Consider the following 57,671-nt stretch of genomic DNA (forward strand, 5'->3'; position numbering starts at 1 on the left):
TGATGATCCGGAACTGTACGCGGTCGGCTATGATGGATCTGTGCGTGCCTACAGCACAGATCTTGAGAAAGAATGGAAAAAAGAAGATGTCCATGATCACAGCGACAGCGGTGATGGAGATGGCCGAGGAGTAGTTTCCGTAGAACTGTCCGATGATGGCGGTACGGTATTTAGCGCTGGTCACAACGGTCGCACGATTGTTGCTCAGGACGCCGAGAATGGCGAAGAAAATTGGACGGTCTCGCTGGACGACGTTGACGATGATACACCCGGCGATATTGTGGACATGGCGCTGGCGGGTGACGTGCTATCGGTGATCAGCTCTAAAGGCAAGTACTATGAGTTTGATACTAATGATGAACCAGAAGAGCCGATTTACGAGTACCAGTATCACACCGATTTTGAAATTCGCTCCGTTGATGCTATACCAGCTCCATGGTCGCCCGAAGATTGGGGTGATGAGTACGAAGAAATCTCATCATCTTTGCATTTTGTGGGTGCTGGTCCAGTCTTATTGGAGGGGGGTGAGGGATCTCTCGAGCTGTACATGGGGCACATTGGAGATGATCATCCTCATCCTTACGAAGATGAGTACATGTACCCTATTATGCTTAACACATATTACTGGGATCCGGACGACTTCGATCCGGACGACTTCGATCCGGAAGATATAGATGATTCCCCTGACCTGCAGCAGGATCCCGCCGAATTCAAGATAACTCAAGGACCTGAGCTGGATCCGGAGACAGTGGAGTGGGGTGATTCTTTCGATATCACCAGTAAGGTTAAAAACTCTGGTGAGATGGTGGGTGATCAGGAAGTTTCAGTCAGCGTATCCGGCAAAGAAGTTTACGCAAAAGAACTTGAGCTTGATGGCGGGGAAAGCTCTGAGATCAGCACTACGGTCGAAACTGACGAATGGGACTGGCTGATTGAGCCGGGCGATTATGAGGTTGCGATAAACACAGAGGATGACTCGGCTACTAGTGATTTGACGTTAGAAGCCCCATCCGATTTCTATCGCGTCAGCGATGAAGATGATCTTCGTCAGGCATTGGCAGATGAAGACGGTCTCGCCGAAGATACTCTTGAGATATGGATTGATGGCGAGATATCGGTTTCCGAATCTCTTACTTATGATTTGGATGTTGACCTAAAAATTGAAGCAGTGGGATCCGAAGCGGCTCTGTCAGGCGATGGCGATGGGCGACTTCTGGATGTCACTGGGGCTCCTGAGAAGGTCGAGATCGATGGTGTCGATCTTCGCGATGGCAACGCCGAACATGGGGGAGGGGGCGCAATACGCGCTGGTAGCACGGAAGAACTCCACCTCAGTGATATGGAACTTAATGGCAACGAGGCAATGGCCGGGTACGGCGGCGCCGTGCAGGCCCGCTCGGTGATAGCTGAGCAAGTCTACTTCAATGATAACGAGGCGGTGGCCGGTGGCGCTATCCACCAGAATGGCTGGAGCAATCAGAGCCTAGAGCTTCATGAGGTGGTATTTGAAGGAAATGAAGCTATTACCCGAGGCGGTGCCATCAAGACCCGGAGGGCCGATCTGGACCTTGACCGCGCCGCCGTCAACTCTGGCAATGAGGCTGGAATAGCAGGGGACGCCTTATACACGCGCCTCGGTGACCATACCGGGGATATCGAAGGAGATTCGATTGGGGATAGTGCCGGGAAAGAATGGGGAACGGCGGATGTAGAGATTGATTTTGAACTGGCAGATGAATACTCGGTAGATTTTGGTGAAACGAAAGAGGTAACTGTTGCCACGCTTGAGAACGATGATGGGGAATTCCTCGGCAGCCGTAATATAGAGCTTGAAATAAACGGTGAAAAAAAGCTATTTGAACGTGGCTGGGTTGATGTTGAAGATTCCGAGACTATAAGTTTTGATGTTGATACTGAAGAGCTAGCACTACAGCCAAGTGTTTACGATATAACATTGCGCACCCCGGATGGTACGAAAGACGATCAAGCGGAGCTGATAGTCGTGCCAGGAGATGATTTTAGTCTGGATGGAGAAACATTCTACCTTTTCGGTGAGGAGGACATCAGCATCGGTGAGGTTTTTGGTGCGCTTATATTTGATGAAGGCAGTAAGCTGGATGCCAGTGACCTAAGCGGCGATCTCGATTTATGGATTGACCGAGAGAATAGCGATGATGGTGAATACGAGATACAGCTTGGACAAGGGCAAAACGAAGTTTATTTAGAAAATAATGAAGATGGTGGTGCCAAGTTTGATTTCTGGTTCGCTGATGCCCAAAGCACCGATAACGTGATTCATGGCTTCACATCAGAAGATGTCTTGCACTTTGCCAGCATCGATGGCATAGATCCGCGCCAATTTGAAGAATATGAAAATGACGATTGGGATTGGGTCATACAAGACGATGAAGGCAATAATCAGATTGGTATAAAAGAAGAAGATGCAGATATTGTGTTTGAAGTGGCAGGTGATGGTGAAGGCACATACGATTCTGACGATGTGATCGTGACCTTAAAAGACGCATCCGAGGAATGGGATGGTGGTATATTTAGTGATAATATAATAGCTCTAATGGGAGATAATGGTGAGGCCATTACTGCGTACGATGCGCAAGAAGTTAACGGAAAGGGTTGGGACTCATTAACCGGCTTTGGTGAGATCGAAATGGACGATGACGATAACAACAACACGCTGAAGATCAACGAGCTTAACCCCGATTTCACCGCTACTATCCACTCGCCGGATGAAACACTAGTTGGGTTAATTGCTGGGAGTGTTGAAACCGACGCCACGAACTTGGATCTCTCCGGCAAAGATTCGGATATTGACGGCCCGATCACCTTCGACTTTAGTAAACACACTGAAAATTTCCAACTTTCTTTCATGTTTGATGAAGAAAACGATAATCACTACGAAGATATTAGAGTAAAAGGTTTTGACCACGGAAATGATGACTCTGTTTTTGAGTTCCATATTGATGTTGATACAGATTTACCTATTATGGCTGAAGATGCTAGAGTCGAAAACGAAAACGAAGATTGGTTGGTCGTCTCGACGAATAATTTTGCCAGTGAGGAAGATCTGGCAATTAGGTTGGAGTCGGTTGGCGATAAAGGTGGTAACGCCGTCCTCGATTTGGAGTCCATGTTCACCTTCGATAAAGATTGGGGGGATGTCATCGGAGATGGAGGTGATGTTGAAGAAGATAAGGTCGACGAGGTTAGTGCTAAATCGGGTGAAATAGAGCTTGTTGATGTTGATGCCACCGATATAACCAGTGATGACTTTTTCTCCCCAATAGTTGATTATGACGGCATTCTTACGGCGAGCCAAGTTAACGAATTTGGCTGGGGTAACATTACCGATGCTGACGGAATCATGATGGACGATGGCGATAACGACACGCTGGAGATCGACGAGTTCAACTACGCTTGGGGCGGCGCCGAGATCTCGGATAGCATGGATCATAATAACACAGTGGCCCTTATTTCTACCTCTTTGGAAGGTGACAGAACGGACCTGCATTTTACAGGTAATGACTCCGAGATTGGGGATTCAGATTCGATCACCTTCGACTTTAGAGATTACACGGAAGAAGGTTTCTTCTGTCTTGATTTCGTTGGTTATGGGAATAACGATTACTTTGAGGATATGATCATCCATGGTTTTGAGGAAGATAACTACAACAGCATCCTTGATTTCACCGCCTTGGAAGAGAACCAATACAGCCCCCCCGATCAGGAGGATATAGATTTTGATGAAATCGACTCTGTTGGCACCGTGAACGACGACGAGGGACAAGACTGGCTTGTCCAGTATGATGCTTCTGATGGAGGTCAATGGTTGGCGATTGCAATTGATGGCGATGAGCTTGACCTGACAAACGCTACCGTCGGATCTGATGACGGCAACCTTACGGATAATCTTAGCGATCTGGAGGAGGTCGATATGTCTAAAGGTGAAGAAGGTGGTGTAGGGGACCCAGTCGGAGCCCCTAACTCTGGAAGTATCAAGCTGGTTGAGGTCGGTTACGAAAATCTGACTGAGGATGACTTCATCCTCTACACTTGATAGAAAGTTTGCTCCGGGCGCGATCTAGTCTGCTAGATCTCTCAGGAAGGCTGGAAGGCCTCTTCCCTCACAAGGGGAAGGGGGCTTTCTTATATCTGGGCAATCGAGAGGTGATGATATGAAGCACACAGAGAGCCTTTGAGAAGAATAGCAAGCGGACATGCAGGGGTACATAAAGTGCTTACAAAAGCTTCTGTGAAGCTCTGTGAAGGCGAGAGAGGGTGATGTTGTTGGCTGCCAAAATCCGTACATATTTGGCGGAGGATTCAAGAATAAGCATATCTACTGGGTAGTTAAAAGCTAAGACTAACTACCACGCTCTGTGTCGATTTCTGCTTTCGTTTGTCCCTTCTTTTCCTTATAAACCAGTAACTGGCTCTGTGGGCCCTGTGGGCGAGAGCCCTGAGAGTGTGGGCAGGCGGTGGGCAACCCGCAGGGTTGTCCACGGGCTGTCCACACGGCCCGTAGGGCTCAGGGCGGCGCGAAGCGCTCGTCCACAAGTCCACAGAGCTATTGCTTAAGCAGCTAAAAGTACTGGAGATTTGCTTATAAGAGGGTGAGAATCGGTAGGCAAGTAGTAAGGGCGACGCGACATCAGGTAACCAGAGGCTGACAACCCTCCTGATGCCGCGCCCACCGCGTCCTGCGACACGGCACTTATCAGTATCCTCGGGTTTAGCGCCGTTGTCCAGTGTTTGCAATTTACCTGGATAAGCGCCCCGATGAGCCAGCCTAAAGCATTGACCCGCCGACTTTTCTTTTGCGATTGCTGCAATCGACAGGTCATGATCTGCAGTCAATGTGATCGCGGCAATCGCTACTGTAGCCAGCAATGCGCAACTGCTGCCCGCCGCCAGTCCCTGCGCGAGGCGGGTAGGCGTTATCAAGACTCTAGGCGAGGCAAAGCCAAGCATGCAGAGCGCCAGAGTCGTTATCGAGCCAGGGCCCGGACTCGACCCCTATCCCTATCCCTAAGCCGAGACAAAAAAGTGACGCATCAGGGTTCCACACCTGTTGATAGTGATGCTTCACTTAAGCTCTCGCAGCCAGATAACCAAGCTCGAGCACGGCCTGTTCAGCGGCCCGATTATCAGCAAGCGCGCCGACTCACAGAGAGCGCCCCGCGCTGTGACTTCTGCGCTCGCCCGTGCTCGGTATTTGTCCGCACAAATACCCTGCGCCGCTATTCTCGCCGCGAGCCGTTGCGCCCCTCGGGTCCCTGAGATCCGGCGAGAATTGCCTTGCGCTAAGCCCGAGGCGCATGTTTCTGCGCTCATCTCGCCGAGCATATGGAGTGTAAGGATATGGCTATATCCAAAGAGCTTGAGGCGCAGATCATGCGCTATCACTACGCCGAGCACTGGCGCGTCGGCACCATTTCCCGACAACTCAATGTCCACACCGATGTCGTCCATAGGGTGCTGGCAAAGGCCGGTATCCCTAGTGCACAACGCACTAGGCGAGAATCGATCATTGATCCCTATGTACCCTGGATCGAGCAGACCCTGGCAGATTACCCCAAAATACCAGCTAGCCGGCTCTATGAAATGGCCCGCGAGCGTGGTTATTCGGGCGGCCCTGATCACTTTCGCCACCTGATAAGCCAGTACCGGCCGAAACCGGTCGCTGAGGCGTATATGCGCCTGCGTACCCTGCCCGGGGAGCAGGCACAGGTCGATTGGGGCCATTTCGGCAAACTGCCCATAGGTCGGGCTAAGCGCCCACTGATGGCATTTGTCATGGTCCTGAGCTATTCGCGCTGGATCTTTCTGCGCTTCTACCTCGGCTCATCGACGGCCAACTTTTTGCGTGGCCACGTCGCCGCCTTCGAGGCCTGGCAGGGGGTGTGCAGGTGCCTGCTCTACGATAACCTCAAAAGCGCGGTGCTGGAGCGCTACGCCGAACAGATCCGCTTTAATCCGCAGCTACTCGATCTTAGCGCCCACTACGGCTTTGAGCCACGGCCAGTAGCCGTAGCCCGAGGCAACGAAAAGGGCCGTGTCGAGCGGGCAATCCGCTACGTGCGTTCCAGCTTCTGGCCCGGTAGGCAGTTTAACTGCCTTGATGATCTGAACGAGCAGGCGCAGCACTGGTGCGTAAGCATTGCCGCCGAGCGGCGCTGCGATCAGGAGCAAAAGAGCAGTGTTCGCCAGGCATTTGCCGAGGAGCAGCCTTACCTACGTGCCTTACCCAGCGAGCCATTTCCTTGCTATGAGAACGTGCCTGTAAAGGTAGGCAAAACCCCTTATGTGCGCTTTGACCTTAACGACTACTCGGTGCCGCACGAATATGTCCGCAAAACGCTCAGCGTCAGCGCAACTCTGGAGAGGATCCAGGTGCTTGATGGCGAGAATGTTATAGCCTCGCATCCACGCAGCTATGATCGCCACGCTCAAATCGAGGACCCGCGCCATATCGATAAGCTAGCCCAAGAGAAGCAAGCTGCTCGACTACATCGTGGCACCGATCGGCTTAGTAGCTCTGTACCGCGCGCCAAGGAGTTTCTCTCGCAAGCGGCAACGCGCACCAACAGCCTCGGCAGCGTCACAGCTGCGCTACTTCGTCTGCTCGATCACTACGGCGCCAGCGAGCTCGATGCCGCCATTGAGCACGCTCTCGAGCGTGGTGTACCCCACCCACATGCCCTCAGCCAGATCCTCGAACAACGCCGCGATCAAACCCCTGGCCCGCCATCGCTGCCTCTGCGCTTACCCGAGCAGCTACGTCAACGTGAGCCAAGCATCCGGTTGCGCGGGCTCGATGGCTACGACGCCCTAACTCCTAACTATGAGAAAGACGACAATGGCCCCGAAAACACCTGAGCAGCAAATGATTGAGCGGGCCAAGGCCCTGCGCTTGCATGGCATCCTCGCCCACTGGGAAGAGATTGAGGATAAGGAGTGGATCGAGCAGATGCTGTGCTGGGAAGAGCAAGAGCGCACCCGCCGCTCTCTCGAGCGCCGCCTGAGCGAAGCACATATAGGGCGTTTCAAGCCGATGAGCGAATTCGATTGGTCGTGGCCTACTAGCTGTGACCGCGGCGCTATCAATGCCCTGATGAGCCTGGAATTCATCCCCGAGGCCGGTAATGTCGTCCTGCTCGGCAGTAATGGCGTCGGCAAAACCATGATAGCCCGCAATATCGCCTACCAGGCGGTGATCGCCGGCTATACCGCGCTCTTTGTCAACGCCAGCACCATTCTCGCCGAGCTGGCCTCACAAGACAGTGAGAGGCTACTCCAGCAGCGCTTTAACCGATTCACTAGGCCACGCTTACTGGTCATCGACGAGCTAGGGTATCTCTCCTACTCGACGCGTTATGCCGATCTGCTCTTCGAATTGGTCAGCCGCCGGTACGAGAAGAACTCTATTATCATCACCACCAATCGCCCCTTTAGCGAGTGGGGCGAGGTCTTCCCGAGTGCTGCATGTGTCGTATCCCTGATCGATAGACTGCTGCATAACGCTGAAGTGCTCGCCATAGACGGCGAGTCATATCGCTACAAGGAAGCTCAAGAACGCAGAAACACCCGAGAAGCTAAGCGCAAGTCCCCGAGCAAAAAAGCCAAAGCAGAGAGTTAATTTACCACCTGTAAGGAAAAGGACATGGCGGTGGATCTCAGAAACGTATTAGTATGTCTGAATCCTCCGCCAATTTTGTACGGTTTTCCAAAGCCGCTAACACACTCGGCTACGCGCAGGTTTACCAACTGCTGACGGGCATTCTCAGAGAGATCCCCCAGCTTGTACTCGACCCCATCAATCATGACCGTACGAGTCTGCTGCTCTTGCTCTTCTGCCATCTCTATCTCCTCTTAACCTCTACTCACTAGCGGTCTTCTCCTTGCTGGAGTTCTCCTCGCCCTGATGGGCCTGGAACTGCTCGACTAACTCCCGGGCCTCCTCGAGGGCCTCGTCCTGGATGAGGCTTTGCAGGCGGACAAGCTCCTTGCGGCTCGGCTCCTGGTTTTTCCCTCCTTGCGTTGAGCGTTTCGCCTTCGCCATTCTCAGGCTCCTTTCGCTTACCGCACCCCCGGCATCCCTGAGATGCACCAATAACACGCGTGAAGGAGAAAGGCCACCATACCCGCGGATTCGAGAGTACCGAATAGCGTCTCACAACACCACTTGCGTATTCCGAAGGCATGTTAAGAGGCCAAGGTCTCTCGCCTCAAGCGCTCATAACAGGAAATACAACCGTGAACCACAGTGATAGGCTGGGTATCTGACTAGGAGTCAACGATGGCTGAAGAAGAGACGCAGCAGCGTACTGTCACCATAGATGGTACCGAGTACAAGATTGATGAAATGAGTGAAAACGCCCGTCAGCAGCTAATCAACCTGCGTGTTGCAGATCAGGAGATCGCACGACTTAACCGCCAGCTGGCGATTACCCGCACCGCACGCCAGGCCTACGCCCGTGCGCTGCAAGGTGAATTGGGCAAATCACAATAGGCTTGCGGCAGGTTAGTTACTCCGAAGCCTCGGTGGTCAGCTATTGGCTACGAGACTTGGGAGGTCCCGGTTGTTAAGATTGAATTCGTCGCCTAAACGACGATCAAAAAACAAAACCTTCGCTGCAAGCATGACTCAAATATCATCCTTAAAGCCGTTATCAGCAAACAGGCACCGCAATACTTATTGGCAACGGGCCCGAGGTTATTTCCACGCCGCAGAGCATCACCTCGTCCCCGTTACCAGTCGGGAACTGCCCCGTGCGGTAGGCTCTTTCCCCCTAGTTATCACTCATCAAAAATCGGGTCCGATTTTACAGGCTTTGTTAGGGGTGGAATCTGGTCGTTCAGCCTTTGTCGATTCGCATGGGTGTTGGCGGGGAGGTTATGTTCCTGCCTACCTGAGAGCCTATCCGTTCTACTTGGTAGAAACTGCGCAAGATAAGCACGTCGTCGCTGTAGATGAGTCGTCCGCGGCATTACAGGCGGACGCCTATATCGGTCAGGCGCTGTTTACGGCAGATGATAAGCCTACACCGCAGTTGCAGAAGGTTATCGATTTCCTTGGTCAGGTAGCGCGCAACAGAGCTCTAACTGATAGGGCTTGTCGTAGTTTGGATGAGGCTGGAGTTTTGGAGCCATGGCCTTTGGAACTTGACATCGGTAATCAGCCATGGCGGTTTAGCGGATTGTATAGAGTCAGTGAGAAGCAATTGAACGCCCTCGAAGGCGCGGCTTTGCATGCATTGCGTGACACTGGGGCGTTGGGAGTAGCGTATGCCCAGCTTTTGAGCACTGGTCAGAAAAGCCGCCTTGAGGCTTTTGCTCGGGCGCGAGAGAATGAGCAGCGATTACCCGAGAGTGAGTCGGTTTTTACTGAGCCGGATCTTGAGGAGCGTATTGACTGGGATTCACTGGACTTCGATGAAGGCTACGAGGGCTAATCACATTTCAATTATTCCTGCAAATAGAGAGGCTCATGGCCAATCCTCAGAATATTCAAGGAGCCGGCGCTAAGGCCAAAGGCGAGCTGCGCGAGTGCCTCGGCCAATTCAAGCAGTCCATAATCGCGGTGGCCGTATTCAGCTTCTTTATCAATCTACTGATGCTGGTCCCGCCGCTGTTCATGCTGCAGATGTTCGATCGGGTGCTCTCGAGCGGGAGCGTCGAGACCCTGGTCATGCTGCTGATAGTCGCGGTTGGCTTGCTGATCGTCCTGGGGTTGTTGGAGTTTTCGCGGAATCGGGTTTTGGTACGCGCTGGAGGCCGGCTCGATCAGATGCTCAGCTCACGGCTTTTCGACGCTACTTTCCTGCGGGCCTTGCGCCGCCCGGATAGTGCTACATCGCAGCCGCTGCAGGATTTGACCACCCTGCGTCAGTTCATGACTGGTCAGGGCGTTTTCGCCTTTTTCGATGCGCCGTGGACGCCGCTTTTTTTGCTGGTTATCTTTTTGTTCCATCCGTGGCTGGGTATATTCGCAACAGCAGCGGCACTAATTTTGTTTACCCTTGCCTATATCAATGAGTTGATCACCCGCGAGCCGCTCGGCGCCGCCAACTCTCAACATAACAAAGAGACCGATTTCACCAACAAAAACCTGCGCAATGCCGAAGTGCTCGAGGCCATGGGCATGACCGGCAGGTTGCGTCAGCGCTGGCAAACCATGCACTCCAATGTCCTCTCTTTGCAGGCCCTGGCTAGTGATCGCTCGGCAAATCTGACCTCGGCATCCAAATCACTGCGCCTGATTGCCCAGGTTGGTATTCTGGCTATGGGTGCTTATCTGGCAGTAGAGCAGATAATAACCCCGGGGGTGATGATCGCCGCCTCAATCATAATGGCCCGGGCTCTGGCGCCGGTGGATCAAGCCATGCACGCTTGGCGCGGCTTTGTCGGGGCGCGCAACGCCTGGCAGCGGCTCGATGAGGTGCTGCGCAGCACCCCGCAGCGGGCTGAGCACATGGAGTTACCACCCCCGCAGGGCCAGGTGACCGTAGAGAACCTAGTGGTTGTTCCTCCGGGTGGGCAGACTCCGGCCTTGCGCGGCATTAACCTAGAGTTAAACCCGGGAGACACGCTCGGTGTGATCGGGCCGAGCGCTGCCGGTAAATCGACCTTGGCTCGGGCCCTGGTTGGGGTGTGGCCTGCCTATGCCGGGGCGGTTCGTATCGATGGTGCCGAGATGGCGCACTGGAATCGAGAACAAATCGGCGCCTATATTGGCTATCTGCCGCAGGATGTCGAACTGTTCGATGGTACGGTTGCTGAGAATATCGCTAGATTCGGCGAGGTCGACTCGCAACAAGTAGTTGAGGCGGCGCGCAAGACCGGCCTGCATGAGATGATCCTGCGCTTACCCCAAGGCTATGATACCTATATCGGGATAAACAGCGGTGCACTGTCCGCCGGACAGCGTCAGCGAGTGGCCCTAGCACGCGCCGTCTACGGTAACCCGAGCTTGGTAGTCCTGGATGAGCCGAACTCGAACTTGGATCAAGCCGGAGATGAGGCGCTGGTTAGTACCGTGCGGCAGTTGCGTGAGGATGGCTGCACGGTGGTGATGATCGCCCATCGACCGGCAATTTTAAGCGGCGTGGAGCAGGTCTTGGTGTTGCGCGACGGTAAGAGCGCAGCCCTCGGATCCCGTCAGGATATCCTTAACCGCTTGACCAAGGCGAGTTAATTTGGGCTTAGCTAGGCTCAACACAGCTAACAGTGGAGTCATCTGCCCGATATGAGCAGGCACGACGATAATCATCAAGATAACCAAGATCATGATCATGAGCGTGACGACCGCCTGCCACCTCAGCAAAACACTGCCTCACGCGGTTCCGAGCAGGCTCACAATGGCGAGTATCTGCCGGCAAGTGCAGAGGGTGGTTCAGCGTCGTCACAGCCGCCAACTAATGATCGCTGGCCGCGGCTGTTCGGCTTTATCGTAATACTCATCGCCTTCGGCGGAGTAGGCGGTTGGGCGAGCTTTGCCAAGATCGATGGGGCGGTAGTAGCCCAGGGCACGGTGACGGTCGACTCTTATCGGCAGACAGTTCAGCATCTCGAAGGAGGGATAGTAGAGCGGCTGCATGTGCGCGATGGCGATGTAGTCGAGCGGGGCGATCTGCTCATTCAGCTTGATGAAACGCAAGCTCGTGCCGAATATCTGATGAACTGGAGCCGGTATATCTCCGCACTCGCCCGTCAATCCCGCCTTGAGGCAGAGATCGAGGGGCTTGAGGAGATTGAGTTTGCCGAGCAGGTGCTAAGCAGTGCCGAGCAGAGTGAGCGTACGCAGCAGGTTAAGCGGGCGCAGCGACGCGAATTTGAAACCCGGCGCGATGCCATGGAAGGCGAGGTCGATGTGCTCAATCAGCGCATTGAGCAGCTCGGTGAGAACATTGCAGGCATGCAGGCGCAGCGTGAGGCCAAACTGCGTGGCATCGAATCGCTTGAGGAGGAGATCGAGACCAAGGAGCGACTAGTAGAGCGTGAGGCAATACCTAGCTCCGAGCTGCGTCCACTCGAGCGCGAATTGGCCGCCATGGAGGGTGAGGTCGGCGAGTTGCAGGCCTCGATCGCCTCGGCACGGGTCGAGATCGGTGAGACGCGCCTACAGATAATTCAAACCGAGCGCGACTTTCATCGCGAAGTAGCTGCAGAGCTGCGCGAGACCTCTGATCAAGTTGATGAACTCGAAGAGGAACTGCAGGCCCTTGAAGATAGACTAGCCCGCAAACAGATAGTAGCCCCCGTAGATGGCGAGGTAGTGAATATGCAGGTCCACGCCCGTCGCGCGGTTATTCAAGGCGGCGAGCCGGTTCTCGACCTGGTCCCCGAAGATGAGCCGCTGATATTGGAAGGGCAGGTCGAGCCGCAGGATGTGGATAATGTCTATCCGGGGATGAGCGCAGATGTGCGTTTTACCGCCTTTAGTTTCCGGCGTACACCGGTGATTAGCGGCGAGATCACCTTCGTCTCCGCCGATCGGATCGAGCCGGAGAATGAAGAGCCGTACTACAAGGTGCGGGCGATGGTAACCGATGAGGAGTTAGCCAAGCTCGGGGATGTGAGCCTGCGCCCGGGTATGCCGGCGGATATCATGATCAAAACCGGCGAGCGTACCCCGGTGCAGTATTTGGCTAAGCCGATTACCGATGCCCTGGCGCGCTCTTTCAGGGAGGATTGAGATGACAGGCAGGGGGCTGCGGCAGTGGCGTGCGGCGCTGTCTGCTTTATTCTTAGCGATCACTCTTATCCTACCGCTAAGTCTCCCAGCGCAGGGGCCAGAAGGTGGCTCGGTGGTCGCCGCTAACGAACTGCCGGCTTACGGTGCCGATGGACGGCAGGGCGCAGAGACCGAAGACCTGCTCGACATCTACCGTTTAGCCGAGCGGGCCGATCCGCAGTTGCGCGGCCAGCACTTAGAGCGTGAGGCGCTGCTCGAAGAACAGCGCGCGGCGCTAGGTGCGCTGCTACCTAGTGCCACGATCAGCGGCGAGATCCGCTATACCGATCGCGAAGAAGAACGCGCCGGTGCCGTGGCAGGAGAGACAGAGCGCACTTTTACCCAGCAGCAGTACATGGCCAACATCTCCCAGCCCCTTTTTAATTTACCAGCTTGGCACGAGTGGCAGGCGAGTCAGCACTCCTCCAGGGTGGGTGAGGCAGAATTGGAGATGCGCCGCCAGGAGTTGGTTCATCAGGTGGCTGAGGTCTATCTAGGCGTACTCAGCGCCCAGTCGAATCTCGCCCTGCAAGAGCGCGAGCTTGAGGCCGTCAGCGCGAGCCTGAGACAGGCGCAAGCGCTTCATGAGGAGCGCGAGATCGCCCCGAGTGAGTATGAGCAGGCCCGGGCGCGGCACGATAACGTCAAGGCCGAGGTGATCCGCGCTGAGGGCGAGCTGGAGATCGCCCTCGAAGAGCTCTCCGAGCTGACCGATAGCGAGCACCGCTATTTGGCCGAGCTGCGTTCTGAGGCTGAGCTGCCGCGCCTCGACCCGTTAGAACTAGATGAGTGGCTGGAGCATGCCTATGCCGGCAACCCTGAGTTGCTTGCCGCCCGCGCCGAACTTGACGCTCAGGGCCGGCAAGTGCAAGCGGCTGCCGGTCAGCGCTACCCGAGCGTCGATCTGGTCGCCGGCTATACCCGCTTTGATGACGCCGACGATGTCGATATGGACGATCCTGATTATGACGCTGGAGAGCAGACCGCACGGACACTGGACGATTACTACATCGGTGTGCAGATGCAGATGCCGCTCTACCAGGGCGGTTCTGTGGGCGCACAACGGCGCAGCGCCGAGCATCGCCGCGATCGGCAGCGCACCGAGGTTGAGCGTGTCCGCCGAGCCGTGCGAGCTCAGGCACGCAGCGCCTATCAGGGCATTATAAGCGGCAGCAGCGAGATCGAGGCCTACAGAGTTGCCGTACGCTCCGGCGAGCGTACCGTGGATGCCATGGCTGCCGAGGTCGAGCTGGGTACACGTGATGTTACAGACCTGCTGGAGGCGCAGCGCGAGCTTTTCGAGTCGCAGCGCAACCTCTCCCAGGCGCGCTACGAATACCTGCTCAACACCCTTGAACTGCGGCGCGCTGCCGGTCACCTGAGTGCTCAGGACATAGTCGCGCTTAATGAGCTATTCGAATGATATCCAACCAGGAGATGAAAACAGATGCGATTGACAATCAGCGATGACTCAGGCTGTTTTTCCAAGAATTTGCTCCTGCGTATGACCTATCCCGCACAGGCGCTGTTGCTGAGTATTTGCGCAGCGCTTGCAGTGGTTAGTGGCTGCGCTTCGCCGAGCGCGACACCGGTAAGCCTGGATGATGGTCAGAGAGGGCATCTGATTGTCTGCGATGGTATGCGCTTGTCAGCAATCGATTGCATCAAGCAGGCCAACGAGCAGTGTGATAATGACTACGAGGTGATCGCTACTACTGGTGAGTGGCCGGAGGGGCAGGGAGTTGCCGGGGTGCTCAAGCACTTCGACCGGGCTATGGTTATAAGTTGTCTTGACGGTGGATAGATTATAGTGCCCAAAAAACCTTAAGAGCTCAGAGTTAGCATCATAGAAGGCATGTTAAGAGGCCAGTGTCTCTCGACTCAAGCGCTCATATGGGATTTATAGCGGGGTTAAGCGGCTCCAGAATACAGTAATAAGGCCACATGAGCCGTCAAATGGGTAATACAGGACATGCGCAGACTTTACAAGAGAGGCTGCATAAGGCCGGGGCAGAACTTTGGCAGACAGCGCTTAATGAGGCCGAACAAAGGCTTGCGCAGCGGCTTAAAGAAATCGATGAAGAGAAAGTTGCAGATAAACCGCCAATTAGCCGATGTCCAGGACGTTATACAAAGCCTGGAGCGAAATCAAGGGTCCGGGTTTGTTCTGGTGTACCTGCCGCCACTGTTGCTGCCGCTAACCAACCATGTAAGGATTAAGCGGTATTGAGTGCAATATGGGAGATGATAAACAGACGGTAGAGCAGGGATTGACGGTATTGGCCCCGTCAGTCAGGATTTAACATCATTGAATTTGACGATGTAACCGTTAGCGCTAAAGACGAGCAATTCGATATCTCTGGTGTTATTGAAAACTCAGCTGAGGTTGCGGCCGGAACCTCTTGGTCAAGCAGCCGCGCTCGGAGAGCTACCGGGCCGGGATTGCGCTTCGGTACCGGGTTGACTGAGCAAGGAGTTCTTGGTGCGTAAGATTCAACCTGATCAACCGGACCGTGTTCTACAGATCCTCGATCGGCTCGCCTTTTTCCATGAGTTCTCTCCGCTGGAGAGACACCAACTCGCCGAGACAAAGGACATTACGGTACTTGCCGAAGCGGGCGAGAACATCATCCAACGCGGCCAGCAAGGTAAGTGCTTCTACATTCTCTTGCACGGTCGCGCAGAGGTGCTCGGTGACGGCGATACTCCGCCGTGCTTTCGGGAACTGGGATCCGGCGATGTCTTTGGGGAGATTGGCTTCCTTGCCGACATTGCGCGCACGGCTCACGTTCGCTGTACCGAGCGATCCATCCTTTTCCGCTTCTCGCGGCCGGCACTGGATGTCCAGCCCATCGGAATCAGGGAGAAGATCAAGGACCAACTCCTCGCCAATCTCGCGCGGCGCCTGGAAGAGCTCAACAGCCGCCTTGAGGGAAATCCCCTGGAACAGAACGCCCCCTGACTTCTCCGGTTGCGCACGCAGCGCAACCTGGAAGCCGCTAACACTGCACGTTATTCACCGGACAATGACATCGGTTTCTACATCTTGCCAACAGTGCTACTTATACTCCTCATCCAGGTTATGCTTGCACCTGCCGGCATCATTTCCATCCTTCTTTGCCCAAGAAAGCAGATCAGTAAGCGAATCTAAGCGTACTGGCTTCGTTATATAGGTATCGGCACCGCTTTGCAAACACTGCTCGCGAACCTCTGCGCTGGCGTGCGCAGAGAGCATGGCTACTGGCGTATAGACTCGGCTTTGTTCTACTTCAGCTTCACGAAGTGATTTTACCGTCTGTGCTCCATCGAGTATCGGCATTTGCATATCGAGCAGGATCAAATCGAACTCCTGTTCAGCCTGCTGCCATATATCAAGCGCCTCCTGGCCATTTTCGGCCACTGTGGCCTCCGCCCCGCAGCGCTCAAGCAACGCCTGGATCAGCAGGATATTAGTCGGCTCATCCTCGGCAACGAGTACCTGCATGCCGGCTATATGCTCTTTATTGGTTGGTGTTTGACGGGCAGAGTCAGGTGCGCTTAGAGCAGGATCAGCTGCGGGCTCAGATTCATCCTCAAGAAGCTCGGCGGTAAAGTAAAAGGTCGATCCTTGGCCGGGGGTGCTGTGAAGCCATATTTCGCCACCCATTAAGTTGACTAGCTGTCGACTAATAGCCAGACCTAGACCGCTGCCTTGCAGATGCTTGATTGCATCGGTGCCTCGATCAAATGGCTCAAAGATCCGCTCCTGCAGCTCATCCGGGATGCCGGGACCATTATCCTGGACTGAGACTTGTAATCTATTTGTATCGTATCGGGAGAAATGCACCCGGACGTAGCCGCTGTCGGTAAACTTGATGGCGTTGCTGACAAGATTGAATAGCACCTGGGAGAGGCGGGTTGTATCTCCCTGAAGCCTATCCGGCAGGCCATTATCGACTGAGCATTGCAGATTCAGACCCTTATCCTCGGCCTGCTGAGACAACATCGGCATCCTCTCTGCGAGAAATTTACGCAGCAGAAAAGCCTCTTTTTGCAGCGTCATGCGCCCGGCCTGCAGGCGCGATAGATCGAGCAATGTATCTATCAGCCCCAAAAGAGTGCGTCCTGCGGCCTGGCACAGCTTAACTTGCTCCCTTTGGTGAGCGTCGAGTTCTGAGTCAGCGAGCAGATCAGTAAAGCCGATGATGGCGTTAAGCGGGGTGCGCAGGTCGTGGCTGACGGCGTTCAGGAACACACTTTTAGTCCGGTTGGCCTCGCGAAGCTGGGTTAATACCTGTTCACGCTCGGTCACATCGCGGGCAATGCCGGCGCGCATGCCCTCACTTTCACGGCCTGGCACCGGCAGGCTGTGCATTTGAATCCAGCGAACTTCACTATTGGAGCGGATTATCCGGAATAAGGCGTTGAACTCTTCGCGCTCACTTATCGCCTGATCCAGCGCCTTCTCAACCCCATAACGATCTTCCGGGTGGCCACTCTCCAAAAAGGCTTTGGGATTGGCGTAGAAGCTCTCTACCGGCTGTCCCCAGATATTCGCATAGGCGGGATTGACGTATAGGGTTTGGGCATCGGTGCGCAGCCAAAAGGCGTCGCGGATATTCTCGGCAATCAGCCGAAAACGCCTCTCGCTCTCGGCCACTTCCTGCTGAGCCTTTTTCTGATCAGAGATATCTCGCAGTATTGTGGAGATATAGGTTAACTCACCGTAGCTATTGCGATGGCCGATCAGCACTTGTGAGGTCGGGGCCTGTGTCCCATCTGCCTTGAGGATCGCCGTCTCGCCTTGCCACAGCCCTTCACGCCGGACAGTAGGCAGACCTTCGTTAAGGAGCAGATCGGCCGCCCACGGTGGATGGAACCGACTAATCGCTTCTTCAAGACTCAGGGGCGGCATTGAGCCATCATCCGCAATACCCAACATCCCGTCGACAGCCTGTACATCTATGCCGGCGTTTGCCCTGCCAGCGGCGTTCAGGTAAAGCAGCGTCCCATCTTCGCCGTGTAATGCGACGATGTCCGATGTATTATCGAGTATCGCCACCAGCTGCTGCTGGAAACGCTCGCGAGCGCGCTGTTCGGTTATATCCTGCACCGTTCTGCACTCGCGCAGTGTAACCGCCACTTCGCCCGCGGCTGTCTCTGCGCTACGCAGCGCTGCCACCTCAACCTCTACCGGGAGCGCAGCGCCTACACGCGGCTGCAGCCATAGCGTCGTGTCAGCGCATAGCGGTTCGTCGGTTGCCGCAACTAATCGCTCCGTGACTGTATCTGCTGGCAGTGGAGTGCGCTCGGCATCGATTACAGCGCTAAAGTTTACACCGAGCAGCGCACTCTCATCGGGGTAGCCGAGCAGCTGACAAGCGGCGGTGTTGAGGTAGGTGAAGCAGCCTGCTGAATCGAGGCTGCAGACGGCTACAGGCAGTTTGTCGAGCAAGTTTTGGGAAAAATCAGACGTGCGTTGCTCGACTTTATCGCGACCCATACATCCCCCCCCGCCTCAATTCCTGAAAAAAATCGACCGAACGCTACTTCGCAGGCTTAACTACGTCAAGCCCCTTTAGCTGCGCAGATAGGCAGTCTCTAACAATTGCTTATCATCAAAAATAATTCTTTGTTTATAACGGCTTATGCTGTAGCTACGATAGTATCACCACAAAAAAAGAGCTTAAGTGGCGTTAACGCGCACCCGTTTCTGGTCTGGCTGCTATATTGCGCGGAAATGCAGCAGTGGTAGCTAAGGAGGCTAGACTCGCGCTGCAGAAATGCATATTCTGCATATCATGTAGGGTTTTTTGTTGGGGCGTAATTGCATGCTATTTCAATATATAGGCCTGCAAACATCACCCATCACCAGGTCTCCTACTCGCAGGATCTGCTCAGTCACTCCCCGAGTCTTTGCGCTGACAGCGTAAGGTCCAAATACAGGCCCGGAGAGGTCTTAAGCTCATGGAAAATAAAAAAGGCTCCAAGTGCGGCTGCCTAAGCGCTAAGTGCAAATTGGACCTGCTCCAGCAGGTCAGTGGAATCGGCTTTTGGGAATATGACCTGTGCACCGGGCAGGTCAATGCCGATGCGCAGTGCCAGAGTCTATACGGTTATGACAATAGCGAGTCCGAGCGCAGCCTCGCTACAGACTATGCGCTTTGGCGTGAGCATGTGCATCCTGAAGACCTATCATGGGTAGAAGAGGAGGTACAAGCCGCCATAGCCAACGGACAGCCTTGGCGGTTCACATATCGGATATACCGCAGTGATGGCCAATTGTGCTGGCTGCACTCAAGTGGCCACCTCGAGCGCGACGATCAGGGTGAACCCTGTCTGCTCATTGGTTTTGAACAGGATGTTACTGCTCAAAAACTTCAGGAGCAGGCGCTAGAGCAAGCTCACGAAAGGCTGCAAAGGGCTGAAGAGATAGTCTCTTTGGGCCACTGGATCTCCTATCCTGCAACAGGAGAGCTGATCTGGTCGCCTATGACCTATCAGCTTTGCGGTTTCCCTGCCGAGGCCGAACCGCCGGGCTGGGAAGAGTTTATCGCCCGGATACCGGAGCAAGATCGCCATCAGGTAGCCGAATATCAGCTGCAGTCGAAAGCCGACACCGACCAGAGCCAGGGTGAATACCGGATAGTCCACCCGAATGGGCGCGTGGTATGGGTGCGGGAAATAGCCAATCGCTGGCAAGACGAGAACGGCCGGTGGATCATCCAGGGGACCATCCAGGATATCACTGAGCAGCGCGAGGCGTTGGAGCGTAGTGAGGCGCGCCGGCAGCGGCTTGAGGCTATCCTGGAGACGATTCCCGATGTAGCCCTAACTGAGACGGATCTTGAGGGTACGATTCGCGAGGCGAGCCGCAGCGCCGAGCGGATATTTGGCTACTCGCGTGAGGAGTTGCTCGGCAGTGATATCTGCATGCTCCACGATCCGGCTGAGCATGCGCGGGTGCGCGAAGGTATCGCTAGATTGCAGCGCACCGCTCAGGGTTACTCTGTGGAATGTGAACTGATTCGCGGCACCGGCGAGCGCTTTCAGGCGCAGCTGAGTGTCGCACCGCTACTCAATGAGCGCGGCGAGGTGGTAGGTAAAATCGGGGCCTGTATCGATTTATCGGCGCAGTTCGCCGATGAGCAGCGCCTGCGCATGGCCCAGGAGGCGGCCGGCTTCGGGGTCTGGGACTGGGATCTAGCGGCGGATCAGGTCTACTGGGATGAGGCGTGCTGGCGTATGCTCGGCTACGATCCCGAGCAGCAGAGTATTCTGACCTTTGCCGACTGGCAGAAATTCGTCCATCCCGAGGATCTAGAGCGGGTCCAACCCATCGTTGAGAGCCATTTGGCTGCAGGCAGTCCGTTCACCATCGAGCTTCGCTACCGCTGCGCCGATGGTAGCTGGCTTTGGGTGCAGGGCCGGGGGCAGACCCTGCGCCGTGGCGCCGATGGTTCACCGACCTACATGGTCGGTACCCATGTCGATGTCCAGACCCTCAAGGAGACTGAGTTCGCGCTGCGCCGTAGCGAGTTGGAACTCACTGAGGCTAAGCGCATAGCCCGACTCGGTCACTGGCTCTACGACATAAAGTCTGGGGATGTCCACTGGTCGAGCGAGATCTACGAAATTATTGGTCTGGAGCCGGCGGAAACGGCCATGGACTGGGACACCTTTCTCTCCAGAGTGCCGCCTGAAGATCACCCTGAGCTCTATGAGGCCATAGAGCGCACTCTAAACCGGGGGGATCCCTACGAGCTTGAGCACCACCTCATGAGTGTGGATGGCGGTCGGCGGATTGTGCAGGCCCGTGGCTATGCGGAGTTTGATGCAGCCGGGAATCCGCAACTTCTACGCGGTACGGCCCAGGATGTCACCGAGCAGCGGGTTCTGCAGCGCGAACTTGCCGAGCGCGAGGCGCACTACCGGGATCTGGTAGAGAACCAACCGCTGATGATTGAGCGCTTTCTGCCCGACACCACGGTCACCTACGCTAACCCTGCCCTTGGGGATTGCCTCGGTGTGGAGCCGGAGGCGCTGATTGGCCAGCGCTGGCTGGATTATTTACCTGCCGAGGAGCGTGAGAACATCGAGGCGCACTTGGCGGGCTTCACTCCGAGCCATCCGGTTAGCCAGTTCGAGAACAGCATGCCGGGCAAGAACGGTATGCAGCTCTGGACGATGTGGACTAACCGGGCCTTTTTCGATGAAAAAGGGGAGTTGAGCCATTTCCAATCGGTAGGCGTAGATATCACCGCACGCCGGCGCGCCGAGCAGGCCGAGCAGCAGCTACGCGAGCAGCTTGAGACAAGGCAAAAAGAGCTCGAGGCGATCTTCGCGGCGGCCCGCTCGGTCAGTCTCATCAAGACTGATCTCAATTCAGTCATCGAAGAGGCCAGTACTGGTGCAGAAGTACTGTTCGGTTATTCGCGCGGGGAACTTATTGGTCAGCACGTCAGCTTACTGCATACGGCAGAGGACATTGAGCGGCTTCCCGATTACGTCGAGAGATTGTTTAAGGACCATGAGCCGATCCGCATGGAGACGGATCTAGTCTATCGGGATGGTAGTCGTTTTCCCGCGCTGTTTACGGTGCACCCGATCACGGATGGTCGAGGTGCAATGGTGGCCACGCTCGGCGTCAGTCTCGATATGAGTGCCCAAAAGCGCGTTGAGCAGGAACTCGCCGACACTATACGCGCGAAAGACACCTTCCTCAGCGCCGTCAGCCACGACCTGCGCACGCCGCTAAACGCCTTGATGGGCTTTCTTGAGCTGCTCGATGATCCGCAAATTTCACCCGAGCAACGCTCTGAGTACATGGAGCAATGCCGGCAAGGAGCACAGCGGCTTCTCGGCCTGATTGAGACTCTGCTCGATCTCGCCCGTCTTGAAGCCGGTCGTTTGGAACTGCGCCCACGAGCAACCGAGTTGCCTGCACTGATAGACAACCAGGTTGCTATGCTTAGGTCCCGGGCCTGTGAGAAGGGCCTAAGTCTAGACTACAGCATAGCTGAAGCTGTCCCCAGATGGGTCGAGGTGGATGATACGCGACTCGGGCAATTGCTCTCTAATCTTCTCAGTAATGCCGTTAAATACACCCAGCAGGGCGGTGTCGAGCTTGAGGTGCGAACAGTAGACAATACCCGAGTCAGTTTTGCTGTCCACGACACCGGGCCGGGTCTAACTGAGCAGCAGCAAAAAGAGATTTTCACTGCCTTCGATCGCGGTGGCTATAGGGGCACTAGCCAAGGTTACGGGCTGGGGTTGGCGATTGTCAGCGAGTTAATCAATCTGCTTGATGGCGAGCTCTCCCTGAGTAGTACACCAGGGCAAGGCTCAACCTTTGCGTTCACCATTCCCTTGCCCAGAGCCAGTGAGCCGAGCCCTGAGGGCGAGTCTTCGATAGCGGCGGGCGAGTCTGATGCAGAGCCAACTGCGAGTTCAGCACGGCGCCCCCTAAATGTTCTTGTCGCCGATGATGAGCCGGCCAATGTGATGCTCGCTCAGGCCCTTCTGCTCAAGCTCGGTTGCGAGGTTGTTTGCGCGCAGAGTGGCACAGAGGCCCTAGCGGCTTGGCAGGCAGGGGATTTCGACATGTTGCTGCTTGATTTAAAGATGCCGGATCTTGATGGCGATCAGGTAGCCCGAAGCGTCCGCGCCGAGGAACATGAGCAGGGCAGGCAGCCTACCAGGATTGTGCTATGCACAGCCTACGCCTACAGCGAGGTTGAGTCGCTGATAAACGAGTCGGGTTGCGATGCATATCTTGGCAAGCCGCTTGATCGCAGCGCCTTGAGCAGTTTGTTGGACTGGGTGGCTAGCAGCTATGCCAAATAATATTGGGATAATCAAGCTACCAACTCCAGTCCATTCCGCCATCCACACTTAATGTCTGGCCTGTTATGTATGAGGCTTCATCAGACGCAAGATAGGCAACTGCTGAGGCAACGTCTTCGGGCTGACCTTTTCTTCGGATTAAAAGGTCGCCAGTTTTAATGGACTGATCAACAATCCAGTCAGATAGCGTGCCTCGTTCCATCATCATCTTATCTTCTGTAAGGCCAAATATATCTGTTTCTATAACCCCAGGCGCTACACAGTTGACCCTTATGTTATGAGATGACAAGCATTTAGCAAGCGTCTTTGTAAACATGATTATTGAAGCTTTGGATGCGGAATATGCTCCAGTAGTGCCGCTCACCCCTCTTGCAACGACCGATGATAGGGTAATTATTGAGCCCTTAGCGCCATTATCTATCATGTGTTGGGCGCAACCCTTGCAAAAAAAGAAAGAACCTTTTGCGTTTATGTTAAAGACTTGGTCCCAATCTTCTGGGGTTATTTCAACACCCACCGGCTTAGTCTCGCTTATCCCTGCATTGGATACGGCAACATGAATCGGCCCAAAAGTTACATGTGCATTTTCGATAAGCTCGTTTATCGAGTCGATACTAGCCACATCCACAGGGATGTATTTAGCAGATAGCCCAAGATCAGTTATTTCCTTCTCTACAGCTTCACCTTTTTTCCTGTCCCTATTTGCGATAGTTACGTTTGCCCCTTCTCTGGCTAGGCGAAAAGCAACACCTCGTCCTATTCCGCTGCCACCCCCTGTGACCACAACATGATTATTCTCAAATCTTTTGTTGGCATTTATCATGATGACCCCCTCCCGAAGCTCATGCAGGCTCATCTGAGGCGCACATCACCGGCATGGCACCGCGTTGTAAACCCTGGGAAAAATGGGCAACGTTGCAATGCAGTATTAACTAAATTAGCCCTCGCTTCGTGCAGATTGCATTTCTTGCTTTTTATCAAAGCAAATTTCAAGGCACCTAACTTATGCTTTCAGACTTCAGGCGAGAATGTCAACCAAATGCATATGCAACTTAGTTGACATTACGCAATGAGATTGGATGAGTGCAGAGTGGAGGCAGAAGGCTAAAATGCCGATAAAGAATTAGTGGAGAAAGCTTCCCTGGCACAGCTTTTGATCACTGGTTTGATCGAGCCATAGATGCTGAACGAGTAGAGAACGTGTTTGCTGAAGATTAAAGCCTTTTAGTCCAGTATAACGCAGCCAGTGGGTTGAGGATTTACGTAGTGCTGGGCACCACTTGAGTCGCCAAACTCTATGCGCTCAGCGGTTTCGGTGAATACCCGCTTTGTGATCCGATAAACGGTGCTGCTGTAAACCGGCCGCAATAAACCTCTGCATCGTTAAACAGCAGAACTTGACCCACCATCCTCATCAGTCGAGCTTTGCGATTGCTTCTCGGCAAATTGCTCCACAATGGCGGCCAGGCGCTCTTGCTCGCTGTGGGTGTACACTCGCGTTGAGCCTATATCTCGGGGTCTGGCCAGATCCCGGGCGTCCTGGATGCCAACCCCATGCGGCGCTAAAAGATGCGTGACAAAGGTATGGCGCAGGGGTGTGCTCCCCAGGGGGTAGGGTATGGCGATAGGCCAAGCGCCCCGCGATATTCTGCCAGGACTTCAACCAGACCCCCCGGCGCCGGGATATCGTCCGGGTCATCAAGATTGCGGTGATGCTTGCCGCGCAGAGTGACACGTTTCGCCAGGGAATGGGGTCGTTTATACTCCCTGCACAAAAGAGAAAAGCAGATGCTCGATACCGATGGCTGATCATCCGAAGACTCCCCACGACTCGCTGATCCAAAAGCTCCTAGAGTCGCCGCAGCGAGCCAGTGTGGTACTTCGCGAGAATATGCCCAAAGCTGTGCGGGAGCGGCTTGCCGATGATCTTCCAGAGCCACTGCCGGGCAGCTATGTCGAGCCTAATCTTCGAAAGACGTATGCGAGCCGATGAAGCGGACGAGTCTTACTCTCAAGACCCGCAAGTCAGATCAGTATTCCGTGCTATGGCGTGGGCATATCGCGAGAGTCTCAGCCGCGATCAGTTGGAGAAGCTGCTTGAGGATTTGCCCTCAGGTCATCCGCTGGAGAAGCCGTTACTGGTCTATCTTATCCAAGTCCATGGTAATACCATTGAGCAATCGGATCTAAACTATGCGGTGACGCAAAACCGTTCTGGTGAGCGGGTGGAGGAATTAACGATGGCAGTGGCAGAAGAGTGGAGACAAGAGGGACGTCAAGAAGGACGGCAAGAGGGGCGTCAAAAAGGGCGCCAGGAGGCTAAGGCATCAGACCTTCTTCGCCTGATTGAGCGCAAATTCGGATCTCAGGCAAAAAGGCTCTATAAAGAACGAGTGGAGAAAGCATCCCTGGAACAGCTTGATCACTGGTTTGATCGAGCCATAGATGCTGCACGAGTAGAGAACGTTTTTGCTGAAGATTAAAGCCTTTTAGCGCAAGACTGTTCGGCAAAAGGCAAGATGTAACTCAACAACTACAGGGTTTGCTTTACCCGACTAGATGGTCAGAGTCGGCTGGTGTTTTGCATCTGCCACGTGACATGCCTTTCCTAGAAGAGAAGAGTTACCAAATCGCTTCACCGGTAAGGTGCTTGCCTACACCGAGGGCCTCGACTAGGCGGATTTCGTGGCCAGTAGTCTCACTTACGATGCCACCCTGTGCAATCTGGAGCTGATCGGCGAAGCCGCCACCCATATTTCGGATGAGGTTCGGGACGAGCATCCTGAAATCCCCTGGAGGATGATCATCGCCACCCGCAACCGCCTCATCCACGGCTACCTCGGTATCGACGATGACACTCTGTGGAGCATCATCCAGGATGATGTGCCCCGACTTTTGCCCCAGCTCAAGGCGCTGAAAGATGAAGTGCAGTCGTGGAACCCGGCAGATTCATGAGCATCCTCACCTACGTACCTACATCTTCGAGCAATCCATTTCGCAGATCTCTCCTGCTCCATCCGAGAGTTATCTTATAAGGCGTCTGCTGACCGAGTGAGAGCTAGCACTGCTTTGGATGGCGGGAGCCGGCGGATCGGCACGTTGTGAAGCCGCTTGATCGCTGCGCCTTGAGCAACTTGTTGGACTGGGTGGCTAGTGGGCTGCAACGCTAGCGCCCTGAGGTGTTGTTCGTCGGCAGGTTTAGGCGCCCGAAGGACGCTAAATATTCATTTGCTTGTCGTGCTGTTTTAGTTGTAAGCTTAGAGCTAGAACAGTTAAAGCAGACGAGTCACCAGTGCGTCCGCCCCCCATTGGCTGGATAGCTGCTCTGCTCATTGCCAATCACTTCGGAGTGTACTGCGGCGCAGGTGTAATGCCTTTGGCTCAGTATGGTTGGATGACACAACCACGGTCTTCGGTCATACCTTTGAGGAGAGGGCCCAGGCACCACTGACCAAGTCCTGCGAAGCCGCGGTCGCTGAGCCTTGTGAAGCGGTGGCCTCGCGCACCCCATTAGATATCCGGGTTGTCGAATACGGATGTGCTTGCATCCTGGGGTGTGCATGAACGGTGAGTCACGGTGCCGAGACAGACGCCTCAACAAGCTTGCCTCTCCGAATTTTGTACTCGAAAGTACTCGTTGATCTTCGCGGGTAGCGGGGGTTCCGGCTCCAAGGTTGGGGCCAGCTCCGAACTCATTAAATTCGGCATTACCTGAACATGCTCCTCTGGTTGGGTGGGCTTGGTGGGCATTATTTACAAATTCCACCATGACATATACGCTTTTTCATGTGCCCTCCCCCCGGGCCATGCTAACGACCAGTGCCGGAGTAATCCGGTACTGGCGATGGCTAAGCATTAACTTTTGGTAGACGGCTTCACTAACTTGCTCTGGCCTGAATCTGGCCATGTTTGATAAGGGGTTAAGCCGCCAAGAGCGGAGATACAGTTGCTGTCAATGCCCTAGTCTGAGGGCAATGGGGGGAGTGCAATGATGACCAACATGTGGCACCGCATAGCTCTTCGTAGTCGTATTTTTTTTGTTATTTCGATTTTGCTGGTTATCATTTTAACCGCACTTGTGGTGTTGCAGTCTAAACTGACGGCGCGCGACCGCCTCGAACACCTAGAGCACACCCAACTTCCCGCCTCTCTGCAAGGAATAGCGGCACAAATTCAATCAGAAATCAGTCCTTCTATCGCTAGATCCGGCGCCCTAGCCGAGAACACCTTTATCCTCGATTGGATCCGCGATGGCGCACCGCAAGACCGGCTTCCTGTCATCAAGGAAGCCATGCGAGAAGCCTATAAGTCTATCGACTTTAGTGGCGTTTTTATGGCTATCAATGCAGAAAATCAACTGTATTTCATTTTTTACCAAGACGAAGAGCTGCAGATGCGTGAGATGTCTGCCGAAAACCCAGACGATGAGTGGTATTATGCTTTCGTCAAGAGCGGCGCAGACTTCGAACTCAACCTGGATACCAATGAGTTCGCCGGCGATGATTTGCTGATGTTCGTGAATTATCGCAGCGCAGAAGAATCCGAGAACAACCGCCCACTGAACGTCGCCGGCGGGGCCATCAACATGGCTACAATAGCCGGGATGATCAGAGAGCATCGCATTGCTGAAAGGGGGCAGACGATGCTAGTAGATGCCGACGGTATCGTAGATATGCACCCCGATCTGGATTTGGTCGGGCAGCTAGATCTTTCACAGCGGGAGGGGTCTGATACCCTGTTCGGCCATAGAGATCAAGCAGGAAATATACTCGAGGTAGAATGGGAAGAAAGCGAGCGCTTTGTCGGGTCAGTTTGGATCCCTGAGCTGCAGCGATATCTAGTCTCTGAAGTTCCGACCGAAGAGATCCAGGAACAGATCAGCGCTAATCAAAGAGTGACATTTGCTGCTGGGGGCGCTCTACTACTGATCTCTGTGATCCTGCTCCACCCGTTGATTGGTACCTTAGTCGCGCCTCTTGGCAATTTGCGTAAGCAGGTAAACACCATCGCCGATGATCTTGACCTGCGTAAAGATTTGCATACTCGCGATCAGGCGGAGATAGGCGAACTCTCTAGCCAGCTCAACCACTTTTTGGAGAGATTGCGTGAAGTGCTAGTTGATATACAAGCTGCGAGTGATGAGATCGATGGCATCAGCCGACAGCTGAGCGATGGTGCGCGTAGAACTGATGAGTCGCTTGAGAGCCACCACCAAGCGCTTGACCAAGTTAACGCCAGTGTCTCTGATATCGCCGATCGGGTAGCCGAAACAGCGCAGCAAGCACGAGATGCCAGTGGGGCCTCAAATGAGGGAAGTGCCTTACTCGAGAATTTGGAAAGCGGCATGGTGACCAGTTACAAGGAGGTTAAAGAACTTGATGAAGCTATGCGCTCCGCTCAATCCCATATGGACACCCTAAACAAGCAGATCGACCAGGTCGTGGAGGCGATGAAGACAATCGATACCATCACCGAACAGACCGAAATTCTTGCACTTAATGCCTCTATCGAAGCAGCACGGGCCGGGAATACCGGCCGCGGGTTTAGTGTAGTGGCTGATGAGGTTAAGGCCCTAGCGTCACGCACACAATTATCGACGGCCGAGGTAAATCAGGTTATTGCCGATCTGCGCGAAGCTAACGCAGTGATGGTCGAGCAGATGGCTCAAAGTGCGGATAAATCGCATAAGGCCGTAGACTGGCTACAGCAAGCACAAGAGCATCTGCAATCTTTGAACCTGAGGTTCAATGACATACTCAGCCAAAATGACAGCATAGCTGCTGCTGCCGCGTCACAAGAGCAGGAAGTTCAGCAGATTCATCGCGGCCTGCAGGAGATTGCGGAACAAGGTCATTATTCTGGAGAAATAGCAGCACGTGCACGAGAGGCAAGCGAGAGCCTAGGTGAACGCATCGCCAGTTTCCGCGAGCGTGTCCGAGCATTTAAATCTTACTAGTGGGGGGATTATGAGATGGGCCTACTCTTGGTTGGTCGAGTGTCGCGGCAAGGTAAGTAGGCTTTTCCTTTACAGTCAAATCCCTGTGTGCGCGACGTGACATATCTGAGATCTCTTCCGTGACCAGTTTTGTCTCATATGGCCTCTATATCTATAGTTCGCCGACTGAATTGTTGCAGTACCTTTGATCGCCACAAAGCTGAACTGTGTCAGCGCTCAAAAATTATCACCTAGTTGGTTGCTTGCTATTAGCGACGGCCTAAACTTGCACATCATTAGTTGAGTATACTGTTATTACTCCACTGTTTCGGGCCTCTAAATGAGCACTAGCTTTCGATTTATAATGGCTTTTGATAGTCAAAAAGCAGAACTTGACCCACCACCCTCATCACTTGAACTCTGCGATTGCTCCTCGGCAAATTGCTCCACAATGGCGGCAAGGCGCTCTTGTTCGCTGTGGGCGTACACTTGCGTTGATCCGATGTCTCGGTGTCTGGCCAGATCCCGGGCGTCCTGGATACCAACCCCATGCGCTAACAGATGTGTAACGAAGGTATGTCGCAGCCAGTGGGTCGAGGCGGACTCAAGGGCTCGGGCTTGTTCGGGTTGATCCGCCGCCACAGCTGCGGCTGCGTTTTGGAAAATACCCTTGCAGATGCTAAACAGGCGCTGCCTGGTGATAGGCTGCCAGCCATCGCGTTGCGGATAGAGGCTTACAATCATCGGGGTGCGCTCGCCAGCGGTAGGGTAGGGCGATAGGCCAAGAGCCCCGCGATATTCTGCCAGGATTTCAACAAGACTCACCGGCACCGGGATATCATCAGGGTCATCAAGATCGCGGCGATGCTTGCCGCGCACCTGCCAGCTGTAGTGCCTAAAAACCTTTTTTGTCTTTGGTATTCTAAGCTCCCAAGAGGAAGCACTTGCGGTGACAGTACGAGCCAAATTGTTGGCCTAACACATCGTTGAAAAATGGCCTAACTAGAGGTAGGGTTTTTCCCGAGGGGGTGGTACTTCATCTGTAAATCTTGGTTCCCAGCTCCTGTTAACCAGAAAGCACAGTCCTGCGCTAAGAAATTTGAAATCACAGCAGTAACAATACGAGTGAACCTCGGGGGGCAGCCATGGCAAATGAGGACTATTGGAGCACATGGTGGGCGGAGCCACCCCATAGCGATACTGTTAGGGATCTTGCGATTGGTCAGTGGGGATTTCTCTACAGTGCCAGCGACGACGGCACGGTAGCTGCCTTTGACCGTGAGACCGGCGAGCGCATCGGCACCTGGGACGAGGTGGATCTTGGTAGCCTCCGTGCCGTTTCCGTTACCTCGGACTATCACGTCTATATCGGTGGCACAGCTGGGACGCTGCTGCGGACCGGTAAGCCGGACGAGATAGTCGAGGGCGAGGATGATGCCGAGGGCCTGGACAACATTTCCACTGAGTTTGGTGATGGTAGCGGCATAAACGCCCTTGCCATCAACTACGAGAGTCCAGATCGACTCTTCGCAGTTGGCTATGACGGATATGTGCGGGCCTATAGCCCGAATCTGGAAAAGCAGCACTGGGAGAAACAGGTCCACGAGAGCGGCGAAGGCGGCGATGCCGGTCGCGGCGCAGTGGCAGTCGAGCTTGCCGAAGATGGTGAGACTCTCTTCAGCGCTGGCCATAACGGCGGCACTGTGCTAGCGCAGGATCCAGGCGACGGGGAGATCCTCTGGGAGGTCTCACTCGAAGATGAAGGTGCCGGCAAGTTAATGGACCTGGCGCTGGCCGGCGACAGGGTCGTGGCGGTTGGCGCGGAGGGCGGCATCTTCGAACTGGATGTTGATACTGGCGAGGTACTTCATACGCTGCTGGACGAAGATGATGAAATAGCGCCGATAGGGGCTATTGATGCTCACCCGGACCTGTCTAGTGGCGAGGGGTCTTTAGAACATTACACCACCTCCGAATCTGCGGTGCTCATCGAGGATCACGAGGAGAGTGTCTCCAGCTTTTGGGCGATGGGCGATGGGCATATTCAGCACATCGATGCCCCTCCAGAGTTGATTCCTGAGATCCTCGGAGCAGATCATCCAACCAATATTTATCACGTCAGCGACGAGGATGAGCTACGCGCGGCTTTAGCAGATGCGGATGGTCTCGCCGAGGATGCGCTTAAGATCTGGATTGATGGCGAGATAACGGTTTCCGAATCTCTTACTTATGATTTGGATGTTGACTTAAAAATTCAAGCAGTGGGATCCGAAGCGGCTCTGTTAGGCGATGGCAGTGGGCGACTTCTGGATGTCACTGGGGCTCCTGAGAAGGTCGAGATCGATGGTGTCGATCTTCGCGATGGCAGCGCCGATCATGGGGGAGGGGGCGCAATACGCGCTGGTAGCACGGGAGAGCTACACCTATATGGTCTGAATATTGAGAATAACGAGGCAATGTCCGGGTACGGCGGTGCCGTGCAGGCCCGCTCGGTGATAGCTGAGCAAGTCCATTTCAATGATAACGAGGCGGTGGCCGGCGGCGCTATCCACCAGAATGGTTGGAGCAACCAGAGCCTAGAGCTTCATGAGGTGGTATTTGAAGGAAATGAAGCTATTACCCGAGGTGGTGCTATAAAGACCAGGAGGGCCGACCTCAATTTCGAAAATGTCTTAGCCTATGCTGGAAACGATATCGGCAACGATGCTGGCATCGAAGGGGACTTCCTGTATGAGCGTCTCGCTGGTCATACTCATGGCGGCGATATCTCAGGAGATTCCCTAGGTGATGGTGCTAGGCAGGCCGAATATAAAAAAATACTCGATGTGTCTGATGGCAGCGATTTGATAGATGCTGATTACTGGGATCCGGAGAACATCGAGGTTCTCGATTTCCGCGGTGAGGAAAGCACCCTAACGGTGACTGTTGATCACTACAATAAGCTGTATTCGCTAGTCAGTGGTGAAAACGCCACTATTGAGCTGGGTGGTTACGATGGCGACCAGGTCGAAGTGGAAGTTGTCGCCGATGATCATACCTTGGATCTTGATAGCAATAATTTTATGATCCATGCCGATGATGTCAACCAGCTCGGTTGGGGTAACTTCGAAGGAGTTTCCGGGGACTCGGTACTCATGGACTGCAGCGAAAACCGCTCGCTGACGATCGACGGGTACAATGAAGATTGGGATGGCGTTTCAATACAGTCTCCTGATGAGACGATATTTTCATTAATAGTATCAACAGATGCTGTGCCATACGAAGGCGGCAGCAACACCACAGTACTTTTATTCAACGGCGATGATTCAGATATAGGCGCTCCAATAACCTTCGACTTTGGCGATCACTCTGAAGCTTTTGGACTTAGCCTTCTCGGTTATGAAGATGACGATAAATTCGAGGATATGATTGTTGAGGGGTTTGAGGAAAATGACTACAACAGCATCCTAGATTTAGCCAATTTAGTCTATCATAGCGATATCAATAGGGTAGATTCGGTAGGCACCGTAGAAGACGACGCAGGTCAAGACTGGCTTGTTCTGTATGAATCTCCTGACGGAAATGAATGGTTGGCGATTGCCCTTGAGGGCGATAAGCTTGACCTGACGAACGTTACCTATGGAGCCACTGAAGGTGACTTTTCCGGCGATATTGATGCTCTAGGAGAAATCGACATGTCCGCAGATGGCAAAGGGTCCCTAGTCGGAAACGTTAACTCTGGGAGTATTGAGCTGGTCGGAGTAGACTACGACAAGTTGACTGAGGATGACTTTTTCCTAGGTAACTATACTTATACTATCTGAGCCACTTCGTGCTTAATGAACTATTAGAATAAAGCAGTTGCTCCTTGGTGGCGTTCAGGTAGTAGCGTAGTTCCCAAATGTTCCCAGATGTGCTAATCCGAGATAGGAGGAATTCATGCAAATAGTGCGCACGATCTTACTAGTGCTAACTGCTGGCTGCATATTTCAGAGCAAACCTGCCACTGATTACACGCGAAAGCTGCCACCCGAGCAGCGCCGAGGAATCACCTGATTGATGTTTTATGCAGGATAACTACCTGATTCCCTCCACCCACACCCCACCACTACCCCTATCCATCACCAGACTTCACAACCTCTGACTAATCGCCATAGCGCAGAAGTTAGGCCCACACATGGAGCAGAATTCAGCCTCCTTGTGCGAATCCTTCGGCAGCGTCTCATCGTGATAATCCCGCGCCCGCTCTGGATCGAGCGATAGATTGAACTGATCCTCCCAGCGAAACTCATAGCGGGCCCGCGAGAGGGCGTCGTCGCGCATCCGGGCTGTCGGGTGGCCGCGGGCCAGATCGGCTGCATGGGCAGCGGCCTTATAGGTGACAATACCGGTGCGCACATCATCGGCATTGGGCAGGCCGAGGTGCTCCTTGGGGGTTACATAGCAGAGCATGGCAGTGCCGTGCCAGCCTATCTGCGCGGCACCTATGGCCGAGGTGATGTGATCATATCCTGGTGCGATATCGGTGACGATCGGCCCGAGGGTATAGAAGGGGGCCTCGCAGCAGTCGCGCTCCTGGATGCGCATGTTCTGCTCAATCTGATCCATGGGGATATGGCCAGGTCCCTCGATGATAACCTGCACGTTACGCTCCCAGGCCCGCTGAGTCAGTTCACCTAGAGTGCTGAGCTCAGCAAGTTGGGCGGCATCCGAGGCATCAGCCACCGAGCCGGGGCGCAGTCCATCGCCCAAAGATATGGTCACGTCGTATTTGGCGAGTATCTCGCATATCTCATCGAAGTGCTCATAGATAAAGCTCTCGCGATCGTGAAAGCTGCACCAGCGCGCGATTATCGAGCCGCCGCGCGAGACAATGCCGGTCAAACGAGCCCGCGCCAGATCGACATGTTCACGCAGTACCCCGGCGTGGATCGTAAAGTAATCGACCCCTTGCTCGGCCTGCTCGATAAGGGTGTCACGGAAAAGCTCCCAGGTTAGATTCTCGGGGCTGCCTGCCTTCTCCAGGGCCTGATAAATCGGCACTGTGCCGATAGGGACCGGCGAGTTGCGCAGCAAATAGCGCCGGGTTTCACTAATATCCTCGCCAGTGGATAAGTCCATTACCGTATCGGCGCCCCAGCGCACCGCCCGGATCAGCTTTTCCAGCTCATCGGGTATGCCTGAGCTCAGCGGGGAGTTGCCGATGTTGGCGTTGACCTTGACCTTCAGGTGACGGCCGATGGCCATCGGTTCCGTTTCCGGGTGATTGGGGTTGGCCGGCAGTACAGCCCTGCCGGCGGCTATCTCAGCGCGGACGAAGTCGGGTTCCAGGCCCTCGCGCAGGGCCACATACTCCATCTCCGGGGTAATTGTGCCGGCGCGGGCATAGCCCATTTGGGTCATGGCGCTCTGGCCGCGCTGGGCTATCCACGCCGCCCGGGTCGCCTTGATGCCGTTGATAGGATCATGCTCCGCCTGAGCATCGGTATACGGTCCACCGGTGTCATAGAGCTGGATGGGGGGATTGGGGCGCGGGCCATCGGGGGTTGCAGATGGACTGAGCACTACCTCGCGCGCAGCAACCTGCAGATCGGCGCGGCTGCCGGGTATATAGACCTTATGCGAGCCGGGAAAGGGGCCGGAGACTGCTTCAGCGCGTTGACGAAGTGCCTCTGCAAGCGGGCATGCCTGCTCATCCGCGGCGCCTTGACCGCCGCCTTCCTTCAATTCAGCCGGATCGGTAGTACTCTGTTGCATTTGGCTCCATCTCTTGGTGTCTTGGTGGTACTGGAGACGGAGCGGGAGGGACTGAAGGCACAGACTATAGTGTCAAACCGCTATGCCTACAGCTTGTTGAAGTAGCGCCTGGAAGCTCCCTCCGCCGGTACTAGCCGGGTCAGGTTCCAAGGGTCTGTCTCAGCCCTATAGTAATTTAATAGGGCACCCCCGCTTCCGTCTTCAGGTCTATTTGAACATATTAAAGCAATTATTGCACGTGCCTGACCCTAGAGAGCCCCGGGGCTATAAATGAGCACGGTTGAGATTGCTTAGAGGTCCTTTAGGTAGTAGCTCTTTTGCACCGAATGATCGCCATTCAGTTCATAGACCAGCGGCTCACCGGTAGGGATCTCGACTTGCATGATATTGTCGTCTGACATCCCATCGAGGTGCTTCACTAAGGCCCGCAGGCTGTTGCCGTGGGCGGCGATGAGGATGCACTCGTGCTTGCGCAGGGCTGGGGCGATTTCCCGATCCCAATAGGGGAGAACGCGCTCGAGGGTTAGCTTCAGCGACTCGGTTGCCGGCAGCTGATGCTGCTCGAGGTCGGCATAACGCGGATCGAAGCGTGGATGGTAGTCATCATCAGGATCGAGTGCCGGGGGCGGGGTGTCGTAGCTACGCCGCCAGATATGGACCTGTTCATCGCCGTATTTAGCTGCGGTCTCCGCCTTGTCTAGGCCGGTTAAACCACCATAATGGCGCTCGTTGAGCCGCCAACTCTTGATCTCCGGTATCCACATCCTATCGAGCTCTTCGAGCGATAGCCACAAGGTGCGGATAGCCCGCTTGAGCACTGAGGTAAAGGCGAGTTCTGGGGCAAGGCCGTGCTCGCGCATGGCGATACCGGCGTTGCGCGCTTCATGGACACCCTTCTCGGTAAGGTCGACATCGTGCCAACCGGTGAAGCGGTTCTGCAGATTCCACTCACTTTGGCCGTGGCGCAAAAGTATCAGTTTGGGCATGACAAAGCATCTCCGTTGCTGTGAGGATCACTCAGGCAAACCGTTTTTCATGGCGACACATTATGCCATATCATTCGCAAAATGCATTGCTGGCAAACCATTACTGATCGATGCAGCCCTTACCAGCTCCCCGCCGGGAGATTCGCAGGAGAGTTATAAATGGCTCAAGAAATAGAGCGTAAGTTTCTGTTAAAAAACGATGATTGGCGAAATTATGCCGATAGTGGTCAAGCTATGCGTCAAGGTTATCTGATAGGTGCCGAAAAGGCCTCTATAAGGGTGCGTACAGCGGGCGATAGAGCTTGGCTTAACATTAAGAGTGCTACTTTAGGCGTTGAGCGGCTTGAGTATGAGTACGAGATACCGCTGACGGATGCGGAGGAAATGCTCGAGAGTTTGTGCGAGCGGCCGCTGATTGAGAAGGTTCGCTACGAGGTCGCCTGGCACGGCGATGTATGGGAGATAGATGTCTTTGAGGGCGATAACGCCGGGCTGGTGGTTGCGGAGATAGAGCTTGAGGATCCGCAGCAGCAGTTTACGCTTCCTCCCTGGGTGGGCGAGGAGGTCTCCGACGATCCGAGATATTACAACGTCTGCCTGGTCAAGCACCCATTCAGTCAGTGGTGAAGTTTTGGCGCAATGGATAAACATCGAGCTGCGCTCTCAGCAGCTTACCCTGTGGCGTGATAGCGAGGCGGTTTTCACCCGCCCTGTCTCAACCGCAGCAGCGGGGGCTGGGGAACTTAACGGCAGTGGCGGCACGCCCCGTGGTTGGCACTACATACGGGCGAAGATTGGCGCGAACGCCCCGCGCGCAGCCGTCTTTCGCGGTCGTCGCGCTACCGGAGAGATTTGGACACCGCAGCTGGCGCGTCAGTATCCGCAGCGCGATTGGATCCTAAGCCGCATCCTCTGGCTCTGTGGCCTTGAGCCCGGTTTCAATCGGCTGGGGGATGTCGATACGATGCGCAGGTTTATTTACATACACGGTTGCCCGGATGATGAGCCGCTCGGTGTGGCCAATTCTCACGGTTGTGTGCGGATGGATAATGACTCGGTTATGGAGCTTTTTGATCTGGTGGACCCCGGGATCAAGGTCTGGATTGGCGAAGGGCAACCGTTGAATGAGGAGGATTGATTTGACGCTTGGCCCCCTACAGGTTGCCATCGATTCACAGCAGCTTACCGAGACCGAGCGAGAGATGCTTCTCAGCCCCGCGGTCGGGGGCGTGGTGTTGTTTGCGCGCAACTTTAACAATCCCCAGCAACTATCTGAGTTAACACATAAAATAAAATCCCTGCGCGATCCGCCGCTGCTGATAACTGTCGATCAGGAAGGGGGCAGAGTACAGAGGTTCAAGAACGGTTTTACGCTGCTTCCCGAGCCGGCGCGCTTGGGACGGATATACTTCTGGGAGCCGGGGTTGGCTATCCAGCTAGCGACTACGCTCGGTTGGCTGATGGCCGCGGAGTTGCGGGCATGTTCTGTCGATCTAAGCTTCGCCCCAGTGTTGGATCTAGATCGCGGTCTGAGCTCGGTGATTGGTGACCGCGCCTTTCACTCCCAGCCGCAAGCCGTTATCGCTCTTGCCCAGGCCTGGATTAAGGGTATGCGCCAAGCCGGTATGGCCGCTGTCGGCAAACATTTTCCTGGCCACGGCGCGGTCGAGGCCGATAGCCATGTTGCTATGCCGTACGATGGGCGCTCGCTCTCGGCCATTGCCAGCTCCGATTTAATCCCCTTTCAGCGCCTAGCGCTGGAGAGCCTACCGGCGATAATGGCCGCCCATGTCATTTATCCGCAAGTAGATGAGACCCCTGCAGGGTTCTCCTCGACCTGGATAGGCGATGTTCTGCGCCGGCGGATAGGTTTTCGCGGTGCGGTATTTAGCGACGATCTGGGCATGGTCGGGGCATCCGGCGTCGGCGATATCCGTGCTCGGGTAGACAGGGCTTTGCAGGCCGGCTGTGATGCTGCGCTGGTATGTGATCGCCAGCTCGCCGAGCAAGTGCTCAGCACCGATCCGCTACCGAGACACGCGGATGGCAAACTTTCATCCTTGCGTCTAGCGCGCCTATACGCAACCGATACTGGCGCTGACTTGGCGAGCCTAAAGGCCAGCGCGCAGTGGCAGCAAGCGAGCCGCGCACTGGACGCGGTGCCAGAAGTTTTTTACTCGCAGGCCTGTTAAGATACAACTTAGGTCTTGATTTAAAGGGAGAGAGTGATGCCTTGGGAAGATGTCCCGGAGCTCAAAGGAGCCGAGTTGATCTTCGATGCTGATGCGATAGAGCAGGCGTATGATCGTATCGCTGCACAGATAACTAGCCAATACTCGGATAAGCGCCCGCTTATTCTCAGTGTGATGATAGGGGGCATAATCCCTGCCGGACAAATCGTGCCCAGGCTCGACTTTCCTTTGGAGATGGACTATTTGCACGCCACTAGATACCGCAACGAGACCCGCGGCGGTGATCTGGTATGGCACGCCCTGCCTACAAGCAGCTTTGAGGATCGCGATATTATCGTAATCGATGATATTCTAGATGAGGGCTTTACCTTGGTTGGTATTATAGACGCCCTCAAGGCCGGCGGGGCCCGCTCGGTAGCAACTGCTGTGCTGGTCAATAAGATTCATGAGCGCAAACATGAAGGTATTAGCGCCGATTTCTTCGGGGTCGAGGCGCCTGACCGTTATCTGTTTGGCGCCGGCATGGATTGTAAGGGCTTAGGCCGTAATGCCCCAGGGATCTACGCTATAGACGTATAGTTGTGAAAGGAGATAGTGCATGAGCTTGGCGATCATAGGCGGAACCGGACTAACCTCGCTGGAAGGCTTGGAAATAACCCGTCGCGAGGTTGTCCGTACGCCCTATGGCGAACCATCAACACCCTTAATTCACGGCAGCTTTAAGGGCTACGACATAACCTTTTTGGCCCGTCACGGCTACAGCCACAACATCCCCCCACATCAGGTAAATTATCGCGCTAATATCTGGGCCCTGCGTCATGTCGGGGTGCAAAGGGTCCTAGCCGTGGCTGCGGTAGGCGGTATTAACGAGCAGTACGGTCCGGGTCGGATCGCGATCCCTGATCAGATCATCGACTATACCCACTCGCGGACGACCACATTCTTCGATGAGGACCTTTCCCAGGTTACCCATATAGACTTCACTTACCCCTATGATGATGAGCTGCGCTCCTGGTTGTTGAGGGCTGCTCAGGAGGCAGGTGTGGATGCAGTCGATGGGGGCACCTATGGGGCTACCCAGGGGCCGCGCCTCGAGACAGCCGCTGAGATTAAGCGCATGCGCCAGGATGGCTGTGATGTGGTCGGCATGACCGGAATGCCAGAGGCCGCGCTAGCGCGTGAGGCTGAGCTGCCCTATGCCCACTGCGCGGTGGTTGCTAACTGGGGTGCGGGTATGGAGAGTGGGCAGACGCTGTCTATGGATGATATTCGGGCAAACCTGACTCGCGGCATGGAATCCGTCAAAATGATCATCGGCTCGTTGGCCCCCAAAGTCTTGTAACCAGCGTTCAGCCTGGACAGCAGCTTCTCATCAGAGACCAAAACCCCTAGTTCACTTGTCTGTCCTTGGCGTGGGGGTAGTGGCGCCAGGAATGGCGCAATCTAGCCTCCGGGGATGGAATCACGGCGTTTTCCACACCGAGGGCAGGCAAGTGAACTAGGGGGAGAGTGTTGCGATTCCCGCTAAGGGGGACCATCAACCTCACGGACGACTATCAAAACACCTAAAGTAGGGTGATCTAAGTAGTGCAGATCGCCCTCACGCATCCTCCTGCTCTGGTGCATCACATGCAAAGGGGCGCGGAGCCACTCTTGCTCATCCACCTCCGCGCCTGATGCTGAGCGGTGCATGCGCAAATCGACTACGGCGTGAACAAAGCGCTCCTTGAACACGCGAATCAGGCCGTAGACCGGCTCTTGGGGTAGCGGCCGCTCGTTTTCTACAGCGATTAACTGCTGTTCGGGCTGTGGGTGCCAGTGGTAAGGGACGGGTACCGCTATTGAGCGTGCCTCGTTGAGTTTGGGCTGCGCCCAGGCCGCGTAGTAGAGCTGTTGATAATCACCCGAGCGGGCGATATTGGCCCACTCATCACCGAGTTGCCGGCTTTGCTCGGGCAGGCAAACGAATGTCGGCTGTTGCTCTTGCTCGCTATCCTCGTTTTCATCCTGCGCATCGTCTGGGGCAAAGTCGCCGACATCCTGGTCAGGGTCGATTGCAAGCTCACTGCCCAATGGGGTAGGTGAACCGAGGTGCTCACCCTCACAGCCGGCGGGGATTTGCCAGAGGGGGTAGTGGGGGTCTGCGGCCCGGGTTGGCCAGCGCTCAGCGTGACGTCCACCCCGCTCCCATTGGCGAAAGATCAAGACCTCGATTTCATGCCACTGCTCCTGTTCTTGCTCTTGCTCATCGGCGTTAGCATCACTATCAGCCCAGCTGACAGAGCTGAGCATGGCCATTGTTAGCAAACACCAGATTAGGGCATAAGGCAGCTGTGGTATGCCGCGTAATTTCACGCTGTCTCCTCCACGCAGGCTATGGCATCGAGAACCTGCTCAATTGCCGCGAAGCGTTCCTCTTCATCACCGAGAGAGGAGTGGATTAATAGCCGATGCTGACCTTCGAGCCGGTAAGTCTTGGGATTGTTCTGGACCAAGGAGACAAGGCGGGCTGCATCGATCCGCGGGTGGTTGGCAAACTGTACAGCACCACCTTTAGGGCCGGCCTCGATCTTGGCTATGCCGAGCTGCTCGGCGCGCTGCTTAAGGGCGGCAACGCGAAACAGGTTGCGGGCCGGTTGCGGGAGCAGTCCGAAGCGATCGATCATCTCTACCTGCAGCTCATCGAGCTCGGCTGTGCTTTTAGCGCTACTGATCCTTTTGTACTGGACCAGGCGGGTATGCACATCGGGTAGATAGTCCGCCGGCAACAGCGCTGGTAGGCGCAGATCGACCTCAACACCGCTTTCAAGCTCAGCCTCCGGCTCCGGCGTCTCCCCAGCCTTCATGTCCTTAACGGCACGCTCGAGTAGTTGACTATAGAGGGTAAAGCCGATCTCTTGGATTTGGCCGCTCTGCTCATCGCCGAGCAGCTCGCCGGCGCCGCGGATCTCGAGATCGTGGGAGGCGAGGGCGAAGCCGACACCGAGATCTTCATGCAGCGATATGGCCTCCAGGCGCTTGATGGCGTCACGGGTCATAACGTTCGGCGGTGGAGCGAGCAGGTAGGCGTAGGCACGATGGTGGGAGCGACCCACCCGGCCGCGCAGTTGATGCAGCTGTGCTAGGCCGAAGCGATCAGCGCGGTTAATGATGATGGTGTTGGCGGTAGGCACATCGATCCCGGATTCGATAATAGTCGAGCAGACCAGTATGTCATAGCGCTGATGGTAGAAATCCAGCATGACCTGTTCAAGCTCGCGCTCACGCATCTGGCCGTGGGCGACGCCGATACGCGCCTCAGGCATCAGGTTTTCCAGATCATGCGCTGCCCTGTTAATGGTTTTGACCTCATTGTAGAGGAAGTAGACCTGACCGCCGCGCTGCATCTCGCGCTGACAGGCCTCGCGGATTAGGCCGTCACTCCACTCCTGGACGAAGGTCTTAACTGCTAGGCGTCGCTCTGGCGGGGTCGCGATAATTGACAGATCACGGATTCCGGCCAGCGACATATTCAGTGTTCGCGGGATCGGGGTGGCGGTGAGGGTCAGCACATCGACTTCCGCGCGCAGCTGTTTGAGCTTCTCCTTTTGACTGACGCCGAATCGCTGCTCCTCATCGATTATGACCAGCCCCAAATTGTGGAAATTGATATCTTTGCCGAGCAGCTTGTGGGTACCGATGACAATATCAGATTGGCCCTCAGCAATACGCCGGAGGGCTTGTTCATTCCCCTTCTTGCCGGAAAAGCGCGACAGCGATTCGATGCGGATCGGCCAGTCGGCGAACCGATCGGTGAAGCTTTGGTAGTGCTGCTGCGCCAACAGGGTAGTAGGCACCAGCATGGCGACTTGACGACCGGCCTGGACGCCGGCGAAGGCGGCCCGCATGGCGACCTCGGTCTTGCCGAAGCCGACATCGCCGCAGACGACGCGATCCATCGGCTGGTCGCGGTGCATGTCGGCAAGGACTGCCTCGATTGCCGCCTGCTGATCAGGCGTCTCCTCAAAGGGGAAGCCCTCGGCGAAGGCCTCATAGGCCTGCTGATCGATCTGACAGCTGTGTCCGGAGCGCGATTGTCGCCGGGCATAGATCTCGAGCAACTCAGCAGCAACATCGCGCGCGCGCTTGGCCGCGCGCCGGCGCGCCTTATCCCACTGATCGCTGCCGAGTCGATGCTGTGGCGCTTCATCGGCATCTGCCCCTGTATAGCGGGAGATACGATCCAGCGAGGCAACCGGCACATAGAGTTTATCGCCGCCGGCGTATTCTAGGGTTACGAACTCGGTCGGTACGCCACCCATATCCAGGCTCTGCAGTCCGACATAGCGGCCAACGCCGTGGTCTTCGTGGACCACAGGGGCGCCCTCATGAAGATCAGACAAATCACGGATGACCGCAGCCGGATCGCTGGCCGTGGAGCTACGTCGCCGCCGACTCTGCCGGGCCCGCTCGCCGTATAGGGCGCTCTCCGGTACCAGGGCGATTTGGTCATTAATGATTGCCCCACGCTCCAGAGGCGCTACACAGATGGCGTCAGCGGTCTGCTCAGCGTCAGCTGACTGCTCAGCGCTGAACAGGTCAGCCCAGCTCTCTACGCTGGTGAGATCGATACCGAGGCGCTGCAATCGCTCGTATAAGCCCTGACGGCGCCCGGCGCTCTCGGCAGTAAACAGGACCTGGACACCGCTGCGGTGCTGTTCTTCAAGGAATTGCTCGAGTCTTGCCAAAGGCCGCTCGGCCTGAGCTTGAGAGGAGAGATTAGGCAGAGCGCTGACGGCTGCCTCACTGCCCCGACCAGGTTCGCTGTGCAGGACTATTTGGGGGTGGCGATTGAGCCCGCTGCGCAGTTCGTCAGGGTCGGTAAACAGGTGCCGAGGGGACAGGGGCGGACGCTCAATGTCGCCCTGGCGCTGCTCGAAGCGCTCACCAATCTGCCGCCAAAAGCTCTCGGCTGCTTGATCAATCCCTTCAAGGCGGATGGCAAGGCTGTCTGCCGGCAGGTAATCGAACATAGTCGCGGTATGCTCAAAAAACAGCGGCAGGTAGTACTCGATGCCGCCAGGGATGCGCCCCTCGCTGATTGTCCGATATACCAGACTGCGGTTTGGATCGCCTTCGAAAGTGGCGCGGAAGGCCTGGCGGAAAAAGGTAATGCCACTCTCATCCAGCGGCATCTCACGGGCTGGGAGCAGGTCTATTGAATCTACCTTGGCTTCAGTGCGCTGGGTCTCTGGGTCAAAAGAGCGTATGCTCTCTACCTCATCATCAAACAGGTCAATTCGATAAGGCCTCTCGCCGCCCATCGGGAAGAGGTCGAGCAGGGCGCCGCGAACCGCATACTCGCCGTGTTCATTAACCTCGGGTACGCACCTATAGCCGCCGGCGTCGAGGCGCATGCGCATTGCTTCAAGGTCTAATCGGTCCCCGACCTTGAGGAATAGAGTGCGCCCCTCGACCCAGCCGCGCGGCGGTAGCCGGTGCATCATGGTCGGCGCGGGTATGACCAGCACACCGGTGCTCAGCTGCGGCATGCGGTAAAGTGCTGCCAGCCGCTCAGAGATTATGTCCTGATGTGGCGAGAAGACGTCGTAGGGCAGTGTCTCCCAGTCCGGGAAACCGAGCACTGGGGCCCGCCCGGCCAGAAAGAAGCTTATTGCCTCTTGCAAGGCGGCAGCCTGTTGGGGTGTTCCGGCAACCACCAGGGTCGGGCTCTGGCGCTCAACTGCTAGCTCAGCTATGGCCAGGGCCTGGCTATCACCCACCAGCCCAGACCAATCGCGGCGCTCTGCCGAGCGCCGCGGTCGGGGTAAATCAGCGAAAAATCGTTTGCTCAACTGTTCCGTTTCCACCCAAGAAAGAATGAACCAGGTTCGGCAATCTGCTCTTTGCGGCTAAGCTGGCCAAGGCCGTACACGCAGCGCATGATGACCCAGGCCAGCACCAAGGCATGCAACATGTAACCAAAGGTATGGGAGGCGGGATATACCAGCAGGGCTATACCGCCGCCGACGATAGCCACCCAGAAGGTGACTACCTGGTACTGGAAGTGGGTCTTAACCCAGTACTCTGCAGAGCTGTTGAATATGCCATGGTAGGCCAGCCCGACGCCTATTGCGGGCAAGGCCAGCAGGATTATTAACCCCGGATGGAGGATCGTTGATAGGGCAATAAGGTAGAGGATGTACGTGGTTGTGGCCACATATTCACCCTTTCCGGAGGTTTGCTGTGACTGTTTGTTGCTCTGTTCTTTATCCACGGCGCACTCACTTCTTTGCCGGCTTTATGTCCCTATTATGGTAGCCAGCATAGAGCGTCGATACCAGAGGTTAAGAGGTGAGTATTGCAAAAACCTCTTGAGCCATCTTAGGGCGCCGTTTTATAGGGCCACTCTAATCGAGGTAGCGACGCGTCAAGCCGGCATAGGCGTCAATGCGTCTATCGCGCAAAAAGGGCCACATGCGCCGTACATCCTCGCTGCGCCGACGATCAATAGTGGCGATGAGCACCTGCTCGTTTGTGCCGGCCTGGGCTAGAATCTCCCCTTGGGGACCGCAGATAAAGCTATTGCCCCAAAACGCAGTATCTGCCTCTGTACCGATGCGGTTGCAGGCGGCCAGCGGCAGAGCGTTGGCTATCGCATGGCTGCGTTGGATCGTCTGCCAGGCCTCGAGTTGACGGCTTTGTTCGGCGGTACTCTCATCCGCAGCAAAGCCAATAGCGGTCGGGTAGAGGAGGATTTCAGCTCCGCCCAAGGCCATCAGGCGGGCCGCCTCGGGGAACCACTGATCCCAGCAGACCAGTACCCCAAGACAGCCGAGACTGGTTTGTATTGGGACAAAGCCCTCATCCCCGGGGGTGAAATAGAACTTTTCGTAATAACCGGGGTCATCGGGGATATGCATCTTGCGATAGCGCCCGGCGATGCTGCCATCACGCTCCAGGACTACGGCGCTATTGTGGTATAGCCCCACAGCGCGGCGTTCGAACAAAGAGCCGACAATAACCACGTTGAACTCAGCGGCCGCCTTGCTAAGACGGTCAGTGGTTGGCCCTGGGATCGGCTCTGCTCGATCGAAATGGGCTGGGTGTTCCTCGTGGCAAGGATAGATGCCGCCATGCAGTTCCTGGAGCAGCACTAGATCAGCGCCCTGAGCAGCGGCGCTGGCTATGCCTTGGAGAGTCTTATCAATGTTCTCCTGGTAATCGTCACTGCAGCTGTGCTGAACCAGGCCAAGATTTAGTGTCGCTGGCGATGTGTCGCTGGGAAGATCTCTGTTCAGGATAAACTCCCGACTTTCTCTGCGTTTGCTTGGGGTGAGCCGCAGGCCACATAAACCCCGCGGGGCAACTGCATGGTAGCGCAGTGGATGCTACCGCCTTGGCGGATGAGTGGCTTTGCCGGCACGCTTAATACCTGACGGTCTGGGCGGGCGGCGGCGAGCCGCTCGACGGCGATGCTATCCGCTCGATCGGCATAGCCAGGCACAAGCAAGCCGCCGTTGACGAAGGTGAAGTTGGCGTAGGTGGCCGGCAACCTGTGGCCTTGCTCATCGTAGATAGGTGCGGGCATGGGCAGTTCGATGAGACTGTATGGCTCACCGTTCATGGTCAAGGTCTGCTGCAGCGTTTCGCGCATGCGCTGGAGTGGTTCGTAGTGAGGGTCCTGGGGGTCTTCGCAGACGACGTGGGCTATCGTTTCGTTATCGATAAAGCGGGCGAGCATATCGACATGGCCGTCAGTATCATCACCGGCCAACCAGCCATCATCGAGCCATATAACCCGGTGACCACCCAGTCTTTTGGTCAGCTTGGCCTCAACCTGCTCGCGCGAGGCCTCCCCGTTGCGGTTGGGGTTGAGCAGGCAGCTGCTGGTAGTGAGCAGCGTCCCGGCGCCATCGCAGTCGATGCTGCCGCCTTCAAGAACCCATTCAATGCGCCGATAGGTCTGCGCGCCTATGACCCCTTGTTCGGTAAGGGTACGCACAATGCGATCATCGGCGTCGCTGGCGTGACGACCACCCCAGCCGTTGAAATGGAAATCGAGTAGTTGAGCTGTGCCATCGGGGTTAATGGTCGTCAACGGCCCGTGATCACGCGCCCAAACGTCGTTGGATCTGGCCTCGACGAGAACCAACTGCTGTGGATCGACACCCGCACCAAGGAGGCGATCGTTGACCCTAGCCAGGGTGTGCTGATCGTTACAGACCACGATGAGCGGCTCGAACTGCGCTGCACTAACTGCTAGGCGTTCGAAACAGTCCTCAACCTCGGGTAGGTCTTTGCCCCAGTCACTGTTGGCGTGTGGCCAAGTAAGCATCAGGGCCGCGTGCGGTTCCCATTCAGCTGGCAGACGGGGGATTTGAAGCTCAGGGCGAAGTAATGCAGACATACTGTATTCAATTCAGTCCCGACGGCGGGCTTGATTAACTATACTGCATGATCACCATAAGAAAAACCCCGAACCTGGTTACTGGTTCAGGTCGAGGTGTGGTCTCTTGTCACAATTTTCAGGGAATTTTCAGGGGGACAGGCACTTTACTAGCCTCTTAGTTTTTCAAGGGCGCTTCTAAAAGCTGCACAATTGAGCCTAGCTGCCTAGCTGCCTAGCTGCCTAGGGTGGCCTCTAAAAACTTCGCCGGCGCCACCATCCGCCCCGGTGTGGAGGTCTTGGCGCCAGGGATGGCGCCATGAAGCCTCCACGGATGGATTCACGGCGTCCTCCACACATAGGCAGCTAGGCTCAATTGTGCAGCTTTTAGAAGCGAGTGCCCTTAGCCATTCAGAGCCCGGCCAACTGTGTTACACTGCCCCATCTTCGGTAAGATCTAGACTCGCACACTTTATTCAGGAGCGGCTGCGCTTGTTTCGCCCCGTCGAATTATTCATAGGACTACGTTATACGCGTGCGCGCCGGCGCACCCATTTCGTCTCCTTCATAACCTTTACTTCCATGATCGGCATCGCCCTCGGGGTGGCCGCACTAATAACCGTAATCTCGGTGATGAACGGCTTTGAGCGGGAGCTGCGCGAGCGCATTTTGGGCATGATCTCGCATGCCGAGATCCATGGTGAACGCGGCGAGATAGACGACTGGCGTGATGTGGTTGAGCGTGCTCAGGGACATCCGCGGGTACTCGGTGCCGCGCCGTTCATTGATGGCGAGGTAATGGTAACTCGCGGGGGCAATGTCAGCGGTACGATACTGCGCGGGGTAGATCCGCAGCTTGAGCCTGAAGTCTCACAGGTGCTCAATAAGCTAGTGGCCGGCGAGGGCAAGCTTGAACCGGGAGATTACGGCATTGTTCTGGGATCGGCGTTGGCCCGTGAACTGCGTGCCCAGGTGGGAGATCGGATTACGGTTATCACCCCTGAAGCACGGGTCTCTGTAGCGGGGGTGACGCCGCGCATGCGCCGCTTCACGGTTACCGGCATCTTCGAAGTGGGGATGCATGAGTACGATCGCACTCTGTCCCTGGCACATCTTGAGGATGTGGCGCGGATCAAGCAGATGGGCGATAAGGCCGGCGGGATCAGGCTTAAGCTTGACGATATGATGGCCGCCCCATGGCTAGCTCAGGATGTTGCTCACGCCTTACCGGGGTACTATCGGGTTATCGATTGGACGCGCCAGCATGCCAATTTCTTCCGTGCAGTGCAGACCGAAAAGACGGTCATGTTCGTGATACTTGCTTTAATAGTAGCGGTTGCCGCGTTCAACATCGTCTCGACCCTAGTCATGGTAGTCAGGGATAAGCAGGCCGACATCGCCATTCTGCGAACCTTGGGGCTGAGTCCGCGCAGCGTTATGGCGGTCTTTATAGTCCAGGGTGCGATAATTGGCGTAGTTGGAACAGCGTTAGGCGTGGCAGGTGGAGTAGCTTTGGCCCTGAATGTGGAGAATATTGTTCCGGCGGTAGAGAGCTTGCTCAATTTCGAGTTCCTGCCCGCCGATGTCTACTACATTAGCGATTTGCCCTCCGAGCTGCGCGGGGCCGATGTCGGCAGGATTACTGCCCTGGCTGCAGTGCTCTCCTTGCTGGCGACGATATACCCGGCATGGCGTGCTGCACGTACCGAACCGGCGGAGGCGCTGCGCTATGAGTGAGCCGCTTGTTGATCAGCCAGATGGGCCGGATGGGCAAGATGGGCAAGATGCGCTAAATGCTAAACAGTCGGCGCACAATCCGGTGATTGATTGCCAGGGCGTTGCTAAGCGCTTTAGTGAGGGGCCGCAGGAGCTAGAGGTGCTGCGGCGTATCGATTTACGCGTCGAGCGTGCCGAGCAGCTGGCAGTTGTCGGCCCCTCGGGATCTGGCAAGAGCACCCTGTTGCATATCCTCGGCGGGCTCGATGAGCCAAGCTCCGGTACTGTGCAGATCGCCGGAGAGTCGATCTATAAGCTTGGCCAAGCTGCACGGGGGCGGCTGCGCAATCGTGAGCTGGGTTTTGTCTACCAGTTCCACCACTTGCTACCGGAGTTCTCGGCGCTGGAGAATGTCGCTATGCCGCTGCTAATCCGGCGCACCCCGCCATCTCAAAGTCGTCAGGCGGCGGCCGAACTACTCGAGCGAATAGGCTTAGGAGAGCGCCTTGAGCACCGCCCTGCCGAACTATCGGGAGGCGAGCGGCAGCGAGTGGCGATTGCCCGGGCGGCAGTAACCCGGCCGAGCTGTATCCTCGCCGATGAGCCGACGGGTAATCTTGATCGGCAGACGGCGGTGAATGTCTTTGAGCTCCTCCAACAGCTTAACAGTGAGCTCGGTACGGCTTTGATCTTTGTGACCCACGATATCGACCTAGCGCAGCGGACCCAGCGGGTGCTGCGGATAGAGGATGGCGAGCTAAAATAGAACCCTGACCCTAAAATAAGCCACAACAAGTTAATTACTCCTCAACCAAGGATGGTTGCCTATGCGGGCCGGACTGCTCGCTTTTTGCCTGGCGGTAATCGCCACCACCCAGCTGCTCACCGCTACGCTTAGCAGTCTCGTTATTGTTGTACTGCTAGTCCTTTGCCTGGTCAGCTACCCGCTGTTACCGCGCGGCTGGCGATGGCCGTTGGCCGCTGTATTGGGGCTGGTTTGGGCCAGCTATAACGCCCAGTCGCTTATTGAGCAGCAGCTGCCCGTCGAAGCAGGCCAGACAGATGCCTACCTTGAGTTGTTTATTACCGGTGTCCCGGAGCAGGGCAGTAACTACACCCTTTTTCACGCCCGCGTTAACAAAGTAATAGAGGGAGAGGTAGGCCCTGACTTAGGTGGGCTCCTGCGCCTGCGTTGGTATTCCCGTGGTGCTGCTGAGCAAGCCGCTTTTCCTGGAGCGACTCAAAAGCACCAGGCCACCCACCTCGAGGCTGGGCAGACCTGGCGCTTGCGGTTGCGGTTACGGCCGCCGGATGGCTTTCTCAATCCGGCCGGATTCGACTATCAACGCTGGCTGTTTGTGCGCCAAATCACTGCTACTGGCCATGTCCGCACTAGCACCGATAATCGCTTAATAGAAGCCCGGCCTACTATCCACACCTGGCGTACCAGGATTGCTCAGTCGATGGCTGAGAACCTGCCCGCATCGGCGCAACTGGGTCTGGTGCAGGGGCTGGGGGTAGCGGTACGCGAGGGTATCAGTGACGAGCATTGGCAAATACTCTCCCATACCGGAACGGCCCACCTGCTAGCCATATCCGGCATGCACATCGGCATGGTAGCAGCTACCTTTGGTTGGTTGTTTGCAACATGCTGGCGCTGTATCCCGCCTCTGGTCAGGCGAGTGCCGGCGCTTATAGCCGGAACTTTGGCCGGGGTAAGTGCAGCAGCAGGTTACGCTGCTTTGGCCGGATTTACCCTGCCGACCCAGCGCGCCCTGGTGATGGTCTGCGTCTTCGCCTTGGCATTGGTTATGCGCCGCTCCCTGCAGCCTTGGCATAGCTTCATCCTAGCGGCGGCAGCAGTGCTCATTATCGATCCTTGGGCGCCGCTGGGTGCTGGCTTTTGGCTCTCTTTCGGGGCAGTGGCGGTAATCCTCCTTGCAACCCAGGGGCGGCTTCTGGGCAATGGATTATGGCCATGGCTAAGGCTACAAGGTGTAGTAGGGATTGCCCTGCTACCGGCGACAGCTCTGTGGTTTAATCACTTGCCCTGGTTATCGCCGGTAGCGAACTGGATAGCGGTGCCATGGGTTAGTTTTGCCGTCGTACCATTGGTGCTTATCGGCGTTGTGTTACTGCCACTAAGCGATCCCTTAGCCGGTTTGGTTTGGCAAGCAGCTGATATCTCGCTGGCCGGGTTGATGGCGGTGCTGGGCACGCTGGAGGCGCAGTTGGGCAGTTATACGATCTCCGCCGCGCCACGGTATTTTATAGTTCTTGCCAGCGTTGGGGTGCTATATCTACTCGCACCCCGCGGCCTGCCTGGGCGGTGGCTTGCCTTGCCGCTGATGTTCAGCCTCTTGCTGATTCCGGCCAATACCCAGAAACAACAAACTACTGCAGTCATGTTCGATACCGGCGGGGCGATGGCCTTTATTGTCCATGCCGGTGGGGAGGCAGTCGTCTATGGCCTCGGGCCAGGGGGTGGGCTAGATGGGGTGAGTGTTGCACTAGAGCCTTATGTTGAACAGCATGGGTTGCGGATCAGCGCTTGGATAGTACCCCGCGAGGGGGATCTATGGTCAGGTGCATTGGGCCGGGCGCAGCGCACCTGGCAACAGGTTACGTGGATCGACAACCCCTACGATTGCGCCAATTGGCGTACCGAACTGGGCAGTCTAAGCCTCGCTACCCGAGTCACCGAGCAGGGATGTTCGTTACGCCTCACAGGGGAGGCAGGCGTAGTAAACGTAACGCCGCATCTCCCATTGGGAACCTCTAAAAACCTCCCTGGAACCATCATCTGCCCCGGTGCGGAGGATGCCGTGAATCCGTCCTTGGAGGCTTCATTGCGCCATCCCCGGCGCCAAGACCCCCACATCGGGGCAAATGATTGCTCCAGGGAGGTTTTTAGAGGCGCCTCATTAGAGGTGTCAAAGTTAGATAGTGATCAGCTTCTAGATAGTGTCAATGACAAGTCTAGCAAGTCCTTATACCCTCAATATCTAATCGGTTTGCGGGACTGCACCGATGATTATGAAGGTGAAGACGTTAATCCAGTTGCTGGCGGGGGCTGCGATTTGGCCTTAGCCAGGCTGAGCAACTTGGATGGCGAGCTGGAGGAGATAGCATCGACATCTAGAGATGGGGCTATAACATTTTATCCGGAGGAGGGGTATTTACAGCCACAGACCGAGGTTGAGAGGCGCGGTAGGGTATTTCATCGTCAGAGCCGGGAGGGCAGAGAGTGACAGGCAAACCAAACCAGCCGCTTCGGGGAGAGATTTAAGAGGCGCCCTTCGGGAACCCTGTATTTGCTTATCAAGGGAGCTTTTGCAAGCTCCCTTGGATAGTTATGAATCTATTCTTGCTCACTGCCTAACCAGCTGCATCCGTTCCCTGCAATCTGTGGTGTTTAACCGATAAGCCGAACCCTTGCGGCATAGCAGCAAATTGTTATCGTCATTGGATAGCTCGAAGGTGTAGTTGTTTGTCATCGAGAGGAAAAGGTCTGATGTTCCCGTTGCCTGTTTGGCCGCTGCGCTTGCTGCTGCACCTGCAGCCAGGCTAGCTAGGCCGCCTCCGCCGCCCGCTGCGATGTCTCCAGCGGCTTTAGCTGCTTCGAAACGGGTCATCTCCCAGCCGTAAAACCCTTCAAAGTTATTGCCGCTCCCCGAAATCAACAACTCATGGTCTTCATCGCCGTCCACAAGAATTGACTGACCATCGCTGTTTACACGCCAATTGCTGGTGATAACTATTTTGTAATCAGTTACATCAATACCCGGGAACTCTTTGCGCCAGTCGGTAAGTTTCTCTTCGAGCAGTTCATCGCGTATCTGGAATGTCCACTCAACATTTCTGGTTGAGAAATCGTAGGTTACCGAAGCACGGTCAAAGGTCGAACTGAACAGATCCTCATCTTCTGTTTGGTAGGATTCGGCCACCCAGGTTCCGGTAAGTTTTTCTGTAACACTCTGAAACTCCGGTGTATCTTCAATCATATACTGATTTTTGCTGCATCCGCTAGCCAATGCTAGGACAGAGGCACAAACAATAGCTGTAGCAGGCACCGCTAAAGATCTAATTTTCATGGCTTGTTACCTAAGTTAATACAGCAGTACAGAACGAAACGACAGGAGCTTGAGTGAGCTTCAAAAATTTACCGTTTGAACTGCGCATCCTTGTTGTGGATTACGTCCTAAATCCCTAACGGGGTGCCTCCATGGCGCAATCCCGTACAACATGACATCCACAACGCTGCTGCGTGGCTCGCAAAGTGAGCTTAAGAAACTCTCTATGGGCGCCGTCACCATGTATTATATAACAATTCACACCGAAAATAGTTTTTTTTGAGGCGGATTGTGTCGCGCACTAGGTCAGATGACTTTTTGCAGTTCCTCTTTAAGTCGATCGGCCTGCGGCTGCCCTTGCTCGAGAATGTCGTGGAACCTATGGAAGTCCATTACATTGATGCCGCTGATTTCGGGGCTAACCAGAAAATCCGGCTCTTCTCGGCGCATTTTCTCCTGTAAGATCGAGTACTGCATGACCTGGAATGTATTGAAGATATTCTCCAGGTAGGTTGGGTTCTTAGCGTCCTTATCGTCTTCCTGCTTGCGGGTACCCAGCACGTTAACCGCAATAATCAGATCGCAATCCTCGGTTAAAAGGTCATAGGGCACTGGGTTAGTTAGACCACCGTCGATCAACGTCCGACCTTGGTGCTTGACCGGGCTGAACAGGCTCGGCATGGCCATGCTTGCCTGAACAGCAGGCCAGATCTCGCCGCTATCAAAGACGACCATCTCTCGCTTCCAGTAGTCGGTGGCGACAACCTGAAGTGGGATCTCAAGTTCAGAAAACTTATCCACGCCGCTGATCTTGTTTAGATAGTCGACAAAGGCGTCAGACTCAACTAGTCCACCCTGACGTGTAGAAGGTTGAATAAACCCCAGCCATTGCCGCCAATCGCCACTTAATAGGTTCTGGAACAGGTTCTCGTCTTGAGCGGCGATAAGCTTCTCAAGCTCTTGGCGGATCTTTCCAGCCGCCATGCCTGAGGCGTACAGGGAGCCCATTATGGCACCAATACTGCAACCGCTTATACGGTGCGGACGCAGGGATAACTCCTCGAGCACTTCAAATATGAGCAGGTGGGAGAGTCCTCGGGCCCCGCCGCTACCCAATGCCAGGCCTATTCGTGGTTGACCGTTGTCGGCCTGGGCAGCTGGGCTGGTGATCATTATGTTCAATCCTCCTAGCATGGACAGTAAGGTCGAAGCGGCGCCCGCCTTGATGAGCCGGCGCCGTCCCGGCGAATGGCGCCCATGGTTCAAGTGCTCATACGCCTCTGACAACCTGCTAAACCGGTTTGGCTTACTCATCGGGGACGGTGTTCTGTTTTAAGAAACGCTCAATTAATTTATTTAGGTGATTATTGCGCCATTCATCGATCTTTTCAAAGCTGAAGGCTATCTTTACCGTGTTGCGCGATTGGCGCCGCCGTCCATCGGCCTCGATGCGTACGACATGCGAGGGCAGGACCAAGTCCTCACCTGCCTCCCCCGGTAATGGCGACTTTATGCGCAGATCTAAGCTGTCGTGGACCCACAGGCCGCGGCTATTCGAACTATCAAAACGTATCCTAGCCCCACTCGATGATAGGTCAACAAGGTGGCCGGTGCAGCTATTGGCGCCGGTATGATGAGGCTCAGCTATTACGGTTATCTTCTCTTTGGGCTGGAGTCTATGCGCCTTACGGCGCTCCGCTCTTTGAATAACCTTCTGGATAGCCTCAAACACCGTTTTGGTAGTGAAGGGCTTGACAACATAAGCATCAACCCCGGCTTCTACGGCCTCGAGCAACGATTCACGATCAGCTCTGCTGGTGATCATGACAAAGTGGATGCTGGAGAGATTAGGAGAGGAACGGATGGTGCGTAGAAGTTCGTTGCCGGTAGGGGGAGGCATCTCCCAGTCGCAAAATATCCAATCTATATCTTCGCTGTACTGTTCAATTATCTTCAGGGCTGAGGCGCCGTCGTGGGCCTCGAAGAGCTTGCGACACTTTAGATAACGGCGCAGCAGCTCGCTGGTGATTCGCCGCGCTGTAGAGGAGTCGTCTACTACTAAGACCGTATCGTTCTCGAGCACTCGGGGGGGGCTCCACTCAAGAGGAATTCATAGCGTAACGTTTGGTAGTAATCTTACCAGATTGGGGCCTCAATCGTAGTAGGCTACGGTAGGGTCGGATTAGAGCTTCTCTGGTGAGGTAGGCAGATTTGATCTGCTGCAAGCTTATCTGAGCAGTCCAACTCGCTGATGAGGACAGCGCGGCCCCGATTTGAAGTTCTTGCGGCGCTCTCCCGAGTGTCACGCAGCAGCTAATCCCCCCGTTCTAACTGATTGAACCGATGTGAAGGACGCCGTGAATCCATCCCTGGATGTTTCATGGCGCCATCCCTGGCGCCAAGACCTTCACACCGTGGCAATCAATCAGAACGGGGGTTGAGGTTCCCCTTAGTGGAACCAGGTCACGCCGGCGTTGATTGAGGAGAAGTCGTAGTTGCCATCTGCGTCATTCTGATAACGCATATACTCGATGTTCAGGGCGAGGTCATTGTCCAGGTAGATATCCAGCCCGGCGCCGAACGCTAGTTCCAGTTCGGATGATTCTCTTCCACCTGGATCAAGATCAAATTCAGCCTGGGTCAGACCACCAAGGAAATAGAGCGAGAAGCTATTCTGATAGGTCAGGGCGTGGGCGACTATGTAGGTGCCGATCAGGTGATCCAGATCAAGATCTTCGTTATTTGCCTCATCATCACTCAAGCCTGTGCCTAAGCGGGTCTCAAAGGCGATCTGATTGGTCGGGAAGAAGCCGATCCGACCGGTGGCGATCCACGGCTCCCACTCGTCGCCTGGGCCATCCGGATCAATCTCAGCCATGCCGGCCTGCAGACCCATATACCAGCTGCCGGCCATTGTTGGTGCTGAGCTTGCCGTGAAGGGCAGCGCCAGTAAGGCAATCAGCGAGCCAGCGGCTGCTGCGTTGCGCAAAAGTGATGATGGTATAGGCATAGACATGATCTTATCTCCTTGATAACTGGGGCGAGGGCAGCTAGGACTAACACTCAAAAAGTTCTTAATACCGGCAAACTCTTGAATAACCTAGTGGGAAACCTTGGTTTAATAGCCTTGATTCATACACAGCATTTCGGCAGATGTACAGATTGCTTTAGGGTAAAATGCCTATAGAGCAAACAGGTTCCCCGTTGTGGAGAGATTGGCGCTATGGAGAACCTCTAAAAACAACGCCGGCGCCACCATCCGCCCCGGTGTGGAGGTCTTGGCGCCAGGGATGGCGCCATGAAGCCTCCAGGGATGGATTCACGGCGTCCTCCACACCGGGGCGGATGGTGGCGCCAGCGTTGTTTTTAGAGGCACCCTATGGATGCGCCACTCCCTAAAGAGCTACCGGCTCAGGAGCCAAGACCACAGCGGCCATAACCGCAGCGTAGTGACAAGCCGCGGCGGCGACAACCAAACCGTGCCAAGCGACATTATGGTAGGGGAGCCGATACCAGATATAAAACAACACCCCAGTACTATAAAGAATCCCTCCGATGAGCAGTAATATCAGGCCGGCTGTCGAGAGGGCGGCTATCATCGGGTTGATTACCACGACCACCGACCAACCGAGCAGCAGTGACAGCACTACTGAGAAGATATGCCCCGGAGGACGGGGGAGGAACAGCTTAGCGCCGATGCCAATTAGCGCCACCCCCCAGACGAAGGCGAGCAGCAGCCATCCCTCGGGTGGGCCGAGTGCTGATACCGTGAAAGGGGTATAGGTTGCGGCTATCATGAAGAATATGGCCGCATGGTCTAGCCGCCGGTACCATTGAGCGCGGCGTGAGTGATTATCATCGAGGCGATGGTTACACAGCGCGGAGGCTAAAAAGAGGGCGATGAGGGCCAGGGCGTAGAGGCTTACGCTGCCAACCAGTGCCGCGTCACCGCGCGATAGGGCGAGCACAAATAAAAAGATAGCGCCGACTATTGCTGCACCTATGGCAATCCAGTGCAGCAGCCGATCAGCAAACTGTTCGCCGGGGCTGTATGAACGAGATGATATACTCATATACTATGCATGATATCTAAAAAGCTTGTAGCCTGTCCCGATGCATTTTAAAGATAAGCACCAACTCCTAGAGCTCGCAGTTAACCAGTCTAGTGAGCCGGTCGTCATAACCGACGCTCAGCTGGAAGAGCCTGGGCCACATATAATCTATGTTAACAACGCCTTCACCCGGCTTACAGGGTATACGGCTGACGAGGTTATTGGTGCAACCCCGCGTCTTCTCCAGGGCCCGGCAACTGATCGCGAGATGCTCGACCGGCTCAAGGAGGCGCTTAAAGCAGGCCAGTATTTCAAGGCCGAGACCTGGAACTACCGCAAGGATGGCACGCCTTACCGTATCCAGTGGAGTATAGCACCGGTATGCACCCATGACTCGGGCCAGTGTATCGATTATTTTGTCTCGGTTCAGCGCGATGTCACCGAACTCTATAATGCCCGCCAAGAGCTAAAGAGCGAAACCAAGCGCCTTAATGCCATACTCGAGGCAGCTGGGGACGCAATAATTACTGCCGATGACCAAGGCCTGATCAGGCAGTTCAATCCCGCTGCAGAACGCATGTTCGGGTATAGCGCCGAACAGGCGGTTGGTTCACCTTTATCTATCATAATGCCCAGAACTGATGCCGAAAGGCATCAGGACTATGTCGATAAGTATGAGCGTACCGGCTCAGCTAAGGTGATCGGTGTCGGCCGCGAGGTTGAGGCGCAACGTGCCGATGGTAGCCGCTTTCCGATTGATCTGAATGTGAACGATACCGGCCTTACCAACCCTCGCCTGTTTGTCGGCATAATGCACGACCTTACCAGCCGCAAGCAGGCCGAGCAGGAACGGTTGCATTATTACGCCAACTTCGACTCGCTCACTGGCCTGCCCAATCGCCGCTATACTCTGACCCTGATCGATGAGGCCATTGCGCGCGCCGAGAGCTCTAATTTGGGCGTCGCAGTTTTCGCTTTACAACTAGCTCAGCTCGATTTGGTCAATCTAGGCTTCGGTGAGAAGGTCGGTGATTCGTTAATCACCCAGACAACGACAAGCCTGCGTAACCGCACTGGCTCAGAGCCCTGCTTTATTGGTAGTTCTGAGCGCGGCAGATTTATTGTGGTTATGGAGGGGGTCGAAAAATCGGCACAACAGCTAAGTACCATAGCCAATGAGCTCATAGAGGGCATTGAGTTTGATCTGTCGGGCACCGATGCCCCCGAGATCGTGGTCCGCGCCCGCGCTGGCGCCGCTGCATTCCCAGCTGATGGAAGCACGGCGGCAGCCCTGCTAGGGCAGGCCGAATCGGCCTTATCGCTCTCTTTGACCAAGGATGGGCCAGCATTCCACTTGGCCTCACCACAGGCCGATGCACGCCTGCGCGAGAGGCTTGAACTCGAGGCAGCCCTTTATAAGGCATTGGAGAGAAAAGAGTTTTTTATTCTGTATCAGCCGCAGTTCGATATGGTCAGCGGTAAGGTTATAGGAAGCGAGGCCCTGCTGCGCTGGCAGCACCCGGAAAAGGGGGTTGTCTCTCCGGCTGACTTTATCCCAATGCTTGAAGAGACCGGTCTGATCGAGACAGTAGGCGAGTGGCTGCTTAATGAAACTATGGAACAGGGCCTGGCCTGGGTGGATCCGGATAGTGGTGAGCCTCTGCATCTGGCGATCAACTTATCCGCGCGGCAGTTTCACTCCGGAAGGCTGTTGCAACAAGTGCAATCGGCTTTAGTAAATAGCGGTTTTCCAGTGCATAAGCTGAAGCTGGAGATAACCGAGAGTTTGCTGCTAGATAATCTAACTGAGGTGCTTGAGACTCTTAACGAGTTCGAGCAAATGGGTATTGAGCTTGCCCTGGATGATTTCGGCACAGGGTATAGTTCGCTTAGCTACCTGCATTCATTTCCGCTGCATATCCTCAAGATCGATCAGAGTTTCGTCGACGGGATTGGCAAATCTAAACGGCTCGAGGAGCTACTGCGCGGTATCGTCGGCTTGGGTTATGCACTGGGCATGAACATCGTCGCCGAAGG

43 protein-coding genes and 1 riboswitch (2 of these 44 running past the window's edge) are annotated in these 57,671 nt (G+C 55.3%); of the genes, 26 read left to right on the top strand and 17 right to left on the bottom strand.

The annotated features are described in order from the left end of the window. From HH1059_RS06185 to istB, 3 genes are all read left to right on the top strand, one after another. Positions 1-4,072 carry the 3' portion of a PQQ-binding-like beta-propeller repeat protein gene (locus HH1059_RS06185; RefSeq protein ID WP_096409287.1) on the top strand. The gene continues 371 nt to the left of window position 1, outside the view, so 4,072 of the gene's 4,443 nt are visible here — the last part of the coding sequence; its start codon lies beyond the left edge, outside the window; the stop codon is at positions 4,070-4,072. A 1,304-nt stretch (positions 4,073-5,376) separates the two neighbouring features. Next, positions 5,377-6,894 (top strand): IS21 family transposase, encoded by a 1,518-nt coding sequence (gene istA / locus HH1059_RS06190; protein ID WP_096409289.1) that lies wholly within the window; start codon positions 5,377-5,379, stop codon positions 6,892-6,894. Further along, positions 6,875-7,654 (top strand): IS21-like element helper ATPase IstB, encoded by a 780-nt coding sequence (gene istB, locus HH1059_RS06195; RefSeq protein WP_096409290.1) that lies wholly within the window; start codon positions 6,875-6,877, stop codon positions 7,652-7,654. Before istA ends, istB begins: the two co-directional genes overlap by 20 nt. On the opposite strand, the gene HH1059_RS06200 is transcribed toward istB, so the two are convergent. Together HH1059_RS06200 and HH1059_RS06205 are read right to left on the bottom strand one after the other, a co-directional pair. Next, on the bottom strand, positions 7,651-7,875 hold the full coding sequence (locus HH1059_RS06200) for a hypothetical protein (protein WP_096409292.1): 225 nt from the start codon (positions 7,873-7,875) through the stop codon (positions 7,651-7,653). The genes istB and HH1059_RS06200 overlap by 4 nt on opposite strands. Before the next feature lie 19 nt (positions 7,876-7,894). Continuing rightward, positions 7,895-8,077: a hypothetical protein gene (locus HH1059_RS06205; protein WP_096409293.1), complete on the bottom strand. Its 183-nt coding sequence runs from the start codon at positions 8,075-8,077 to the stop codon at positions 7,895-7,897. A gap of 237 nt (positions 8,078-8,314) precedes the next feature. Here HH1059_RS06205 and HH1059_RS06210 point away from each other — a divergent pair, with 237 nt between their 5' ends. The 8 genes from HH1059_RS06210 (at position 8,315) to HH1059_RS06245 (ending at position 15,713) form a co-directional block, all read left to right on the top strand. Beyond that, complete coding sequence (locus tag HH1059_RS06210; RefSeq protein WP_096409295.1) at positions 8,315-8,527, top strand: DUF6447 family protein; 213 nt, start codon at positions 8,315-8,317, stop codon at positions 8,525-8,527. Positions 8,528-8,657: 130 nt separating this feature from the next. After that, positions 8,658-9,470 carry a SapC family protein gene (locus HH1059_RS06215; protein ID WP_096409296.1) on the top strand — a complete coding sequence of 271 codons (813 nt, stop codon included), beginning with the start codon at positions 8,658-8,660 and terminating at the stop codon, positions 9,468-9,470. A 35-nt stretch (positions 9,471-9,505) separates the two neighbouring features. Further along, positions 9,506-11,212 carry a type I secretion system permease/ATPase gene (locus HH1059_RS06220; RefSeq protein WP_096409298.1) on the top strand — a complete coding sequence of 569 codons (1,707 nt, stop codon included), beginning with the start codon at positions 9,506-9,508 and terminating at the stop codon, positions 11,210-11,212. A gap of 51 nt (positions 11,213-11,263) precedes the next feature. Beyond that, the gene (locus tag HH1059_RS06225; protein ID WP_096409299.1) at positions 11,264-12,712 is read left to right on the top strand and encodes an HlyD family type I secretion periplasmic adaptor subunit; all 1,449 of its coding nucleotides are present in this window, start codon (positions 11,264-11,266) and stop codon (positions 12,710-12,712) included. Between the two features lies 1 nt (position 12,713). Continuing rightward, complete coding sequence (locus HH1059_RS06230) at positions 12,714-14,174, top strand: TolC family outer membrane protein (RefSeq protein WP_162549399.1); 1,461 nt, start codon at positions 12,714-12,716, stop codon at positions 14,172-14,174. Positions 14,175-14,198: 24 nt separating this feature from the next. Then, complete coding sequence (locus HH1059_RS06235; RefSeq protein WP_096409302.1) at positions 14,199-14,555, top strand: hypothetical protein; 357 nt, start codon at positions 14,199-14,201, stop codon at positions 14,553-14,555. 152 nt (positions 14,556-14,707) lie between these two features. After that, positions 14,708-14,971 carry a hypothetical protein gene (locus HH1059_RS06240; protein WP_162549400.1) on the top strand — a complete coding sequence of 88 codons (264 nt, stop codon included), beginning with the start codon at positions 14,708-14,710 and terminating at the stop codon, positions 14,969-14,971. A 262-nt stretch (positions 14,972-15,233) separates the two neighbouring features. Next, a complete protein-coding gene (locus HH1059_RS06245) occupies positions 15,234-15,713 on the top strand; it encodes a cyclic nucleotide-binding domain-containing protein (protein WP_162549401.1) in 480 nt (159 codons plus the stop codon). Positions 15,714-15,809: 96 nt separating this feature from the next. On the opposite strand, the gene HH1059_RS06250 is transcribed toward HH1059_RS06245, so the two are convergent. Further along, positions 15,810-18,233, bottom strand: a complete 2,424-nt coding sequence (locus HH1059_RS06250) for an ATP-binding protein (RefSeq protein ID WP_096409307.1) — start codon at positions 18,231-18,233, stop codon at positions 15,810-15,812. A 464-nt stretch (positions 18,234-18,697) separates the two neighbouring features. On the opposite strand from HH1059_RS06250, the gene HH1059_RS06255 reads away from it, so the two are divergent. Further along, positions 18,698-22,576, top strand: coding sequence for a PAS domain-containing protein (locus HH1059_RS06255; RefSeq protein WP_109962865.1), 3,879 nt, complete (start codon positions 18,698-18,700; stop codon positions 22,574-22,576). Positions 22,577-22,592: 16 nt separating this feature from the next. On the opposite strand, the gene HH1059_RS06260 is transcribed toward HH1059_RS06255, so the two are convergent. After that, entirely contained in the window at positions 22,593-23,399 is an 807-nt protein-coding gene (locus HH1059_RS06260; RefSeq protein ID WP_231902048.1) for an SDR family NAD(P)-dependent oxidoreductase, read from the bottom strand. Between the two features lie 978 nt (positions 23,400-24,377). On the opposite strand from HH1059_RS06260, the gene HH1059_RS14075 reads away from it, so the two are divergent. The 4 genes from HH1059_RS14075 (at position 24,378) to HH1059_RS06280 (ending at position 28,532) form a co-directional block, all read left to right on the top strand. Then, on the top strand, positions 24,378-24,569 hold the full coding sequence (locus HH1059_RS14075) for an Rpn family recombination-promoting nuclease/putative transposase (RefSeq protein ID WP_096409313.1): 192 nt from the start codon (positions 24,378-24,380) through the stop codon (positions 24,567-24,569). Next, a complete protein-coding gene (locus HH1059_RS13605; RefSeq protein ID WP_179948779.1) occupies positions 24,499-25,059 on the top strand; it encodes a DUF4351 domain-containing protein in 561 nt (186 codons plus the stop codon). Before HH1059_RS14075 ends, HH1059_RS13605 begins: the two co-directional genes overlap by 71 nt. Before the next feature lie 202 nt (positions 25,060-25,261). After that, positions 25,262-25,531, top strand: coding sequence for a HepT-like ribonuclease domain-containing protein (locus HH1059_RS06275; protein WP_231902049.1), 270 nt, complete (start codon positions 25,262-25,264; stop codon positions 25,529-25,531). Between the two features lie 1,033 nt (positions 25,532-26,564). Further along, positions 26,565-28,532 (top strand): methyl-accepting chemotaxis protein, encoded by a 1,968-nt coding sequence (locus HH1059_RS06280; protein ID WP_096409314.1) that lies wholly within the window; start codon positions 26,565-26,567, stop codon positions 28,530-28,532. Between the two features lie 357 nt (positions 28,533-28,889). On the opposite strand, the gene HH1059_RS06285 is transcribed toward HH1059_RS06280, so the two are convergent. After that, the gene (locus HH1059_RS06285; RefSeq protein ID WP_096409315.1) at positions 28,890-29,390 is read right to left on the bottom strand and encodes a tyrosine-type recombinase/integrase; all 501 of its coding nucleotides are present in this window, start codon (positions 29,388-29,390) and stop codon (positions 28,890-28,892) included. 266 nt (positions 29,391-29,656) lie between these two features. On the opposite strand from HH1059_RS06285, the gene HH1059_RS06290 reads away from it, so the two are divergent. After that, on the top strand, positions 29,657-32,314 hold the full coding sequence (locus tag HH1059_RS06290; RefSeq protein WP_096409317.1) for a WD40 repeat domain-containing protein: 2,658 nt from the start codon (positions 29,657-29,659) through the stop codon (positions 32,312-32,314). A gap of 307 nt (positions 32,315-32,621) precedes the next feature. Here HH1059_RS06290 and thiC read toward each other — a convergent pair whose 3' ends face one another. Continuing rightward, positions 32,622-34,247 carry a phosphomethylpyrimidine synthase ThiC gene (gene thiC / locus HH1059_RS06295; protein ID WP_096409318.1) on the bottom strand — a complete coding sequence of 542 codons (1,626 nt, stop codon included), beginning with the start codon at positions 34,245-34,247 and terminating at the stop codon, positions 32,622-32,624. Between the two features lie 99 nt (positions 34,248-34,346). After that, positions 34,347-34,448: riboswitch (TPP riboswitch) on the bottom strand. An 89-nt stretch (positions 34,449-34,537) separates the two neighbouring features. Beyond that, positions 34,538-35,224, bottom strand: a complete 687-nt coding sequence (gene gpmA / locus HH1059_RS06300) for a 2,3-diphosphoglycerate-dependent phosphoglycerate mutase (RefSeq protein WP_476625137.1) — start codon at positions 35,222-35,224, stop codon at positions 34,538-34,540. A 168-nt stretch (positions 35,225-35,392) separates the two neighbouring features. Here gpmA and HH1059_RS06305 point away from each other — a divergent pair, with 168 nt between their 5' ends. The 5 genes from HH1059_RS06305 to HH1059_RS06325 are packed head-to-tail and all read left to right on the top strand — an operon-like array spanning position 35,393 to position 38,767. Then, positions 35,393-35,860: a CYTH domain-containing protein gene (locus tag HH1059_RS06305; protein ID WP_096409321.1), complete on the top strand. Its 468-nt coding sequence runs from the start codon at positions 35,393-35,395 to the stop codon at positions 35,858-35,860. Positions 35,861-35,864: 4 nt separating this feature from the next. Beyond that, positions 35,865-36,371 carry a L,D-transpeptidase gene (locus HH1059_RS06310; RefSeq protein WP_096409323.1) on the top strand — a complete coding sequence of 169 codons (507 nt, stop codon included), beginning with the start codon at positions 35,865-35,867 and terminating at the stop codon, positions 36,369-36,371. A 1-nt stretch (position 36,372) separates the two neighbouring features. After that, a complete protein-coding gene (gene nagZ, locus HH1059_RS06315) occupies positions 36,373-37,425 on the top strand; it encodes a beta-N-acetylhexosaminidase (protein ID WP_231902050.1) in 1,053 nt (350 codons plus the stop codon). Positions 37,426-37,461: 36 nt separating this feature from the next. Continuing rightward, a complete protein-coding gene (locus HH1059_RS06320) occupies positions 37,462-38,004 on the top strand; it encodes a hypoxanthine-guanine phosphoribosyltransferase (RefSeq protein WP_096409326.1) in 543 nt (180 codons plus the stop codon). Positions 38,005-38,023: 19 nt separating this feature from the next. Next, positions 38,024-38,767 (top strand): S-methyl-5'-thioinosine phosphorylase, encoded by a 744-nt coding sequence (locus HH1059_RS06325; RefSeq protein WP_096409327.1) that lies wholly within the window; start codon positions 38,024-38,026, stop codon positions 38,765-38,767. Positions 38,768-38,949: 182 nt separating this feature from the next. Here HH1059_RS06325 and HH1059_RS06330 read toward each other — a convergent pair whose 3' ends face one another. The 5 genes from HH1059_RS06330 to HH1059_RS06350 all read right to left on the bottom strand — a co-directional run bounded on the left by HH1059_RS06330 (position 38,950) and on the right by HH1059_RS06350 (position 45,814). Continuing rightward, complete coding sequence (locus tag HH1059_RS06330) at positions 38,950-39,780, bottom strand: CsiV family protein (RefSeq protein ID WP_096409329.1); 831 nt, start codon at positions 39,778-39,780, stop codon at positions 38,950-38,952. Continuing rightward, entirely contained in the window at positions 39,777-43,259 is a 3,483-nt protein-coding gene (mfd, locus tag HH1059_RS06335; RefSeq protein ID WP_179948780.1) for a transcription-repair coupling factor, read from the bottom strand. Before mfd ends, HH1059_RS06330 begins: the two co-directional genes overlap by 4 nt. Next, positions 43,256-43,681, bottom strand: a complete 426-nt coding sequence (locus HH1059_RS06340) for a hypothetical protein (protein WP_096409332.1) — start codon at positions 43,679-43,681, stop codon at positions 43,256-43,258. The genes mfd and HH1059_RS06340 overlap by 4 nt, the downstream gene beginning before the upstream one ends. A 133-nt stretch (positions 43,682-43,814) precedes the next feature. Next, on the bottom strand, positions 43,815-44,705 hold the full coding sequence (locus tag HH1059_RS06345; RefSeq protein WP_096409333.1) for a carbon-nitrogen hydrolase: 891 nt from the start codon (positions 44,703-44,705) through the stop codon (positions 43,815-43,817). Further along, entirely contained in the window at positions 44,702-45,814 is a 1,113-nt protein-coding gene (locus tag HH1059_RS06350; RefSeq protein ID WP_096409335.1) for an agmatine deiminase family protein, read from the bottom strand. Before HH1059_RS06350 ends, HH1059_RS06345 begins: the two co-directional genes overlap by 4 nt. A gap of 471 nt (positions 45,815-46,285) precedes the next feature. Between HH1059_RS06350 and HH1059_RS06355 the strand changes: the two genes are divergently transcribed. The 3 genes from HH1059_RS06355 (at position 46,286) to HH1059_RS06365 (ending at position 50,760) form a co-directional block, all read left to right on the top strand. Next, on the top strand, positions 46,286-47,530 hold the full coding sequence (locus tag HH1059_RS06355; protein ID WP_096409336.1) for a lipoprotein-releasing ABC transporter permease subunit: 1,245 nt from the start codon (positions 46,286-46,288) through the stop codon (positions 47,528-47,530). Next, entirely contained in the window at positions 47,523-48,275 is a 753-nt protein-coding gene (gene lolD / locus HH1059_RS06360; RefSeq protein ID WP_096409338.1) for a lipoprotein-releasing ABC transporter ATP-binding protein LolD, read from the top strand. Before HH1059_RS06355 ends, lolD begins: the two co-directional genes overlap by 8 nt. A gap of 61 nt (positions 48,276-48,336) precedes the next feature. Beyond that, positions 48,337-50,760 carry a DNA internalization-related competence protein ComEC/Rec2 gene (locus HH1059_RS06365; RefSeq protein ID WP_096409339.1) on the top strand — a complete coding sequence of 808 codons (2,424 nt, stop codon included), beginning with the start codon at positions 48,337-48,339 and terminating at the stop codon, positions 50,758-50,760. 120 nt (positions 50,761-50,880) lie between these two features. On the opposite strand, the gene HH1059_RS06370 is transcribed toward HH1059_RS06365, so the two are convergent. From HH1059_RS06370 to trhA, 5 genes are all read right to left on the bottom strand, one after another. Then, entirely contained in the window at positions 50,881-51,603 is a 723-nt protein-coding gene (locus HH1059_RS06370) for a hypothetical protein (protein ID WP_162549402.1), read from the bottom strand. Positions 51,604-51,888: 285 nt separating this feature from the next. Next, positions 51,889-52,755, bottom strand: a complete 867-nt coding sequence (locus HH1059_RS06375) for a patatin-like phospholipase family protein (protein ID WP_231902051.1) — start codon at positions 52,753-52,755, stop codon at positions 51,889-51,891. A gap of 133 nt (positions 52,756-52,888) precedes the next feature. Beyond that, positions 52,889-53,665: a response regulator gene (locus HH1059_RS06380; protein ID WP_096409344.1), complete on the bottom strand. Its 777-nt coding sequence runs from the start codon at positions 53,663-53,665 to the stop codon at positions 52,889-52,891. A 366-nt stretch (positions 53,666-54,031) separates the two neighbouring features. After that, a complete protein-coding gene (locus tag HH1059_RS06385; protein WP_096409345.1) occupies positions 54,032-54,598 on the bottom strand; it encodes a porin family protein in 567 nt (188 codons plus the stop codon). 379 nt (positions 54,599-54,977) lie between these two features. Next, positions 54,978-55,655 carry a PAQR family membrane homeostasis protein TrhA gene (gene trhA, locus HH1059_RS06390; protein ID WP_096409347.1) on the bottom strand — a complete coding sequence of 226 codons (678 nt, stop codon included), beginning with the start codon at positions 55,653-55,655 and terminating at the stop codon, positions 54,978-54,980. Positions 55,656-55,695: 40 nt separating this feature from the next. Between trhA and HH1059_RS06395 the strand changes: the two genes are divergently transcribed. Then, positions 55,696-57,671: the 5' portion of an EAL domain-containing protein gene (locus tag HH1059_RS06395; protein ID WP_096409348.1), read on the top strand. Its footprint extends 133 nt past the window's final position; the window shows 1,976 of its 2,109 coding nt (coding positions 1-1,976); its start codon is at positions 55,696-55,698; its stop codon lies beyond the right edge, outside the window.

This window comes from Halorhodospira halochloris (assembly GCF_002356555.2).
In the GTDB taxonomy this organism is placed as follows: Bacteria; Pseudomonadota; Gammaproteobacteria; order Nitrococcales; family Halorhodospiraceae; genus Halorhodospira; species Halorhodospira halochloris.

Excerpts from the sequence above, each read along its gene's own strand:
- istA (WP_096409289.1), top strand. The coding sequence starts at position 5,377 with ATGGCTATATCCAAAGAGCTTGAGGCGCAGATCATGCGCTATCACTAC.
- istB (WP_096409290.1), top strand. The coding sequence starts at position 6,875 with ATGGCCCCGAAAACACCTGAGCAGCAAATGATTGAGCGGGCCAAGGCC.
- HH1059_RS06200 (WP_096409292.1), bottom strand. The coding sequence starts at position 7,875 with ATGGCAGAAGAGCAAGAGCAGCAGACTCGTACGGTCATGATTGATGGG.
- HH1059_RS06205 (WP_096409293.1), bottom strand. The coding sequence starts at position 8,077 with ATGGCGAAGGCGAAACGCTCAACGCAAGGAGGGAAAAACCAGGAGCCG.
- HH1059_RS06210 (WP_096409295.1), top strand. The coding sequence starts at position 8,315 with ATGGCTGAAGAAGAGACGCAGCAGCGTACTGTCACCATAGATGGTACC.
- HH1059_RS06215 (WP_096409296.1), top strand. The coding sequence starts at position 8,658 with ATGACTCAAATATCATCCTTAAAGCCGTTATCAGCAAACAGGCACCGC.
- HH1059_RS06220 (WP_096409298.1), top strand. The coding sequence starts at position 9,506 with ATGGCCAATCCTCAGAATATTCAAGGAGCCGGCGCTAAGGCCAAAGGC.
- HH1059_RS06225 (WP_096409299.1), top strand. The coding sequence starts at position 11,264 with ATGAGCAGGCACGACGATAATCATCAAGATAACCAAGATCATGATCAT.
- HH1059_RS06230 (WP_162549399.1), top strand. The coding sequence starts at position 12,714 with ATGACAGGCAGGGGGCTGCGGCAGTGGCGTGCGGCGCTGTCTGCTTTA.
- HH1059_RS06235 (WP_096409302.1), top strand. The coding sequence starts at position 14,199 with ATGCGATTGACAATCAGCGATGACTCAGGCTGTTTTTCCAAGAATTTG.
- HH1059_RS06240 (WP_162549400.1), top strand. The coding sequence starts at position 14,708 with ATGGGTAATACAGGACATGCGCAGACTTTACAAGAGAGGCTGCATAAG.
- HH1059_RS06250 (WP_096409307.1), bottom strand. The coding sequence starts at position 18,233 with ATGGGTCGCGATAAAGTCGAGCAACGCACGTCTGATTTTTCCCAAAAC.
- HH1059_RS06255 (WP_109962865.1), top strand. The coding sequence starts at position 18,698 with ATGGAAAATAAAAAAGGCTCCAAGTGCGGCTGCCTAAGCGCTAAGTGC.
- HH1059_RS06260 (WP_231902048.1), bottom strand. The coding sequence starts at position 23,399 with ATGATAAATGCCAACAAAAGATTTGAGAATAATCATGTTGTGGTCACA.
- HH1059_RS14075 (WP_096409313.1), top strand. The coding sequence starts at position 24,378 with ATGGCTGATCATCCGAAGACTCCCCACGACTCGCTGATCCAAAAGCTC.
- HH1059_RS13605 (WP_179948779.1), top strand. The coding sequence starts at position 24,499 with ATGATCTTCCAGAGCCACTGCCGGGCAGCTATGTCGAGCCTAATCTTC.
- HH1059_RS06280 (WP_096409314.1), top strand. The coding sequence starts at position 26,565 with ATGATGACCAACATGTGGCACCGCATAGCTCTTCGTAGTCGTATTTTT.
- HH1059_RS06290 (WP_096409317.1), top strand. The coding sequence starts at position 29,657 with ATGGCAAATGAGGACTATTGGAGCACATGGTGGGCGGAGCCACCCCAT.
- thiC (WP_096409318.1), bottom strand. The coding sequence starts at position 34,247 with ATGCAACAGAGTACTACCGATCCGGCTGAATTGAAGGAAGGCGGCGGT.
- HH1059_RS06305 (WP_096409321.1), top strand. The coding sequence starts at position 35,393 with ATGGCTCAAGAAATAGAGCGTAAGTTTCTGTTAAAAAACGATGATTGG.
- HH1059_RS06320 (WP_096409326.1), top strand. The coding sequence starts at position 37,462 with ATGCCTTGGGAAGATGTCCCGGAGCTCAAAGGAGCCGAGTTGATCTTC.
- HH1059_RS06325 (WP_096409327.1), top strand. The coding sequence starts at position 38,024 with ATGAGCTTGGCGATCATAGGCGGAACCGGACTAACCTCGCTGGAAGGC.
- HH1059_RS06350 (WP_096409335.1), bottom strand. The coding sequence starts at position 45,814 with ATGTCTGCATTACTTCGCCCTGAGCTTCAAATCCCCCGTCTGCCAGCT.
- lolD (WP_096409338.1), top strand. The coding sequence starts at position 47,523 with ATGAGTGAGCCGCTTGTTGATCAGCCAGATGGGCCGGATGGGCAAGAT.
- HH1059_RS06365 (WP_096409339.1), top strand. The coding sequence starts at position 48,337 with ATGCGGGCCGGACTGCTCGCTTTTTGCCTGGCGGTAATCGCCACCACC.
- HH1059_RS06370 (WP_162549402.1), bottom strand. The coding sequence starts at position 51,603 with ATGAAAATTAGATCTTTAGCGGTGCCTGCTACAGCTATTGTTTGTGCC.
- HH1059_RS06375 (WP_231902051.1), bottom strand. The coding sequence starts at position 52,755 with ATGATCACCAGCCCAGCTGCCCAGGCCGACAACGGTCAACCACGAATA.
- HH1059_RS06385 (WP_096409345.1), bottom strand. The coding sequence starts at position 54,598 with ATGTCTATGCCTATACCATCATCACTTTTGCGCAACGCAGCAGCCGCT.
- trhA (WP_096409347.1), bottom strand. The coding sequence starts at position 55,655 with ATGAGTATATCATCTCGTTCATACAGCCCCGGCGAACAGTTTGCTGAT.